The organism is Micromonospora sp. B11E3 (assembly GCF_039871625.1).
GTDB lineage: Bacteria > Actinomycetota > Actinomycetes > Mycobacteriales > Micromonosporaceae > Micromonospora.
Map to the genome: position 1 here is coordinate 1 of NZ_JBDPMC010000034.1, position 56,982 is coordinate 56,982.

Here is a 56,982-nt window from a genome sequence, read left to right on the forward strand (position 1 = left end):
CCCGGCCCCGTCCCGGTTGCTGCCCGTTCGGCTCGTCCCGGTTGCTGTCCGTTCGGCTCGTCCCGGTTGCTGTCCGTGAACCGCACTCGCGTCCCCCTCGTCGCGACGCTGGCCGCCCTGACCGGCGTGCTCGCCCTGCTCGTCCTGCCGACAACCCCAGCGGAGCGCGGCCAAGGGGTGATCGCCCGGATACCGGCAGACGCCGCGACACCGAGACCCGAGGCGACCCGGCCGACGCCGACACCCGAGGCAGCCCGACCGACGCTGACACCCGAGGCGGCCCGGTCGACGACGGCACCGGAAACACGGCCCGGCACCTCTGACCCCCGACGCCGGCCGCCGGTGGTCGACCACGGCCCGCGTACCGGCAACCGCGTGGCGCTCACCTTCGACGCCGACATGACCGACGCGATGCGCTACCAACTGCGCAGCGGCGCGGTCCGGTCGTACGCGAACCTGGCGATCGTCGACCTGCTGGAGCGGGAGCGGGTGCCCGCCGCGTTCTTCCTGACCGGGAAGTGGGTCGAGGAGTACCCCGAGGTGACCCGCCGCCTGGCCGGCAACCCGCGCTTCGAGCTGGCCAACCACACGTACGGCCACTTGGCCTTCACCCCGGACTGCTACGGCCTCCCGACGATCTCCCGCCACCGGATGGCGGCGGACGTGGCGCGCACGTTCGACGTCATCGCCCCGTACGGCGGCCGGCAGACCCGCTACTTCCGCTTCCCGGGGCTGTGCCACGACCGGGCGGCGCTCACCGCGTTGGCGCCGCTGGGCGTGACGGTGGTGGACGGCGACGTGGTCAGCGGGGACCCGTTCGCGAAGTCGTGGCGACCGATCGTGGACGCCGTGCTGTCCCGGGTACGCCCCGGCTCGGTCGTCGTGCTGCACGTCACCGAGGCGAACGCCCCGATGACGGACGAGGCGCTGCCGCACATCCTGGCCGGGCTGGCCGAGCGCGGCCTCACGCCGGCCCCGCTGTCCGAAGTGCTCGGCCCGGACCGGTCCGCCGCCGCCCAGCCCGGCTGAGCCAGCCGCGGAACCGGCGCGCCTCCAACGCGGCCACGGGTCCGACCGGGCCGGCTGAGTCCACGGGTCCGACCGGGCCGGCTGAGTCCACGGGTCCGACCGGACCGGCTGAGTCCACGGGTCCGACCGGACCGGCTGAGTCCACGGGTCCGACCGAGTGCACGGGTCCGACCGGACCGGACCAGGCGTACACAATCCGGCAAAAGCCTAGTATCGGAGGAAAGCCAGCGAAGGATCAGGAGTCTGCCATGACCGCGTCGATGGAGAGACCCCGCGTCCAGGAGTGCGTCGTGGCCGCCTGCGCCTACAACCGCACCGGCGACTGCCACGCCTTCGCCATCACCATCGGCAGCAGCGACCACGCCCACTGTCACACCTTCATCCGGATGCCGCAGCCGGGTGGCGTGGACACGCTGGTCGCCCAGGTCGGCGCCTGCCAGCGGGCGGACTGCCGGCACAACTCGCGGCTGGAGTGCCACGCGCCGGGCATCCGGGTCGGGCCGGACAACGACCTGGCGGACTGCATGACGTACGACCGCCGCTGACCGGATACGACGTACGACCGCCGCTGACTCGGCAACTCAGCCCAGGGCGTTGGCCTCGCGGATCACCTCGACGAGGTCGCCGATGATGTCGGTGAGGGCGAAGTCCTTGGGGGTGAAGACCCGGGCGACGCCGGCCGCCCGCAGCGCGTCGGCGTCGGCCGGCGGGATGATGCCGCCGACCACCACGGGCAGGTCCCCCCGACCGGCGGCACGCAGGCCGTCGAGCACCGCCGGCACGGCGGCCAGGTGCGAGCCGGAGAGCACCGACAGTCCGACCAGGTCGACGTCCTCCTCGACCGCGGCGGCCACGATCTGCCCGGCGGTCAGCCGGATGCCCTGGTAGACGACCTCGAAGCCGGCGTCGCGGGCGCGTACCGCGATCTGCTCGGCGCCGTTGGAGTGCCCGTCCAGGCCGGGCTTGCCGACCAGCAGCCGCAGCCTGCCGCTGCCCAGTTCCCGGGCGGTGGCGGTGACCCGCTCCCGCACGGCGGCCAGTCCCGCGCCGCCGGCCGCCCCGGCCGCGCCGGCCAGCCCGGTCGGCGCCCGGTACTCCCCGAAGACCTGGCGCAGCGCGCCGGCCCACTCGCCGGTGGTCACACCGGCCCGCACGCACTCCAGGGTCGCCGGCATCAGGTTGGCCGCCGTCGCGGCGTCCGCCCGCAGCCGGTCGAGCGCCGCCGCGACCGCCGCGCCGTCCCGCCCGGCCCGCCATTCGCGTACGGAGGCCACGGCCGCCGCCTCCACCGCAGGGTCGACCTGCTCGATCGCCTCGGCGCCGGCGGCGGTCAGCGGGGACGGCTCGGTCTCGGTGAACCGGTTGACGCCGACCACGACGTCCGTGCCGGCCTCCATCCGGCGGCGGCGGTCGGCCAGCGAGGCGACCAGCGCGCTCTTCAGGTACCCGGACTCGACGGCGGCCACCACGCCGCCCATCTCCAGCACCTTGTCCAGCTCGACCCGGGCCCCGGCGACGATGCCGTCGACCAGCGCCGTCATCACGTGCGAGCCGTCGAACAGGTCCGGGTACTCCAGCAGGTCCGACTCGTACGCCAGCACCTGCTGCATCCGCAGCGACCACTGCTGGTCCCACGGACGGGGCAGCCCGAGCGCCTCGTTCCAGGCGGGCAGCTGCACGGCCCGGGCCCGGGCGTCGCGGGACAGGGTCACGCCGAGCATCTCCAGCACGATCCGCTGGATGTTGTTCTCCGGCTGGGCCTCGGTCAGCCCGAGCGAGTTGACCTGCACGCCGTACCGGAAGCGGCGCTGCTTCGGGTCGGACACGCCGTACCGCTCGCGGGTGATCTCGTCCCAGAGCGCGCCGAACGCGCGCATCTTGGCGATCTCCTCGACGAAGCGCACCCCGGCGTTGACGAAGAACGAGATCCGGGCGACCACGTCGCCCATCCGTTCGGCCGGCACCTGACCGGAGTCGCGAACGGCGTCCAGTACGGCGACGGCGGTGGCGAGGGCGAAGCCGACCTCCTGCACGGGCGTCGCGCCCGCCTCCTGGAGGTGGTACGAGCAGATGTTCACCGGGTTCCAGCGCGGCATCGTCTTCAGCGTGTGCGCGACGATGTCGGCGGTGAGCCGCAGCGACGCGGCCGGCGGGAAGATGTACGTCCCCCGGGACAGGTACTCCTTGATGATGTCGTTCTGGGTGGTGCCGGAGAGCATCGAGGCGGTCCAGCCCTGCTCCATCGCCACCGTGCCGTAGAGGGCGAGCAGCCACATCGCCGGCGCGTTGATGGTCATCGAGGTGTTCATCTCGGCGAGCGGGATGCCGTCGAAGAGGGCACGCATGTCGCCGAGGTGGGCGACGGGCACCCCGACCCGGCCGACCTCACCGGCGGCCAGCTCGTGGTCCGGGTCGTACCCGGTCTGGGTGGGCAGGTCGAAGGCCACCGACAGCCCCGTCTGCCCCTTGGCGAGGTTACGGCGGAAGAGCGCGTTGCTCGCGGCGGCCGAGGAGTGCCCGGCGTAGGTGCGCATCACCCACGGGCGGTCGCGCTCGGGCAACCGGCTGGGAGGAGCCTTCTCGTCCATGGCCGGAGTCTAAGTTACCGCCCGGTAAAACGAACTGTGGAAAACTGCACAGGCCCATGTCGCGGACGAGGGGGCGCAGACGGCCCGACATGGGGCGGACCGCCACACCCCGGGCGCCGCCGCGTGGACCCGCGGTCGCACACTGGACAGCATGGATGACCAGCTCGCGATCTCCGTCCGGGGACTGCGCAAGGCGTACGGCGACAACGTCGCGGTGGCGGGCCTGGACCTCGCCGTTCCGCGCGGCGAGGTGTTCGCCCTGCTCGGCCCGAACGGCGCGGGCAAGACCACGACCGTGGAGATCCTGGAGGGCTACCGGCAGCGCGACGCCGGCGAGGTGTCCGTGCTGGGCAGCGACCCCGGGCTTGCCTTCGGGTCGCGGCTGCGGGGCTCGCAAGCTCGCTCCTCGCGCCCCCCACGGCACCCCGACCCGCGCTGGCGCGCCCGCGTCGGCATCGTGCTCCAGGGCACGGGCGAGTTCGACGAGCTGACCGTCGCCGAGGTGGTCGGGCACTTCGCCGGCTTCTACCCCGACGCCGACGACCCGGCGAAGGTGATCGAGCGGGTCGGCCTGGGCGCGAAGGCGCGGGCGCGCACCCACACCCTCTCCGGCGGGCAGAAGCGCCGCCTGGACGTGGCGCTCGGCATCATCGGGCGCCCCGAGCTGCTCTTCCTCGACGAGCCCACCACCGGCTTCGACCCGGAGGCCCGGCGGGAGTTCTGGGAGCTGATCCGCGACCTCGCCGCCGCCGGCACCACCATCGTGCTCACCACCCACTACCTGGACGAGGCCGAGGCGCTGGCAGACCGGGTCGGGGTGATCGCCGGCGGCCGGCTCGTCGAGGTGGCGCCGCCGGACCGCCTCGGCAACCGCCAGGAGGCGCTGGCGACGGTCTCCTGGCGTACGCCGGAGGGGGGCGTCGAGACGGCGGAGAGCGCGACGCCGACGGCGCTGGTGGCGGAGCTGGCCGCGCGCTACGGCGGCGAGGTGCCCGGCTTGACGGTGACCCGGCCGACCCTGGAAGACGTCTACCTCAAGATGATCGGACACCGATGACGACCACCACGAAGCCGGCGGCCCCCGCCGCCGCCGGCCCGGCCCGCCGGCCGGGGCCGGCCGCGCTCGCCCTGCGCCAGGGCCGCCTGGAGATCACCCAGTTCCTGCGCAGCCGGGAGTCCGTCGTCTTCACGCTGGGCTTCCCGATCATCATGATCCTGATCTTCGCCTCGATCTTCGACAACGAGATCGCCCCTGGGGTCAGCTACACGCAGTACTTCATCACCGGCATGATCGCGACCGGCCTGATGACGGTGAGCTTCCAGAACCTCGGCATCTGGATCCCGATCGAACGGGACCGGGGGGTGCTCAAGCGTTACCGGGGCACGCCCATGCCGAAGTGGGTGTGGTTCGCCGGCAAGGTGGTCATGGTGGTGGCGATCGGGGTGCTGGAGATCGCCCTGCTGCTGGCCGTCTCGGTCGCCCTGTTCGACCTGAGGCTGCCGGACGAGAGCGGATGGCTCACCTTCGGCTGGGTCGCCGTCCTCGGGGTCACCGCCTGCACCCTGTGCGGCATCGCCATCTCCTCACTGGCCCGTACGGCTCGCAGCGGTTCGGCCGTGGTCACCCCCGTCGCCCTGGTGCTCCAGTTCATCTCCGGCGTCTTCTTCGTCTTCACCGAGCTGCCGCCCTGGATGCAGCAGGTGGCCGCACTGTTCCCGCTCAAGTGGATGTGCCAGGGCCTACGGTCGGTCTTCCTCCCGGACAGCTTCGGCGCCCGGGAGGCGGCCGGCGGGTTCGAGCTGGGCCGGGTGGCGCTCGTCCTCGCCCTCTGGTGCGTGACCGGACTCGTCCTCTGCCTGACCACCTTCCGCTGGACCACCAAGCGCGACGGCTGAGGCGTAGGGAAGGCTGGGTCGGTGGTGCTTCGACTCACCCGGCGGCGGCTGCTGTTGGCGGGGGCCGGTGCGGCGGCGTTGGCTGGCGGGGCCGGCTGGACGGCCCGCGAGCTGACCCGCCGTCGCCCGGGGCCGGCGCCCGTACTGCCGGACGCCCCGGCCGGCGACGAGCGGCTGGTCCAGCGGGCGTCCGCCGCGCGGGGCCGTACGGTCGACTTCTGGACGGCCGTGCCGGCCGGCCACGGCGACGGTCGGGGCCTGCCGGTCTGCCTGGTGCTGCACGGCGCGTCCTCGACCCCGCGCGACTTCGCCCGGTTCGGGCTGGCCCGGTTCCTCACCGACGCCGTACGCCGGGGCGCGCCGCCGTTCGCGCTCGCCGGCGCGACCGGCGGGCGGCTGTCGTGGCGCCGCTCGGGGTCGGACGACCCGCAACGGATGGTGCGCGAGGAACTGCCGGCGTGGTGCGCCGAGCGCGGCTTCGACACCAGCCGGGTCGCCGCCTGGGGCTGGTCGATGGGCGGGTTCGGATCGCTGCTGCTCGCCGAGACGTTCCCCGGCTGGCTGCGCGCGGTGGCGGCCTTCTCCCCCGCCGTACGGCCCGGGGACGACGTCTTCGCGGGCGCCCGGCGGCTGCGCGGGACCCCGGTGGGGCTCTGGTGCGGCCGGCAGGACGGCCTGCTGCCCGAGGTACGGGCACTGGCCCGCGCGCTGCCCGAGCCGCCGGCCCGCGCCGAGTACGCCGACGGCCGGCACGACTTCGTCTACTAGGGGAGGGTCGTCCCCGCCGCCTTCCCGTTCCTGGCCGGGGCGCTCACCCCACCCCGCCCGGACCGCTGACCCCTGTCCCCGCCGGAGGCCGACGGGGGCAGGGAGCTACCCGTCCCGGCGGGGCAGGGAGCTACCCGTCCCGGCGGGGCAGGGAGCTACCCGTCCCGGCGGGGCAGGGAGCACCCCCCGCCGGGGACAGGGAGGCCCCGCGCAGCACCGGCGGGACGGGGACCGCGTCGGATCAGTAGGTGTAGAACCCCTTGCCGGTCTTGCGGCCCAGGTCGCCGGCGGTGACCATGCGCTGGAGCAGCTCCGGCGGGAAGAACTTCTCGTCGGCCGTGTCGGTGTAGATGTTCCTCGCAGCGTGCAGCAGCACGTCCACGCCCGTCAGGTCGCAGGTGGCCAGGGGGCCCATGGCGTGGCCGAAGCCGAGCCGGCAGGCGGTGTCCAGGTCCTCGGCCGACACCACGCCCGACTCGACCAGCTTGACCGCCTCGACGACCAGCGCGGCGATCAGCCGGGTGGTGACGAAGCCGGCGATGTCCCGGTTCACCACCACGACGGTCTTGCCGACGCCCTCGGCGAACGCCTTCGCGGTGGTCAGGGTCTCGTCGCTCGTCTTGTAGCCGCGCACCAGCTCGCAGAGCTTCATCATCGGCACCGGGGAGAAGAAGTGGGTGCCGACGACCGACTCGGGGCGCTCGGTCACCGCCGCGATCTGGGTGACCGGGATGGCCGAGGTGTTCGTGGCCAGCACCGCGTCGGCCTTGCAGATCTTGTCCAGCGCGCGGAACACCTCGTGCTTGACGTCCAGCCGCTCGAAGACCGCCTCCACCACGATGTCGGCGTCCGCCGCGGCCTCCAGGTCGGTGGTCGGGGTGATCCGACCCAACGTCGCCTCGACCTCGGAACGGTCGATGGTGCCCTTGTCAGCAAACTTCTCCAACGACTTCCGGATGCCGGCCAGCCCCCGCCCGGTGGCCGCGTCGTCCAGGTCCCGCAGCGTCACCTGCCAGCCCGCCTGCGCCGCCACCTGGGCGATGCCCGAGCCCATCAGCCCGGCCCCGACAACCGCGAGTCGACCCGCCATCTGCCTCTCCCTTGCCCTGAATTCGAGTGTCTGTCAGCACCCTAGTCGGCGAGGCTGAACGATGGCTAAGCCGGCTGCCCCGGCCCGTCGGATTACCCCGGCGCCGTCTCGGTCGAGCCCTTCGGCCGGCGCGCGGTCAGATCTCCAGGGCCGGCTCGTCCGGTACGGTGCCGCGCTCGACCTCGACCCCCAGCGCCCGCAGGTCGGCGACGAAGTCCGGATAACCGCGGTCGACGTGGTGCACGTGGGAGACCTCGGTGACCCCGTCGGCGCACAGGCCCGCGATGATCAGCCCGGCGCCGGCCCGGATGTCGGTGGCCCGGACGGGGGCGCCGGAGAGCCGGTCCCGCCCCCGGACCACCGCGTGGTGGCCGTCGGTCTTGATGTCCGCGCCCAGCCGCATCATCTCGTTGGCGAACATGAACCGGCCGTCGAAGATGTTCTCGGTGATCAGGGAGGCGCCGTCGCTCACCGCGGCGAGCCCGATCGCCATCGGCAGCAGGTCGGTGGCGAAGCCCGGGTACGGCAGCGTCACCACGTCCACGGCCCTCGGGCGGTCGTCCATCCGTACCCGGAAGGCACCGTCGCGGGTCTCGATCAGGCCGCCGGCGGCGACCAACTTGTCCAGCGCGACCTCCAGGAATGCCGGGGCGATCCCGGTCACGGTCACGTCGCCCCGGGTCATCGCGGCGCCGAACGCCCAGGTCCCGGCGACGATCCGGTCCCCCACCGTCGCGTGCCGCACCGGCCGCAGCTCGGGCGCCCCCTCGATGCGCAGGGTGGACGTGCCCGCTCCCTCGATACGGGCACCCATCCTGATCAGCATCGAGCAGATGTCGACGATCTCCGGCTCCCGCGCCGCGTTGTCGATCACCGTGCTGCCCCGGGCGAGCACCGCGGCCATCACCAGGTTCTCGGTGGCGCCGACGCTGGGAAAGTCCAGGACGATGTCCGCGCCGTGCAGCCCGTCCGGGGCGGACGCGATGACGAAGCCGTGCTCGCCGCAGATGTCCGCGCCCATCCGGGTCAGCCCGGCGATGTGCATGTCCAGTCCACGGGAGCCGATGGCGTCCCCGCCGGGGTGGGCCACCCGCACGTTCCCGCACCGGGCAAGCAGGGGGCCGAGTACGCAGATCGACGCGCGCAGCCGGCGTACCAGGTCGTAGTCGGCCTCCGCGCCCGGCCGCTCCGGCACGTCGATGGTGACCGACCGCGAGCGGGCCACCCCGCCCCGCGCCACCATCGGGTCGACCGGGTCGTCGGCGTCGAATCGTACGTCGCAGCCCAGCCGGCGCAGCACCTCGCCCATGATGGCGATGTCGGTGATCCGGGGAACGTTGGTGATCACGCTCCGCCCGGGCGCGAGCAGCGCGGCGGCCATGAGCTTGAGCGCCGAGTTCTTCGCCCCGACGACGTGCACCGTCCCGCCGAGCCGGGCGTCACCGGCCACCCGGATGACGTCGACGTCGTTGAGCGCCAGGTCGCCGGCGTCCCCGGGGCCGACCCCCGCCGGCCGGGCCCGCTCCGGCGGGCACTGCTCCGGCCGTACGGGGATGGTCAGGTCCGGTATCCGTAGGCTGTGCGTCATGGCCGTCCACCTCACGCGCATCTACACCAGGGCCGGCGACGCCGGCACGACCAGGCTGAACAACAACGAGGAGGTCCCGAAGACCGATCCGCGGATCGCCGCGTACGCCGACGTGGACGAGTGCAACGCCGCCATCGGCGTCGCGATCGCCCTCGGGCAGCTCGGCGACGAACTGCGGGCGGTGCTGGGGTCGATCCAGAACGACCTGTTCGACGTCGGCGCTGACCTGGCCACCCCGGTCGAGCCGGACCCGAAGTACCCGCCGCTGCGGGTCACCGAGGAGTACGTGGAACGCCTTGAGGGCTGGTGCGACGAGTACAACGAGCGCCTGACCAAGCTCGACTCCTTCATCCTTCCCGGCGGAACCCCGGGCGCGGCGCTGCTGCACGTGGCGCGGACCGTCGCGCGGCGGGCCGAGCGCGCGGCTTGGGCCCTGCTCGCCCACGATCCCGACCGGACCAGCTCACTTCCGGCAAAGTATCTCAACCGGCTCTCCGATCTGCTCTTCATCCTGTCAAGAACGGCCAATCCGGCGGGCGATGTGCTATGGGCGCCGGGCGGTCAACGCTGAGCGGGGACGCGTCACTCGCGGCGGACGCCTCGGGCCCGACGGACACCCCCGTCGGCGGGCTGCACCACGTCGAGGTCTGGGTGCCGGACCTGGCCAGGGCGATCCACAGCTGGGGCTGGCTGCTGGGCGAGCTGGGCTGGAGCCCGTACCAGGACTGGCCGGACGGCCGCTCGTGGCGGCTCGGCCCGACGTACCTGGTGCTGGAGGAGTCCCCGGCACTGTCCGGACGAAACCACGACCGGCTCGCCCCGGGCCTGAACCACCTGGCGTTCCACGCCGGGCCGCCGGCCGCGGTGGACCGGCTGGTCGCGGCCGCGCCGGGCCACGGCTGGTCGCTGCTCTTCCCGGACCGCCACCCGCACGCGGGCGGCCCACAGACGTACGCCGCCTATCTCGCCGACGACCAGGGCTACGAGGTGGAACTGGTCGCCTCACCTGACTGACCCGAGTACGCGAACGCCGCTGGCCGGCACCCCGTCCTCTGGGGTGCCGGCCAGCGGTGTCCTGCCTGCGTGTTCGGTCGTGCGTGTTCGGTCGTGCTGGGTGGGTCAGCTGTTCCAGTACTGGGCGACGAGGTCGGCGGCCTGCTGCTCCCACTGCGCGTACGCGTCCGGGTACGCCGACACCTGCACCGTCTGCGCGGCCTCGGTCAGCGGCATGTCCTGCCACCCGTCGACCTGCTTCAAACCCTTCAGGAACGCCGTCGTCGAGTACTGCGGGTCGGTGATCTGCTCCGGGGTGCCCCAACCCGACGACGGACGCTGCTGGAACAGGCCCAGCGAGTCGTGGTCGTTACGGTCACCCAGGTGCCCCAGGTTCTCCAGCTTCGACTCCTGCAGGCTCGTGGCGATCGAGATCACCGCGGCCCGCTCAGGCAGGCCGGCCTTCTTCGTCGCCGCGATGATCGCCTTCGCGTTCGCCACCTGCTCGTCGTCAAGGTCGATGCGCGACTGCGCGCCCTGCACCCCATGCGGGACCAGCTTGCCGCTGTCGGGCTTGTCGGCCTGCACGGCCACCGCGACCGGCTTCACCTGCGCCGGGACGGCATGCGCGGCGGTGGCGTGCAGCGGACCGGCGGCAAGCCCACCGGCGAACGCGAGACCAGCAACACCGAGAACGCTCTTACGCAGCATCGTGTTCATCATCGAAAGCTCCATTCGGGGGTTGGCGCACACCGCCGAGGGGGATCGGACAGGCGTGCGCAAGCACCGTCAGGCGCTCGAAAGAGGGGAAGTCTCTGGCCGGTGCGACCGCGGGGCAGGGGGTGCCTCGTCACGGGCGCCGGGACCATGCACAACGACCGGCGGCCCGTCACCATTCCGGGCCCGGCCCACCCGCCTCACGGACACGGAAGCGGGACGCCGTCCTCGGCCGTGCGCCAGGTGTAACGACCCCGCCCCGGCCACGATTCCGCCCCCACGATGCCCCCGGTCACACCCCACGACCGCGTGAACCGGACGGACCGGATGGATCGTCGCAGTCGGGTCGGATGATTCCCGCCATGTCGCCGACAGGGCGGCATCCGGAGCGCTCGGACACCCCCATGTCGCCGACGTCGAGTCGATCAAGACGCGGCGGCCACCCTCGAACCGGGGGGACCTGTCTCCGGAGATCCATGTCGCAGTCGGGTCGGGTGATCCACTGCATGTCGGCGACATAGGGGTGTCCAAGCGCTCCGGATACCGCCATGTCGCCGACATCGAGTCGATCAAGACGCGGCGGCCGCCCTCGGACCCGGGGTGGGGCCCGCCGTGACCGGCGCCCCACCGCAACAGAGCAACCGACCGCAACGGAGGAAAGCGACCCGCAACGGAAGAAAGCAACCGGAGCCAACAAGGGGGGTCAGGCCGCGGGCCAGTCCTGGGAGGCCAGACGCGGCGAGGCCGCCCCGGGCGGGGCGGCCTCGAGCCAGGAGAGGAAGCCGGTGACCGTGGACCGCGCCATGGCGATCTCCACCGGTACGCGCTGGCTGCTACAGCGGAGGATCACCCAGTCGGCGGGCATGGAGAGCCGCTCCTGCCCCTCGGGCAGCCGCCGTCGCTCCACGACCAGCGTCTTACGGGAGAGCACCCGCTTGGGGCGCAGGGCGAAGCTGAACATCCGGTACCAGCGGAGTTCTTCGCCGGAGAACCGACCGAAGCCGGGTGACCAGCCCCGGCCGTCGAGGATCGTGGAGACCCGGACGCTGAGCCGGATGATCCCGCCGCTGCGGGTCACCACGGCCCGCCGGACGAAGAGGATCAGGAGAGCGACGAGCACGACGGCGACGCCGATGCCGATGCCCTCCACGATCTCCATCGGCGGGTGGGCTCAGCGGCTCTGCGCGGCGGAGACGGGGGTGGCGGTCTCGGCCAGGACGGTGACACCCTCACTGCTCACCGAGAGGAAACCACCGGCCACCTCGTACGACACCTGCTCGCCGCCGGGCAGCTTGATCCGGACCTGGCCGGGCTCGGCGAGCTGGCCCAGCAGGGGCGCGTGCCCCGGGAGCACACCCAGCTCACCCTCGGTCGTCCGGGCGACGACCATCTCGGCCTCGCCGGACCAGACCTTCTCCTCGACGGCTACGAGCTCGACGTGAAGCTGCTGTGCCACGCTGTCTCCTTGCTGCGGCGGCGGATTGTCGAAAGTCTAGTCGCGCCGCCTTCGGCCCCCCAACGCGGGTGGCGTAAGCTGCGCCACCCCGCGTCTGGTCGGCCGGCGATCCTACTTGCTCTTGTTACGGAAGTCGGGATGCTCCAGGAGGAACGCGTCCAGCTTCTCTTCCCGCAGCGCGGTGAAGAAGTCCTCCGCGGCCGGCAGCAACCGCTCCCCCCGGTACGCCCGGCCGGTGCCGATGTTCGCCCCCGGCAGCTTGATCAGCTCGACGTTGCTGGACCGGATGTTCTTCAGCGCCAGCGCGAAGTCGACCACGCCGTGGCCCCGGCCGTTGAAGATCAGCGACTGCCCGGCGGCCCGGAGTACCCTGTCCAGCTTGATCGGGTTGGCCACCACGTCGGCGCTGAACGCCTGGTCGACCATCGCCTTGATGAACTGCTGCTGGTGGCGCTGGCGGCCGTAGTCGGCGTCCGGGACGCCGTTCTTCGGGTAACGCTGCCGGACGTAGTCCAGCGCCTGCCACCCGCTCAGGTGCTGGTTGCCCTTCTTGTAGACCGCCTGCGGGCCGATGTACCCCTCGCCGTACGGGTTGCCCTTGCGGTGCACCCCGCTCGGCTCCCGGTGCTCGGAGCGCACCTCGCGCTCGATGTACATGTCGACGCCGCCCATCGCGTCGACGATCTTCTGGAAGCCGGTGAAGTTGATGATCGCGCCCGCGTCGAACCGCTCGATCCCGGTCACCTGCTGCACGGTCTTGGCCAGCAGCTCGAAGCCCCGGGCGGCGTCCGGGTTCTCGCCCGGCACCCGGCTGCCGTACGACATGGCGGCGTTGAGCTTGTCGGTGCCGCCGTTGAACTCCGCCTTGCTGAACTTCGGGATCTCCACCCGCAGGTCCCGTGGCAGCGAGAACAGGTACGCCCGGTCCAGCTCGGCCGGCACGTGCAGCACCATGACCGAGTCCGCCAGCGGCGGGGTCTCCGGGTTGCGCGGGTCGATGCCCACCAGGAGGATGTTGAGCGGGCCCTTGATGTCGCTCTTGCGCTCCTGGGCGCCGGCCGCCTGGTCGCCGAAGAGGTCGCCCTTGCCGATCGCGCCCTCGTAGCGCGACAGCAGCGCCTCGTAGCCCACCAGCACCGCGCCGCTCAGCAGCATGAGCACGGCGCCGAACACCGTGCACACCTGGGCCCAGCGCGGCACGCGCGCCCACCGGGACGGCCTTCTCCTGCCGTCCTTGCCGGCCTTACCCACGATCATCTCCGTTCGTCACGCCCACGAAGAGGAGACGGGCGTACGCAGCCGAATAGTTGCAGTGACCACCGCTCGTCCGGAGGAGACGGCGTGGATCGACGGTACCTCGCAGCCGACAGGACCGTCGGCCCGTGAACCGGACAGCGGAGATCATAAGACCTCCACGTGAACGAAAACCGCCCCGGTGTGTACCGGGGCGGTTTCGTTGGTGTGACGAGGGTCTTAGCCCTTCATCAGCTCCGCGGCCTTGCGCTCCAGGTCCTCCAGACCGCCGCACATGAAGAAGGCCTGCTCGGGGAAGTGGTCGTACTCGCCCTCGCTGATCTTCTTGAACGCCTCGATGGTCTCCTTGATCGGAACCGTCGAGCCCGGCACGCCGGTGAACTGCTCGGCGGCGTAGGTGTTCTGCGACAGGAAGCGCTCGATGCGCCGGGCCCGGCCGACGACGAGCTTGTCCTCCTCGGAGAGCTCCTCGATGCCGAGGATGGCGATGATGTCCTGCAGGTCCTTGTACTTCTGCAGGATCCGCTTGACCTCGGTGGCGACCGCGAAGTGCTCGGCGCCGACGAACTCCGGGGCGAGGATCCGGGACGAGGACGCCAGCGGGTCCACGGCCGGGTAGATGCCCTTGTCGGAGATCGACCGCTCCAGGTTGGTGGTCGCGTCGAGGTGGGCGAACGTGGTGGCCGGGGCGGGGTCGGTGTAGTCGTCCGCCGGCACGTAGATCGCCTGCATCGAGGTGATGGCCTGGCCCCGGACGGAGGTGATCCGCTCCTGGAGCTCGCCCATCTCGTCGGCCAGGGTCGGCTGGTAACCCACGGCGCTCGGCATGCGGCCGAGCAGCGTGGACACCTCGGAACCGGCCTGGGTGAAGCGGAAGATGTTGTCGATGAAGAGCAGCACCTCCTGCTTCTGCACGTCGCGGAAGTACTCCGCCATGGTCAGCGCGGAGAGGGCGACCCGCAGCCGGGTGCCCGGCGGCTCGTCCATCTGGCCGTAGACCAGCGCCGTCTTGTCGATGACACCGGACTCGGTCATCTCGGCGATGAGGTCGTTGCCCTCGCGGGTGCGCTCACCCACGCCGGCGAACACCGACGTACCACCGAAGTTCCGGGCCACGCGGGTGATCATCTCCTGGATGAGCACCGTCTTGCCCACGCCCGCGCCGCCGAACAGGCCGATCTTGCCGCCCTTGACGTACGGGGCGAGCAGGTCGATGACCTTGATGCCGGTCTCCAGCATCTCGGTCTTCGGCTCCAGGTCCGCGAAGGCCGGGGCCTTGCGGTGGATCCCCCAGTGGTCGTCCGGGTTGAGCGTCTCGCCCTCGGTGAGGTTGAGGCACTCGCCGATGGCGTTGAAGACGTGACCCTTGACCGCGTCGCCCACCGGCACCCGGATCGGCGAGCCGGTGTCGCGCACCTCGGTGCCACGAACCAGGCCGTCGGTCGGCTGCATCGAGATGGCGCGGATCAGGTTGTCGCCCAGGTGCTGGGCGACCTCCAGGGTCAGCGTCTTCTGGCCGCCGGACAGGGTCACGTCCACGTGCAGCGCGTTGAACAGGTCCGGCATGCCGTCGCGCGGGAACTCGGCGTCGACGACCGGGCCGATGACCCGGACCACGCGACCCGTGGCCGTCTTGGTCTCTACTGGGGCAGTCATCACACTTCACTTCCCGACGCGGCCAGCGCGTTCGCGCCGCCGACGATCTCGCTGATCTCCTGGGTGATCCCGGCCTGGCGGGCCGAGTTCATCTCACGCGTGTACTTCTCGATCATCTCTTCGGCGTTGTCGGTGGCGCTCTTCATCGCCCGCCGCCGGGCCGCCGACTCGCTGGCCGCCGACTCCAGCAACGCCGCGTAGATCCGCGTGTTGATGTACTTCGGCAGCAGCGCGTCGAGCAGCGCCTCCGCCTCCGGCTCGAACTCGTACGCCGGGAGCAGGCCCTCGGACCGCGGACGGTCCTCGACCTGCATCGGGCCGATGATCCGCGTCACCGGGTTCTGGGTCATCAGGGACTTGAACTCGGTGAAGACGATGTGCAGCTCGTCGATCCCGAGCACCCCGTCCGCCCCCGCGCTGCCGTCCGTGTCGTCCGCGCCGGCGGTGAACGCCTTGATCAGCGTCTCCCCGACGGTGCGGGCGTCGGCGAAGCCCGGCTGCTCCGAGAAGCCCGTCCAGCTCGCCTCGATCGGCCGGTCCCGGAACCGGTAGTACTGCACGCCCTTGCGCCCGATGACGTAGAGCACCGGCTCCTTGCCGTCGGCGCGCAGCCGGGCGATCAGCGACTCCGCCGTCCGGATCGCGTTCGAGCTGTAGCCGCCGGCGAGGCCACGATCGGCGGTCACCAGCAGGACGCCCGCCCGCCGCACCCGCTCGCGCGGGGTGAGCAGCGGGTGGTCGATCCGCGCGTTGGACGCCAGCGCCGTGAGCACGCCGGTGATGGCCTGGGCGTACGGCAGGGACGCCTCCACCCGGGCCTGGGCCTTGGCGATCCGGCTCGTCGCCACGAGCTCCATCGCCTTGGTGATCTTCTTCATCCCCTTAGCGGAACGGATCCGCTGACGAAGAACGCGTACCTGGGCCGCCATCCGTCAGCCCTACTGCTTCTCGGCGGTGTCGCGGTAGCGGGTCACCGACTCGCGGTTCTCCTCGCCCTCCATGGGGGCGGCCGGCGCCTCGTTGATCCGAGGCTCGTCCTCCTTGCCCAGGAAGAGCTTCTTGAACTCGGTGATCGCGGCGTCCAGCGAGCCGATGATCTCGTCGTCCCACTTGAAGTCGGCGATCGCCGCCAGCACGCCCTCGTGCTTGTGGCGCAGGTACTGGAGGAACTCCGACTCGAAGCGCTTGATCTCGCCGACCGGGACGTCGTCGAGCTTGCCCTCGGTGCCGGCCCAGACGGAGACGACCTGCTCCTGCACCGGGTACGGCGCGTAGTTCGACTGCTTGAGCAGCTCGACCAGCCGGGAGCCGCGCTCCAGCTGGGCGCGGGAGGCCTTGTCCAGGTCCGAGGCGAAGGCGGCGAACGCCTCCAGCTCGCGGTACTGGGCCAGGTTGAGCCGCAGCGAGCCGGAGACCTTCTTCATCGGCTTCACCTGGGCGGCGCCGCCGACCCGGGAGACCGAGGTGCCGACGTTGATGGCCGGCCGGACGCCCTGGTTGAACAGGTCGGTCTCGAGGAAGATCTGGCCGTCGGTGATGGAGATGACGTTGGTCGGGATGAAGGCCGAGATGTCGTTGGCCTTCGTCTCGATGATCGGCAGGCCGGTCATCGAGCCGCCGCCCAGCTCGTCGGAAAGCTTGGCGCAGCGCTCCAGCAGGCGGGAGTGCAGGTAGAAGACGTCACCCGGGTACGCCTCGCGGCCCGGCGGGCGGCGCAGCAGCAGCGACACGGCCCGGTACGCCTCGGCCTGCTTGCTCAGGTCGTCGAAGACGATCAGGACGTGCTTGCCGCCGTACATCCAGTGCTGGCCGATGGACGAGCCGGTGTACGGGGCGAGGTACTTGAAGCCGGCCGGGTCGGACGCCGGGGAGGCGACGATGGTGGTGTACTCCATCGCGCCGGCCTCCTCCAGCGTGCCCTTGATCGAGGCGATCGTGGAGGCCTTCTGGCCGATGGCGACGTAGATGCAGCGGACCTGCTTCTTCGGGTCGCCGGAGCGCCAGTTTTCCCGCTGGTTGAGGATGGTGTCCAGCGCGACGGTGGTCTTGCCGGTCTTGCGGTCGCCGATGATCAGCTGCCGCTGGCCCCGCCCGATCGGGGTCATCGCGTCGACGGCCTTGAGGCCGGTCTGCATCGGCTCGGAGACGGACTGCCGGGACATCACGTTGGGAGCCTGGAGCTCCAGCTCGCGGTAGCCCTCGTTGGCGATGTCGCCGAGGCCGTCGATCGGCTGGCCGAGCGCGTTGACCACGCGGCCGAGGAAGGCGTCGCCGACCGGCACCGAGAGCACGCGGTTGGTGCGCTTGACGCGCTGCCCCTCCTCGATGCCGCCGAAGTCACCGAGGACGACGACACCGATCTCCCGGACGTCGAGGTTCAGCGCCACGCCGAGCGTGCCGTCCTCGAACTCCAGGAGCTCGTTGGTCATGGTCGAGGGGAGACCCTCGACGTGGGCGATGCCGTCGCCGGCGTCGGCGACGGTGCCGACCTCCTCACGGGAGACGTCGGGCGAGTAGGAGGAGACGTAGCGCTCCAGGGCGCCGCGGATCTCCTCCGTCGAGATGGTCAGCTCGGCCATCCTCTGCTTCCTTAAGTATCAGGGGCCCGGGATACCTAGTACCGACCGGTCCGAATGGCGTCTGTCATTCAGTGCTTCGCGGGTCGCCGACGTGTGCCGGTCAGCGCTTGGCGAGCGCGTTGCGGGTCTCGTTGAGCCGGCGCAGGACGGTGCCGTCGTACAGGTCGGAGCCGACCCGGACGCTGACGCCACCGAGGATCGAGGGGTCGACCGTCTGCTTGACGGAGACCTCCCGACCGTACATCGCGGAGAGTCGGGCACCGAGGCGGCGCTCGTCCTCGTCACTCAACGGGGCGGCGACGGTGACGTACGCCACCTGCCGGTTCCGCCGGTCGGCGGCGAGCTCGACCAGCCGGGTGAGCGAACCGGTGAACGACCGCCCACCGAACCCGCCCAGCGCCACCTCGACGAGGCGGACGGTGACCGGCCGGGCCTTGCCGGCCAGCAGCTCACGGGCCAGCCCGGCCCGCTGCTCGGCCGGGACGGTCGGGTTGCCGAGCGCCGCGGAGAGCGCGGGCTCGCCGGCGACCACCTGGCCGAAGCGGAACAGCTCGTCCTCGACCTCGCCCAGGTCGCCAGCCGCGTCGGCACTGGCGAGCAGCGCCTCCACGCCGAGCCGCTCGGCGCCGTCGAGCAGCTCCGACGGCGCCGACCAGCGGCCGGACACCAGCGCGGTGAGCAGGTCGAGCGCGTCCGCGCCGATCCTGCCCTGGAGCATCCCGGAGAGCAGCCCGGCGCGGTCCGAGCCCGGCCGGGCCGGGTCGGACAGCGCCCGGCGCAGCCGCGGCTCGCGCCGCAGCAGGCCGGCGACGGCGAGCAGATCGTCGGCGGTGGCGGCCACCGCCGACGGCTCGGCGCCCCGCGCGTACGCCGCCAGGCGCTCGGTCGCGGCCTGGTACGACTCCCGGCTGGCGGCCTGCATCAGCGGGCCCCCGTGCTCTCGAGGTCGTTCAGGAACCGGTCGACGGTGCCCTTGCGGCGGGCCTCGTCGGCCAGCGACTCACCGACGATCTTGCTGGCCAGGTCGACCGCGATGGTGCCGACCTCCGTGCGCAGCTCGCGCACGATGGTGGCGCGCTCGGCGGCGAGCTGCTCCTTGCCGGCGGCGATGATCCGGTCGGACTCCTCCCGCGCCTTGGCGAGGATGTCCTGGCGGATGCCCTCGGCGTCGGCCCGGGCGTCGTCCCGGATCCGGGCGGCGTCCGTCCGCGCCTCGGCGAGCTGGGCCCGGTACTGCTCGAGGAGCTGGTTGGCCTCGGCCTGGGCGGCCTCGGCACGCTTGATGCCACCCTCGATCGCGTCGACCCGGGCCTGGAACGTCTGCTCCATGCGGGGGAAGACGAACTTCATCAGCACGATGCAGAGCACGACGAAGGCGATGCCACCGACCACCAGCTCCTGCCAGAGCGGGATGATCGGGTTGTGGGTGGATTCACCACCCTCAGCGGCGAGCAGGAACATGGGAAACCTCCCGGTCTAAGGGCGGGACTTAGAGGTTGCCCTGCCAGATGAAGCCGAACGCGATGCCGAGCAGCGCGAGCGCCTCGATGACGGCGAAGCCGATCCAGACGTACGGCAGGGTGATCCGCGACGACTCCGGCTGGCGGGCGGTCGACTGGATGTAGGCGGCGAAGACCAGGCCGACACCGATGCCCGGGCCGATGGCCGCGAGGCCGTAGCCGATGGCGGCGGTGCTGCCCTCTACCGCGGCGTAGACGTCCATTAGTGGTTCCTCCTGGTTATCACGCGTGACGGTCACGCGGGACGACAACGGGTGGTGCGAGAAGGTGGATCAGTGTTCCTCGGCGAGGGCGCCCTGCACGTAGCTGGCGGTCAGCACGGTGAAGACGTACGCCTGCAGGCAGATCACCAGGAACTCGAGGAAGGTGAGCGCGACGGTCATCACCCAGGACAGCACCGAGACCGGGGCCAGCCAGGTGTTGGCGCTGATCATCGCGAAGCCGCCGAGCGTGAAGACCAGCAGGAGCATGTGGCCGGCGAACATGTTCGCGAAGAGACGGACGGCCAGCGAGAACGGCCGGACCAGGAAGGTCGAGAAGAACTCGATCGGGATCAGAATCGGCAGGATGTACCACGGGGCCGGCGGGATCAGCGAGTGCTTGAAGTACTTCACGAAGCCGTGGTGCCGGATGCCGATCCAGTTGAACATCACGTAGCTGATCGCGGCGAGGAAGGCCGGGAAGGCGATGTGCGAGTTCGGCGAGATCTGGAAGAACGGCACGATCGCGAAGAAGTTCGTCAGCAGGATGAAGCAGAACAGCGTGGTGAAGTACGGCGCGAACCGCACCCCCGCGTGCCCGATCATGTCGACGGCGATGTTGTTCCGGACGAAGCCGTAGATCGACTCGGCGATCCACTGCTTCTTCGTCGGCACCAGCTGCGGCTTCCGGTAGCTGGCCAGGAAGAAGATGATCAGGACGCCGACGGCGATCCAGACCATGGCCGTGATCTTGGTGAACCAGTACGAGTCGTGCTCACCCCACGGGAGGATGCTGGGCAGGTAGAAGTCACCCACGCTGGGTGGGAATGCTGCCTCGCCCTGTGCCAGGACGTTCGCCTGTCCGAACACCGCGTCCCTTCCTAAGTAGGCGTGCCCAGTCGACGGACGACCAGGACGATCCCCCCGGCCATGCCGAGCACGACGCCGATCCCGGTGGCGATGCCGCCGGTGTCGAGCCACTTGTCGACCAGCCAGCCGATGAAGCCCCACACGAGCATGCCCGCGATCAGGTAGCTGAGCGCGGTCCAACCCTGGCCGGCTCCGGTCGGAGGTTCGTCCGGGCCGCCACTGGGTCGGGGGGTTTGGTCACCAGCCATGACGGGGCGAACGATATCAGCCATGAAAACGAGGCTGTGCCTCACCCCCCGCACAACCGTCGTTGTGTGGGCACCGGGCGGGAAAATCGTCTGTGCGCACGCTACTCCCCTTGTGCCACACAGTGAATGACCGGTCCCGGACACGTTCGCGCGTCGTCCGAACCCTGGGACGGCGCCGCCGGTCAGCCCTGCTGGCGGCGGGCGTGCACGGTGGTCAGCCACCAGATGTGCACGCCGGTCCACACCGCCACACCGGCGGCGATGCCCAGGCAGAGCGGGACGAGACCGGCCCATCCGGTGGACGCGACCAGCACCATCACCGCGCCGAGCGCGGTGATCTTGGCGACGTACAGGGCGACGCCGAACGGGAGCACCAGCTGCGGGTTGCGGGCGTCGGCCCAGGCCAGCACGACCGTGGTCAGCGTGTAGCTGAGCGCGGTGACGGCCACCCCGGCGGCTACGCCGAGCGCCGCGTCGGCGCCGCCGGCGACGCCGCCGACGGCCGCGCCGAGCGCCGCCAGCGCCACCGAGGAGAGCACCAGCACCGGCAGGTGGCGCAGCCGCCAGCCCCGGTCCGCGGCGGCCCGCGCCGCGTCCGCCGTCGGCTCAGCCACGGGGGTACGCCGGGAAGGCGGCGACCAGGTCCGCCACGTCGGCGGCGATCCGGGTCAACTCGTCGGCGCCGCCGGGGGCGGCCGGGTCGGTGCGCACGGCGCGGGCGATCAGCCCGGCGGTCTGCCGCATCTCCGCCTCCCGCATGCCCTGGGTGGTGACGCTCGGGGTGCCCACCCGGATGCCCGAGGCCACCATCGGCTTCTGCGGGTCGTACGGGATCGCGTTCTTGTTCAGGGTGATCGCCGCGGCGTCGCAGCGCGCCTCGGCCTGCGCCCCCGTCACCCCCGCCTCCCGCAGGTCGACCAGCGCGAGGTGGGTGTCCGTGCCCCCGGACACCGGGCGCATCCCCTCGGCGGCCAGCCCGTCGGCGAGCGCCCGGGCGTTGGCCACCACCTGCGCGGCGTACGTCCGGAACTCCGGCTGGGCGGCCTCGCGCAGGGCGACCGCCTTGGCCGCGACGGCGTGCATCAGCGGGCCGCCCTGGGTGAACGGGAAGACCGCCTTGTCGATGCGCTGGGCCAACGACTCCCGGCAGAGGATCATGCCGCCGCGCGGGCCCCGCAGCACCTTGTGGGTGGTGCAGCAGACGACGTCGGCGTACGGCACCGGGGAGGGGACGGCCCCACCGGCGACCAGCCCGATGAAGTGCGCGGCGTCCACCATCAGGTAGGCGTCCACCTCGTCGGCGATCTCGCGGAACCGGGCGAAGTCGATCAGCCGCGGGTAGGCGGTCGCCCCGCAGATGATCATTTTGGGGCGGTGCGCGAGAGCCAGGTCGCGCACCTCGTCGTAGTCGATCAGCTCGGTGTCCGGGCGGACCCGGTAGCCGACGGTGGCGAACCACCGGCCCGAGAAGTTGACCCGGCTGCCGTGGGTCAGGTGCCCGCCGTGCGGCAGGTCCATCGCCAGCACCGTGTCCCCCGGCTGCACCAGCGCGGCGTACGCGGCCAGGTTGGCGCTCGCCCCGGAGTGCGGCTGGAGGTTGGCGTGCTCGGCGCCGAACAGCTCCTTCGCCCGGGCGATGCCGATCTCCTCGGCCCGGTCCACCTCGCCGCAGCCGCCGTAGTAGCGCCGGCCCGGGTAGCCCTCGGCGTACTTGTTGGTCAGCGTCGAGCCGAGCGCGGCGAGGACCGCCGGGGAGGTCAGGTTCTCGCTGGCGATCAGTTGCAGGCCGCCGCGCAGCCGGTCCAGCTCGCCGAGCACCACCCCGGCTATCTCCGGGTCGGTCGCTCTGAGCTGGTCGAAGTCCGGCCCCCAGAAGGTGCCTGTCGCGTTCTCCACGACGAACGAGTCTATGGGCCGCACACTGGAAGCCGTGCGATGCCTCGTCACGGGTGCCACCGGGTACGTCGGTGGACGCCTCGCGCCACGGCTGCTCGCCGAGGGACACACCGTACGCTGCCTGGTCCGCCGCGCCGCCCGGCTGCGCGACGTGCCGTGGGCGGCGGATGCGGAGATCGCCGAGGCGGACCTGCGGGCGCCGGAGACCCTGCCGGCCGCGTTCGACGGCGTGGACGTCGCCTACTACCTCGTGCACTCGCTCGGGCAGGCCGGCTTCGCGCAGGCCGACCGGGAGGCCGCGACGAACTTCGCCGCGGCGGCCCGCGCCGCGGGCGTACGCCGGATCGTCTACCTCGGCGGGCCGGAGCCGGCGGCGGCCGACCGGGCCGAGTCGCCGCACCTGCGCTCGCGGGCCGAGGTGGGGCGGATCCTGCTCGCCAGCGGGGTGCCGACGGCGGTGCTGCGGGCGGCGGTGATCATCGGGTCGGGGTCGGCGTCGTTCGAGATGCTGCGGTACCTGACCGAGCGGCTGCCCGTGATGCTCACCCCGCGCTGGGTGCGCAGCCGGGTCCAGCCGGTCGCCGTCCGGGACGCGCTGCGCTACCTGGTCGGCTGCGCCGCCCTGCCGCCGGAGGTCAACCGGGCCTTCGACATCGGCGGCCCCGACGTGCTCACCTTCGAGGCCATGATGCAGCGGTACGCCCACGTCGCCGGGCTGCGCCGGCGGGTCGTCGTGCGGGTACGGCCGCTGACCCCGGCGCTGTCCTCGTACTGGGTCGGGCTGGTCACGCCAGTGCCGAACGCGATCGCCCGCCCGCTGGTGGAGAGCCTGACCCACGAGTCGGTGGCCCACGAGCACGACATCGCCCGGTACGTCCCGGACCCGCCGGGCGGGCTGACCGGCTTCGACGAGGCGGTGCGGCTGGCGCTGGTCAAGGTCCGCGACGCGGCGGTGGAGACCCGTTGGTCCACCGCGAGCGTGCCGAACGCCCCGGCCGAGCCGCTGCCCAGCGACCCGGGGTGGTCCGGCGGCACCGCCTACACCGACGTACGCACCCGCGCCGTGGACGCGCCGCCGGACGTGCTCTGGCGGGTGATCGAGGGCGTCGGCGGCGAGCACGGCTGGTACTCGTTCCCGCTCGCCTGGGCGGTGCGCGGCTGGCTGGACCGGCTGGTCGGCGGCGTCGGGCTGCGCCGGGGCCGGCGCGACCCGCACCACCTGCGGGTCGGCGAGGCGCTGGACTTCTGGCGGGTCGAGGAGATCGAGCCGGGGCGGCTGCTGCGGCTGCGCGCGGAGATGCGGCTGCCCGGCCGGGCCTGGCTGGAGATGCGCGCCGAGCCGGCCGACGGGGGCCGCAGCCGGTACGTCCAGCGCGCCGTGTTCCTCCCCCGCGGGCTGGCCGGTCACGCCTACTGGGGCTCGGTGGCCCCGTTCCACGCGGTCGTCTTCGGCGGCATGGCCCGCAACATCGCCCGCGGCGCCGAGCAGGTCGCCGTCGGCTCCTGAGAGCCCGCGCGGGCTCCACGCCGCGGATCGCCCTGCCCGGCGCCGCCCGGGTGGGATCAGTTGCCGGCGCGCTCGGCCGTCACCCGGTAGGCGACCGACTCGCTGGGCGGGACGAAGTCCCGTACCGGCTGACCGCGGAGGGTGTCGGAGAGGACCCGGCCGACGACGTCGACCAGAGCGGGCACGACGGCCCCGCCGACGGCGTCCTGCGGGTCGTCGGGGTTCGCCGCCATCGAGGCGACGGCGAGCTGCGGGGTGAAGGCGACCACGGTCTCCGTCCCGTTATGCTCCGAGCTGCCGGTCTTGCCCGCCACCGGCCGGCCCAGCTTCTCCCGCAGGTCGGGGGCCGTGCCGCCGTCGCACCCCCGGTACATCGACTGGTCCCCCACCGGGCAGCGGGCCGCGTCCACCGCGCCTCGGGCCACCTCGGGGTCGAGCACCGGCTTGCACTCCGGGCGCCCGGCGGCGACCGGCCGGCCGGCGGCGTCGGTGATCGAGACGATCGGCGTGGGCGCGCAGTACGTCCCCTCCGCCGCCAGCGTCGCGTACGCGTTGGCCAGGTCGAGCGGGGTCGTGGCGGAGACGCCGAGGGTGAACGGCCCCCAGTTCTTCGCGCCGTACCGGGCCAGCCGGGCGTCGGAGGCGGCACGGAACCTGATGCCGAGCCGCTGGGCCATCTCGACCGCCCGGTCCGCGCCGACCCGCTCGATCAGCCAGGCGAAGTACGTGTTGACCGACCGGCCGAAGGCGTCCCACATGGTCCGGTAGCCGGCCATCGAGGGATCGGCGTTGGCGGGACACCACCGGCCGTCGCACGCGGCGGGGCCGCCGCCGGTCGGGTACCCGGTGACGATGCGGTGCGGGGCGTCGAACTCGGTGGCCAGCGGCATCCCCGCCTCCAGCGCGGCCAGCAGGGTGAACATCTTGAAGGTCGAGCCGGCCTGGTAGCCCTCGATGGTTCCGCCCCCGGCGACGAGCTGGTTGACGGTGTTCGGGCGGTTCTTCGCGCCCGGCGGGTTGGCCGCCACGCTGTAGTTCCGGTTCACCGCCAGGGCGAGGACCCGGCCCGTGCCCGGCTGCACCACGGCGGTCGGCGCCGCGCGGCGGTCGTCGACGTCGTAGGTCCGCAGCACCTGCTCCATGGCGCTGCGCTGCACCCCGGGGTCGAACGAGGAGACGATCCGGAAGCCGCCCCGGCGCAGGGTGCGCTGCCGCTCGTCCGCGTTCGCGCCGAACGCCGGCTGCTCGCTCCACCAGCGGGTGAACCAGTCGCAGAAGAAGCCCCAGTCCTGGTGCTTCTCGGGCACCGCCGTGCAGTCGTTCGGCGTCGCGCTCGGCTTCAGCGCCAACTGCTCGGCCTTGGCCGCCGCCGCCGCGTCGGGCGCGACCTGGCCGCTCTTGACGAGCTGGTCCAGCACGTACGCCCGGCGGGCCAGCGCCGCGTCGGCGTCCCCGTTGATCGGGTCGTCGGTGTGCGGCGAGCGGACCAGCCCGGCCAGCAGGCTCGCCTCGGCAAGGGTGAGCTCGCTCGGCGGCTTGGAGAAGTACCGCTTGCTGGCGGCGGCCACCCCGTACGCCCCGGCGCCGAAGTACGCGATGTTGAGGTAGCGGCCGAGGATCTCGTCCTTGTCCAGCTTCTGCTCCAGCGCCAGGGCGTACCGCATCTCCTTGAGCTTGCGGGCGGTGCTGATCTCGGTGGCGCTGGCCCGCTGCTCCTCGGTGAGCCGCGGGTCCGTGCCGAGCACGTTGCGGACGTACTGCATGGTGAGCGTGGAGGCGCCCTGTCGGGTTCCGCCGTCACGGGTGTTGACGGTGAGCGCCCGCAGCACGCCCCGCACGTCGACGCCGTGGTGCTGGTAGAACCGCACGTCCTCGGCGGCGACCATCGCCTGGCGCATCACCGGCGCCACCTCGGCCAGCGGCACGTCCACCCGGTCTTCGGCGTAGAACGAGGTGATGGGGGTGGTGCCGTCCTTGGCGTAGAGGGTGGACCGCTGGGCCGTGGGCGGTGTCAGCAGCGAGTCGGGCAGCCCGCCGGGGGTGAGCCGGCTGGCGCCGAACCCGAAGACCAGCGCGGCGGGCAGTGCCGCGACCGCGAGCGCGAGGCCGGCGAGTGTGCCGGCGATCAGCACGGTGAACAGCTTGTCGAGACGGACCCGGATCATCAGCTCTCCCCGTAGGAGCCCAGTCAGGTGCGGACCCGTCCAGAATGGCCACGCAACGGGCCAAACCTGACTGATTTTCCCGAAAGGGGTACGGATTTCGCGGGGGAGAACAAGCGGGACGGCACCGGACACGGCACCCCGGCCCGCCGCCCGGAGACGCCCACCCCGGGCGCCCGGGCGGCGGTGTCAGGGCAGCAGGACGGCGGCCAGCGGGTGGACCGTCTCCTCGATCTCGTCGGCGACCCGGCCGAAGCACTGGTCGCCGCGCCCCCACGGGTCGTCGAGATCGTCGGTGTGCAGCGCGGAGGCACCCTGTCGGGCGCCGTCCACGGCGGCGACCAGGGCCACCCCCCGGGCGTACACCGCGTCCGGGGCGGCGGCGGCCGGCGGCAGCGCGGCGGCGTCGACGGCGCCCAGCAGCCGGCCGAACTCGCCCAGCACGAAGGTGCGGGGCGCCGCGTCGGGCCGCAGCGCCACGACGTACTCCTGCTGGTCCGCCGTGGCGGTGAGCACGAGGTCGGCGGCGTCGACGAGGTCGGAGCGCAGCTTACGGGCGGCGAACCCGGCGACGTCGCCGCCGCGCGCGACCACCTGCCGGGCGGCCGGGGGGTTCATCTCCTCGCCCGCGTGCCAGCCGCCCGTGCCGGCGCTGTGGCTGTGCAGCAGCTCGTCCGCGGCGGCCGGGGCGAGGCCGCGCCGCGCCAGCCGCTCGCGGACGGCCAGCGCCAGCAGCCGCTCCGCCATCGGTGAGCGGCAGATGTTGCCCATGCAGACGTGCAGGACGGTGAACGGCGGCACCTCAGCCCACCCGGCTCTCGACGATGTCCGGCACCACGTCCCGCAGCTTCTCCAGCGCGATCGCCCCGCTGCGCAACACCCGGGGCACCTCCCCGGTGACGTCGACGATCGTGCTCGGCACCGGGTCCGGGCACGGCCCGGCCTCCAGGTACGCCCGGACGGCGTAGCCGAGCTGCTCCCGGGCCTGCTCGGCGGTGAGCGCGGCCTGCTGGCCGATCCGGTTGGCCGAGGCGACCGCCATCGGGCCGGTCTCCCGCAGCACCTCCAGCGCCACCGGGTGCAGCGGCATCCGCACGGCGACCGTCCCGCTGTCGTCGCCGAGATCCCACGACAGGCTCGGCGAGTGCTCGATCACGATGGTCAGCGCGCCCGGCCAGAACGCCTCGACCAGGTCGCGGGCCGCCCGGGGCAGCGTGAAGGTCAGCCCGTCGAGGGTGTGCCGGGAGCCGATCAGCACCGGCGGCGCCTGCCGGGTGCCGCCCTTGGCGTCCGCGAGGGCCTTCACCGCGTACGGGGTGAAGGCGTCGGCGCCGATCCCGTAGACCGTGTCCGTCGGCAGGACGACCAGCTCGCCGTTCTTGACCGCCTCGATCGCGGCGGCGACACCGCGGTCCCGGTCGGCCGGCGACCGGCAGTCGTAGAGCATCACGAGGAGCCAGTCTGCCACGCCGCGGCGCGGGCCCGGTCGCCGGCGGCCCGGGAGTCGTCGGCGCGGCGGCGGGCGGTGGCGAAGCGGGGCCGTCCCGCCAGGTCACGGTGCTCCTCGACCGCCTCGTACCGGCCGTCGGCCGCGAGCAGGGCGGGCACCGCGTCGCCGTGCGTGTCGTCGTGCTCGACGCCGAGCACCCCGCCGGGGCGCAGCAGCTCCGCGGCGCGCGCCAGCACCGGCCGGATCACGGTCAGCCCGTCCGCCCCACCGAAGACCGCCTCGTCGGGGTCGTGGGCGGCCACCTCGGGGGGTACGGCCACCGCGCGGGGCACGTACGGCGGGTTGCACAGCAGCACGTCCACCCGCCCCGTCAGCTCCGCCAGCAGGTCCGGGTCGGTGACGTCGGCGGCCACCACCGCCACGGGCCGGTCCCCGGCGGCCACCCGGTCGGCGGCGTTGCGGCGCAGCCACCCCAGCGCGGCCGGCGACCGCTCCACCGCCACCACCCGGGCGTCGGGCGCCTCCTGGGCGACCGAGAGCGCGATGGCCCCCGACCCGCTGCACAGGTCCACCACCAGCGGACGGCCGGCCCGCCGGGCCCGGTCGATCCCCCAGCCGGCGAGCAGTTCGGTCTCGGGCCGGGGTACGAAGACGCCCGGGCCGACCGCCAGCTCCAGGTGCCGGAAGGCGGCGCCGCCGGTGAGGTGCTGCAACGGCTCCCGGGCCGCCCGGCGGGCGACCAGGCCGTCGTACCGGTCGAGCTGGTCGGGGGTGACGCCGTCGGCCAGCGCGAGCCGGCCGCGGGGCACCCCCAGCACGTACGCGGCCAACAGCTCGGCCTCGGCGCGCGGCGCCTCGATCCCCGCCGCCGCGAGGACGCGGGCCGCCCGCGCCACGACAGCGGAGGGACGGAGGCGTTCTGACCCTTCGGACGGGTGTTGCGGGAAAGGGGCCACGCCATAATCATGAAGCGTCGCCGGGTCGCGCCACGAGCTGGTCGACCCGACCGCACACCGACAGGGAGGTCGCGGGTGGGCTGGCTCGACCGGGTCAACAGCCAGGTTGACGCCCTGCGACGGGCCCGCGCCCTGCAGGAGGTGAGCCGCTCCGCCGAGGCGTGCGCCCTGCTCGACGAGGTGCTGCGCGAGACCACCGACCCGTACACCCGCGCCGACGCGCTGGTGCAGCGCCTCTCCGCGTTGATCAATCTCGGTCGCACCGCAGAGTACACCCGGGCCATCGAGGAGGCGTCGGCGGCCGTCCGGGACCTGGCCGAGCCGTCCCTGCACGGACACCTCAACGCACTGGCCGCGCTGGCAGCGCACCACCAGGGGGCCCTCGACCGGTGCGTCACCCACCTGGTCAAGGCGGCCCGGGCGCTGAACGCCGTGGGGGAGGCGGACCGGGACACCGCGTGGGCCTGGCACGACCTGGCGATGGCGTACTCGTACCTCAGCTTCCACGGGTACGCCCTCAGCGCGATCGAGCGCGCCCGGCAGCTCGGGCTGGCCGCCGACATCCCCGAGGAGACGTTCGCCGCCCCGGGCATCCGGCTGCGCAACGCCGTCGCCCTCGACCACGCCGGTGACAGCGACGGCTGCCTGCGGGTGCTGCGGGACGTCGCCGCCGACCTGAGCCGGTTCCTGCGCGGCGGTCGCGCCGACGAGCTCCGCCCGAGCAGCCTCGCGGCCTACGGCTACGCCGCCGCGCGCCGGGCGGCGCTGGGCGACCGGGTGGAGACCGGCACGGCCGCGGACCCGTCCCGGCTGCTCGCCTACGGCGCGGACAGCGCCCGGGCCCGCGACATGCGCCAACTCGGCCAGGTCTGCCTGGCCATCGCGTCCGGCAACCCCATCCAGGCGGTCACCCTGCTGGACGCCGCCCGGGTGTCCAAGGAGACCCTCGGCGCGGCCGAGCCGGCCCGGCTGCGCAGCATCGCGTACGCGCGGGCCGGCGACCACGCGGCGGCGCACCGGGCCGACCGGCACGCGTTCCGGCTGGCGGCGCAGCGCAACGACCGGCTGCGGGACGTCTACATCGAGGGCATCGCCGCCCGGATCGACCACGAGGAGATGCGCCGCGAGGCGGCCCGCTACGAGGGCGAGGCGCTCACCGACCCGCTGACCGGGCTGCCGAACCGCCGCCGGCTGGAGCGCTACATCGCGGCGGTGGTCGCCCGCGGGGAGCGGGTCGTGATCGGCGTCTGCGACCTGGACGGCTTCAAGGCGGTCAACGACCGGCACGGCCACCACTCCGGCGACCTCGTCCTGCAGCGGATCGCCGGGGTGATCAACCGGGTCATGCGCCGGGGCGACTTCGTGGCCCGCTACGGCGGCGACGAGTTCGTGGTGGTGCTGTCGGGCGCGGGCATGACCGACGCGGCGGAGGTGGCCCGCCGGATCGAGGCGGCGGTGCGCACCGAGGACTGGGAGACCCTGGTGCCCGGCACGCCGGTCGGCGTGAGCATCGGCTTCGCGGAGGTCGACGCCACGGGTCCCGGGCTGCGCGAGGCGCTCGGCACGGCGTTCGAGGTCGCCGACCGGGAGATGCTGCGGGCCAAGACCCGCCCCCGCGCCAGCTGACCCCGCCCCCGGCCCGCCCCCGGGCCACTATTTCCAGGAAAAAGCGGCGCGTGCCTTTTCAGGGAACGCGCGCGTGGAGGCCGCGGCGGTCAGCGGCGGGTGAGCTCCGTGTCGCCGGCGAGGCGGGCGGCGCGGTCGGCCTCGGCGAGGGCGTCCAGGACGCCGTCCAGCTCGCCGGCCAGGGCCAGGTCCAGGTTGTACGCGGTGTAGCCGATCCGGTGGTCCGTGATCCGGTTCTGCGGGAAGTTGTACGTCCGGATGCGCTCGGAGCGGTCCACCGTGCGCACCTGCGCCTTGCGGGCGTCCGAGGCGGCGGCGTCGGCCTGCTCCTGGGCCACGGCGAGCAGCCGGGCACGCAGGATGCGCATCGCCTGCTCCCGGTTCTGCAGCTGGGACTTCTCGTTCTGGCAGGAGACCACGATGCCGGTCGGCAGGTGGGTGATCCGCACCGCCGAGTCGGTGGTGTTCACCGACTGCCCACCCGGGCCCGACGAGCGGAACACGTCGATGCGCAGCTCGTTCGGGTCGATGGTGACGTCGACATCCTCCGCCTCGGGCAGCACCAGCACCCCGGCGGCGCTGGTGTGGATGCGGCCCTGCGACTCGGTGACCGGGACGCGCTGCACCCGGTGCACGCCGCCCTCCCACTTGAGCCGGGACCAGACCCCGTTGCCGCCCTCCGGCACGCCCTTGGTCTTGATCGCCAGCGAGACGTCCTTGACGCCGCCCAGGTCCGAGTCCTGCGCGTCGATGACCTCGGTGAGCCAGCCGTGGCGCTCGGCATACCGGGTGTACATCCGCAGCAGGTCACCGGCGAACAGCGCGGACTCCTCGCCGCCCTCGCCCGCCTTGATCTCGACGATCACGTCCTTGGCGTCGTGCGGGTCGCGCGGGATCAGCAGCTCGGCGAGGCGTTCCTCCAGCGCCGGCAGGGTGGCGGCGATCGACTCGGCCTCGGCGGCGAAGGACGGGTCCTCGGCCGCCAACTCCTTCGCCGCGGCCAGGTCCGCGCGGGCCTGCTCCAGCTCGGCCGCCGCCTTCTGCACCGGGACCAGCTCCGCGTACCGGCGGCCGACCCGGCGGGCCGTGCCCTGGTCGGCGTGGATGGCCGGGTCCGCGAGCCGCTTCTCCAGCTCGGCGTGCTCGTCGAGGAGGGCGGCCAGGCGCTCACTGCTCATGCTCGGGTGCTCCTTCGACGACGGGGACGGCCGGCAACCGACCGGAGAAAAGGGGGGGCAATACGGACGGCGCCCGCGCCCGGCACGAAGCCGGACGCGGGCGCCGAACACGCAGTTACTTGGCCTTCTTGGCCTGAACCTTGGCGTACTTCTGCTGGAACTTCGCGACCCGGCCCGCGGTGTCGAGGACGCGCTGCTTACCGGTGTAGAACGGGTGGCAGGCGCTGCAGGTCTCGACGTGGATCGAGCCGCCCTTGGCGGTGCTGCGGGTCGTGAAGGAGTTGCCGCAGGAGCAGGTGACCTCGGTGGTCACGTACTCCGGGTGGATGTTGGCTTTCATGTCGCCTCGGTCCTCTCGTCGGTGGTCGCCGGGTCGCCGTACGGCCGGCCGCGCGGGGCGCGCGCGCCGGGCTCGGGCGTGAACCGGAACCAGTGGCCGATTGACCAGTGTGCCATGGGCGGGAGCCGACCCGTCAGGCGGGCCGCACAGCGGGTCCGGCCTCGTCAACGCACCCGCGCCCCCCTGCATTCCCGCCCGGCCGGGGACACATTCCCCCGTCGCCCGTGACCCGGCCGCGCCCCGGCGTACCGTGGTCTGGTGTCCGGTTCGCCCGAGAAACCGACCGGGACGCGGAGACCGCCCCGGCTGATCGCCACCCGGGGACTGCCCGCCTCGGGCAAGACCACCTTCGCCCGTACCCTCCAGCCCTCGGTCGTCCGCGTGAACCGCGACGACCTGCGCCGGATGCTGCACGGCGAGCGGCTGTTCACCCAGTGGGCGGAGGCCCAGGTCACCCGGGCGCAGCGGGCGCAGGTGGAGGCGCTGCTGCGGGGCCGGATCAGCGTCTGCGTGGACGACACCAACCTGCGCGCCCGGACGCTGCGGGACTGGGCCAGGCTCGCCGCCGACTGCGGGGCCGACTTCGAGGTGCACGACTTCACCGACGTACCCCTGGACGAGTGCCTGCGCCGGGACGCCGCGCGGCCGGAGGCCGACCGGGTGGGCGAGGAGGCGATCCGGCGGCTGCACGACCGCTACCTGGCCGACCGACCGCTGCCGCTGCCGGTGCCGGAGGTCATCCCCGGCGGCCCGGCCCGGGTGCACGACGTGCGGGGCGGCCCGCCGGAGATCGTCCTGGTCGACATCGACGGGACCGTCGCGCTGAACGTCTCCCGCAGCCCCTACGACATGACGCGGGTGGGCGAGGACGTGCCGAACGAGGCGGTGATCGCGGCGGTCCGGGCGATGCACGCCGCCGGGCACGGGGTGGTCTTCTGCTCCGGCCGGGACGCCTCGGCCCGGGCCGACACCGAGGCGTGGCTGGCCCGGCACGTCCGGGTGCCCTACCTGGCCCTGCACATGCGGGCGGTCGGCGACTCCCGCAAGGACTCGATCGTCAAGCAGGAGATCTACGAACGCGAGATCCGGCCCCACTACCGGGTGGTCGGGGTGTTCGACGACCGGATGCAGGTCGTCCGGATGTGGCGCGCCCTCGGCCTGACGGTCTTCCAGGTGGCCGAGGGCGACTTCTGACCCGGGGCCCCTGTCCGGTTCTGACGCGGGCCCCTGTCCGGCGCCGCCGCGCGGGACAGGGGCCCTCCTCGCAGGTCAGGCGGCCGGGGCGAGCGCGGCCTCGGTGAGGGTGACGGTGGCCTCGGCGCGTACGCCGTTGACCGTCACGGCCAGCACGACCGTCGCGCCGGGGCGCAGCGCCGACAGCTCGCCGGTCGCCGGGGCGAGGCGGGCGACGTGCCAGGGCCGCACGCCGTCCGCCCCGCCGATGTGGACGCTCGGCGAGGCGGACCAGTCCGCGCTGACCGGGGCGGCCACGGGCACCGTACGGCCGCCGGGCTGGGCCAGCGTCGCCGTGACCCGGGCCGGGGCGCCGACCGCCACGCTGGCCGGGGCGGCCAGGTCGAGTCGGTCGACGTGGGCGTGGAACTCGGCGGCCACCCAGCGCGGGCCCTCGGCGAGCGGGTCGCGGCGGACCCGCTCGGCCTCGGCCGGGGTGACCGGGTCGACGCCGAACTCGGTCCAGCCGGTGAAGCCGCCGAGGTGCGCCGGGGTGGACGGGTTCTTGCCCGAGTTGCCGTTGATCACGTACGGCACGCCGTCCACCCGGTCGGCGTGGAACGTCCCGACGTGGCCGTTGACGACGAGCGCGCCCTTGCCGGTGGTGTGCTGGAAGTCGGCGAGCCACTGCTCCACCAGCGCCGCCTCCTTCCGGTCGCCGAGCTGGCTGGCCTTCGCCGGGCTCGGGTCGCGGGGCGGGTGGTGGAACAGCACGGCGACGGAACCGACGCCCGCGTCGGTGGCGGCGGAGTCGAGCGCGTCGCGCAGCAGCCGGACCTGGTCGAACCCGCCGCCCCGCAGCGAGCCGGTGGCCGTGTTCAGCGTGACGAACCGGGTGCCGGCGTGGTCGAAGACCCGGGACGTGTCCCCGAAGACGGCCTGGAAGTTGCCGATCGGGGCACCCATGATCTCGTGGTTGCCGGGGACGTAGTAGTACGGCAGCTCGCCGCCCAGCTCCTCGTCGAGGATCCGCTTGGCCAGGGCGAAGTCCGCCGGGTACGCGGTGTCCACGAGATCCCCGTTGATCACCAGGAAGTCCGGCCGCGCCGCCTTGATCTCGCGCAGCGTACGGCGGGCCTGGGCGACCAGGTCGCTGTCCGGGTCGGCGGCGACGAACTGGGCGTCGGACATGACCGCGAAGCGCCAGGGCGCGCCGTCGACCGTGCCGTCGCGCAGCACCACCCGGTCGGTGCGCGGCGCCTCGGCCGGCGCGTCGAGGGTCGGGGGCACCTTCGCCACCAGGTCGTCGATGACGATCTGGCTGGTGTACTGGGCGGCGGGGTTGGTCTCGGCCACGTAGAACCGGCGCACCCGCACCGGGTACTGCACACCGGCGGGTACGGCGAACTCGACGTAGCGCCAGCCGGTCCAGGTGATGTACGGCCCGCGCAGCACGTGCTGGGTGTCCTGGGCGTCGTGCAGGTGCAGGCTGGGCCACTCCCCCCTGCCGTTGCCGTTGATCCACATGCCGAACGCCTGCGGCTGGCCGGGCACCTCGATCCAGGCGGGCGGGTCGGCGTACGCGGCCCGGGTGCCGGTGGACTGGCTGAAGTCGTACGACATCCGCAGGCCGGTGCCGGTGCGGCCCGGCGCGGGGGCGACGGAGCCGCTGGCCCGGGCCTGGCTGAACCGCCACGCGGCGGCGTCGTCGAAGGTGGCGACCGGGACGTCGGCCAGTCCGACGGTGACCGGCAGCGCCGCGCTGTGGTCTCCGACCCGGACGGTCACGAGCCCGGAGCCGGTGCCGGCGACCGCCCGCACCGACAGGTTGCCGTCCTCGCTCGGCGTGACGTCGAACAGGTCGTGGTCGTACTCCAGCCGCAGGTCGGCCGGCTCGATCGGGGCGGTGTTGCCCTCGGCGTCGTAGCCGACCACGCCGAACAGCGCGCTGTCGCCGGCCCGGTTCAGGCCCACGCGGTCCATCGTGGCGTCGATCCGGGCCAGCGGGCCGAGCACGGTGAGGTCGAGCGTGCCGCTGGCCTCGTCGCGCCAGGCGGTGACGGTGCTGTGGCCGGGCGCGCCGGCCCGGAACACACCGTCCTCGCTCACCTTGCCGTGGACGGCCGGGTTGGCCCGCCACGCCGGCCCGCCGGCCGCCGGGCCGTACGTCTCGTCATAACCCGTGGCGGTGAGCCGGCGCGTCAGCCCGGGGAAGACCCGGTCGGGGCGGCCGCCCCGCACGGGCGCGACGCCGGGGGCGGCGGTGGGGTCGCTGGCGGTGCGCAGCCAGTAGCCGGTGAGCCGGCCGCTGCCCTCGGGGGCGTAGATGGCCAGGCCGTTGGGGACGGCACGCTCGGCGCCGTCGGACGGGCTGTTCTCCACCCGGACGCTCGCCTCGCCGGGCCGGCGGGCGAGCAGCGTGGAGGAACCGCCACCGTCGAGGTTGAGCGCGTTCCAGGCCCCCAGCTCGGCCATCATCCGGCCCATCTCGGTCTGGGTGACGCCCCGGCTGTCCACCTGCCGGCCGTCCACGGTGAGCATGATCATCTTACGACCGTCGGCGGAGAAGCCGACCGAGGTGCGCGGCGCGAGGCTGGCGTCGGCGATGTTCTGCACCACGCCGTCGCGGACCAGCACGCTGCCGCCGCCGACCGCGGCGTGCAGGCTGCTGCCGTCGGACGGCTTCGGCCGCCAGGTCACGTCGACCGGGTCGCCCGGCCGCAGACCGGCGAGCGCGTCTGCCCCGGCGTCCCGGCCGAGCAGGATCGTCGTGCCGGCGGCGATCGGCCCGCTGCCGGCCGCCGGGGTCACGGTGGCGACGCGACCGCCGACCACGGCGACCTCGGTGACGCGGGCCGCGCCGGCCACCGCCCGCTCCCGGGTGTACGTCCCCCAGAGCGCGGTGAACACGCCGATGCCGCCCGCCTGGACCATGTTGTTGAACTGGGTGAGGGTGACGGGGCCGGCGGGCAGGGTGGCGGTGCCGTCGAAGTTCACCTCGATCACGCGGCCGACGCCCTCGGTGGTCACCGCCACCGCGTTGCGGTGCCCGCTGACCGCCGACTGGACCAGCGCGCCGGCCCGGATGCCGACGCCCTGCGCCGCGCCTGAGTTGTTGATGTCGAAGAAGTCGCCGTTGACCGCGGCGACGGCCCGGGAACGGTCCACCGCGCCGCGCAGCGGCTCGGCCTTCGCCACCGCGCCGGAGTTGACGTAGTCGACGGTGGCCCCGCCGGTGAGGTCGGTGGTCAGCGCGTCGGCGCGCAGCCAGCCGTCGGCGTCGTACCGGTCGAACGAGGTGAGCTGCACCCCGGGGGCGACCGGGCGGGTCGTCTTCGCGGTCTCCAGGCCGCCGGCCGGCTCGACGCCGGCGGTGCCCGGCATGGCGGTGGCGGGCCGGTCCGCGGCGAGGGTGACCGGCTCGGCGGCCTGCGAGGAGGCACGGGGAGCGTCCTCGGCGACCGTGCCGGCCGGGTCTTCGCCCGGCGCGGCGGTGACCGGCACCGGGCCGGCCAGCGTGAGCAGCGGCGTCAACAACAGGACGCCGGCGAGGTGGGCGGATCTGCGGGTACGCATGGGCGACAGTCAACCGGACAATGAATAGAAGTTTCAATAGGCGACGCCTTAACCGAAGGAAAACTCCACCGGCGGGACGGCCCGGCGCCCGGTGATCCGGCGCGGCCCGACCCACCGTCGACGTACCGGATCGGCGCCCCGCCCTCCGGCGGGCCGCGCGGACGACGAAGGGCACGGCCGCGGACGGCCGTGCCCTTCGTCGATCCCCGACCGGGAGGGGTCACTCCCCCGGCGTGGACTTCGCGATCTGCATCAGGAACTCGATGTTGGTGCGGGTCTGCTTGAGCCGGTCCAGCAGCAGGTCCAGCGCCGCCTGCGAGTCCAGCGAGTGCAGGACCTTGCGGAGCTTGTGGACGATGGCCAGCTCCTCCGGCGCGAGCAGGACCTCCTCCTTACGGGTGCCGGAGGCGTTGATGTCGACCGCGGGGAACGTCCGCTTGTCGGCGATCTTCCGGTCCAGCTTCAGCTCCGCGTTGCCGGTGCCCTTGAACTCCTCGAAGATGACCGTGTCCGCCATGGAACCGGTCTCCACCAGCGCGGTGGCGAGGATGGTCAGCGAGCCGCCGTTCTCGATGTTGCGGGCCGCGCCCAGGAACCGCTTCGGCGGGTAGAGCGCGGTGGAGTCGATACCACCCGACATGATCCGGCCGGAGGCCGGTGCCGCCAGGTTGTACGACCGACCGAGCCGGGTCACGGAGTCGAGCAGCACGACCACGTCGTGGCCCAGCTCGACCAGCCGCTTCGCCCGCTCGATCGCCAGCTCCGCCACCGTCGTGTGATCCTGCGGCGGACGGTCGAACGTGGCCGCGATGACCTCGCCCTTCACCGACCGCTGCATGTCGGTGACCTCTTCCGGCCGCTCGTCCACCAGCACCACCATCAGGTGGCACTCCGGGTTGTTGCGGGTGATCGCGTTCGCCAGCGCCTGCAGCACCATCGTCTTGCCCGCCTTCGGCGGGGACACGATCAGCGCCCGCTGGCCCTTACCGATCGGCATGACCAGGTCGATCACCCGGGTGGTCAGGATGTGCGGCTCGGTCTCCAGCCGCAGCCGCTCCTGCGGGTACAGCGGGGTGAGCTTGTAGAACTCCGGCCGGCGCCGCGCCTCCTCCGGCTCCATCCCGTTGATGGTGTCCAGCCGGACCAGCGGGTTGTACTTGTCCCGCCGCTGCTCGCCCTCGCGGGCCGCGCGCACCGCTCCGGTGATCGCGTCACCGCGGCGCAGGCCGTACTTCTTGATCTGGGACATCGACACGTAGACGTCGTTCGGGCCGGCCAGGTAGCCGGTGGTCCGGACGAACGCGTAGTTGTCGAGCACGTCGATGATGCCGGCCACGGGGACGAGGACGTCGTCCTCGCCGACCTGCGGCTCGCGGGCGCCCTCGCCGCCCTCGGCGCGCTCGCCCCGGCCGCGACGGCGGTCCCGGAACCGGCTGCGCCGGCCGCGCCGGCCGCCGCCCTCGCCGTCATCGTCGCCGTCGGTGTCGCGCTCGACGCGCTGGCCACGGTCGTTGCGGTCACCGCGCTCGGCCCGCTCGCCCCGGTCGGCCCGCTCGCCCCGGTCGGCCCGCTCGGCCCGGTCGCCGCGCTCGGCCCGCTCGCCCCGGTCGGCCCGCTCGGCCCGGTCGCCGCGCTCGGCCCGCTCGCCCCGGTCGGCGCGCTCGGCCCGCTCGCCCCGGTCGGCGCGCTCGGCCCGCTCGCCGCGCTCGGCCCGCTCGCCCCGGTCGGCACGCTCAGCCCGCTCGCCCCGGTCGGCACGCTCAGCCCGCTCGCCGCGGTCGACACGCTCGCCGCGCTCAGCCCGGTCGGCACGCTCAGCCCGCTCGGCCTGGTCCCGGGTGCCCCGGCCCTCGCCGCGCTCCCGGCGGCCCTCGCCGCGCTCGGCGGGCTCGGTGGCGGGTGCGGCCTCCTCGACACGGGTCTCGGCCGGCCGGTTCTCGGCCTCGGCGGCCCGGGTCTCAGCCGCGGCGGCGGTCGCCCGGCTACGCCGGGCCCGGGTCCGCCCCTCGGTCGGGGCCGCCGGCTCGGCGGTGCGCTCGGCACCCGACGGGGCGACCTCCGCGCGCACCTCCTCCCGGACGGGAGCGACCGCAGTCGCGACGTCGGCGCGCGGTCGAGGGGTCCCGGCGGCGGCGCCGCCCTGCCGCTCGGAGATCGCGCTGATCAGCTCGCCCTTACGCATGCGAGCCGTACCAGAGATGCCGAGCGACGCGGCCAGGCTCTGGAGCTCCGGCAGCAGCATCGCCGACAGACCGGTGCCGCTACGCCGACGGCGGGCGGGGGCGGCGGTGGCTTGGCCAGCGACGTTGGAAACATCCGACGTCACGTCGGTGGTGTCGCTCAATGGATTCCTTCCCTCGATAGGCCGGGACTGCCCGGAGTCGACAAGCAGGTGGCCGGGCGGCCTCGGTGCACCCGCCTCGCATGACGCGTCGCGGGAGTCTGTGACACAGCAGCCGGTCGGTTTCCCGACTCACCAACCTCGGTGAGCAGGTCTCGCCGTCTGCGGCGACCTGTGGAAACTGCGGTGCGGCGTGAGCCTTTGGCAGGGGTGACGGGCTGACCGCCGATAGCTTCGGGGGTGCGCCGACCCGCAGGAAGATCGCATGCTTCGCGGCTGTGCTAGGTCTAGAGCGTAATCAACTCTTCCGACCTGCGGCAACAGGGTCCCGCTCGGCGTGTCCAAGTCTACCCCTGGCGACCCGCGCCCCGTGCACGTCTATACCCAACCGCCAGGTCTGCCAACCTGTTCCCGGCGAGAAGCCCTCCGGCGGCTCGGCCAGCGCCAGGACCGTCGGGCCCGCCCCACTGACCACCGCCGCCACACCGGCCGCACGCAGCGCGTCGACCAGCGCCGCCGTGTCGGGCATGCCGGCGGCGCGGTAGCCCTGGTGCAGCCGGTCGACCGTGGCCGGCAGCAGCAGCGCCGGCTCGGCGGTGAGGGCGTGCACCAGCAGCGCGGCCCGGCCGGCGTTCAGCGCGGCGTCGGCGTGCGGCACGGTCGCGGGCAGCGCGGCCCGGGCGGCGGCCGTCAGGCCGCGCTGCTCGGGCACGAACACCGTCGGCCGTACGGCCTCGGCGACGGGCAGCGAGACCGCCCGGGCACCGGACGGCTCCGTCCAGGCGACGGTGAAGCCGCCGAGCAGGCAGGGCGCGACGTTGTCGGGGTGACCCTCGATGTCGGCCGCCAGCCGCAGTGCCGCCGCCTCGTCGAGCCGGCTCGACCCGTCGGTGACCAGGGCCCGCGCCAACTGGACGCCGGCAACGATCGCGGCCGACGACGAGCCCAGCCCCCGGGCCTGCGGGATCCGGTTGACGCACTCCACGGCGAAGCCCGGCGGCTGGGCGCCGAGCGCCTCGAAGGTGGCCCGCATGGCGCGGGCGACCAGGTGCCGCTCGTCGCCGGGCAGCTCCCCGGCGCCCTGCCCGGTCACCGTCACCCGGACGCCGTCGGACGCCACCTCGGCCGCCACGTCGTCGTACAGTCCGAGCGCCAGCCCCAGCGCGTCGAAACCCGGCCCGAGGTTCGCGCTCGTGGCGGGAACCCGGACCCGCACCGGCCCGGATACGAATGTCGTCGGCACGGGCCCATGCTAGGCCGCCGGACCGACAGACGTTCGCCCGGTCGGTGGGATCCGATCATCTGAACTAACCTGGCCGCCGACGATCATGCGGGAGGACCACGGTGGAGATCCTGAACAATTCATTCGTGCAGGCGTCCCTGCGCCTGCCCATCCTGCTGGTGCTGGTGGTCGGGCTGGTGGTGACCCTGATGGCGCGCAAGCGGCTGCCCGGCAGGTGCGTGGCGATGCTGGTCTTCGGGGTGCTGGCGTCGTTCCTCGGCGTCCTGGTCGACCTGGCCGGGGTGTTCGCCATGCCCCACCTCTACCGGTCGGGAGCGGTGTCGTTCTCCACGCTCACCGGGCTGGGCACGGCGATCGGCCTGCTGAGCACCGTGTTCGGTGCGGTCGGGCTGGCCCTGCTGCTCGCTGCGGCGGTCGCCGGCAGACAGCCGTCCACCCCCCGCTGACCGCCCGCCCCCCTGCCACCTGCCCTGCCGCCGGCCGGCCCCCGCCGCCGCTCGTCGGCCGCCCGTCGGCCGCCCGCCGCCGCCCGTCCGCGGTGATCAAGAGAAATGCGTCGGCGTTGATCTCCGCGGCGACGCAAACCTCTTGATCACCGGGGACGCGAGGGCGGGAGGGCGCGGGAGGGCGCGGGAGGGTAGGCGCGGGAGGGTGGTCAGCGGGCGGCTGCCTCCGGGGCCGGGGTGGGCTCGTCGGCCGGGTCGGTCAGCGACAGCCGACGGGTGGCGATCCGCCAGCCGACCGCGTAGACCACGGTGACCAGGCCGCAGCCGGCCAGCACCACCCGCTCGTCGACGATGTCGACGACCCCGGCCACCACCAGCTGGCTGACCGAGATGGCGAGCGTCGCCAGCATCATGTCGGTGGCGAAGACCCGTCCGCGCAGCCGGTCCGGCACCTCGCCCTGGAGGGCGAAGTTGGACATCACCCAGTTGCTGCCGCCGGCGAAGTGCGCCACGAAGACCAGCGCCAGCACCAGCGGGAACCAGCGGGCCACCGAGACGCCCACGTACGCCAGCCCGTACAGCGACATGGACAGGGCCAGGCCGGTCAGCAGCCAGGCCCGGTTGGTCAGCACCCGACGCATCAGGATCGGGCCGACCAGCGCCCCCGCCCCGCGTACGGCGAAGAGCAGGCCCGTGCCGATCGGACCCACCCCGTACAGGCCGGCGAGCAGGGGGAAGACGGTGAGCACCCCGTTGCCGAGGCCCACCGCCGACTTCACCGTGACCAGCCCCAGCACGCGCGGGCGGTGCCCGATGTAGCGGAGCGCCTCCCCGATCGCCGCCCAGGTCCGCTGGGCCGGCACGGCGGCGTCCCGGGGTGCCTGCAACGGCCGGCGGATCAGCGCCGCCAGGCCGGCGGCCAGCGCCAGGCCCGCGGCGGCCACCCAGAAGGCGGCGTACGGGCCGGCGGCGGCGCTCAGCACACCGCCGAGCGAGGCGCCGACGATGGTCATGGTGCCCCAGGCCGAGCCGGCGACGGCGTTGCCGGCGGCCAACTCGTCCGGGTCGAGCACGTTGGGCAGGGCGGCCTGCGCGGCCGGGGAGTAGAACGCCTTCGCCACCGCCACCACGGCGATCGCCACCATGGCCAGCCACGCTGTTCCGGCGCCCCGCACGCCGAGCAGCAGCAGCACGCCGAGCAGGGCCGCGACGTTGGCCGCGATCATGACCTTCCGGCGGTCGAACCGATCGGCGACCGCCCCCGTGAACGGCAGTAGCAGCGCCACCACGCCGGTGTCCACGGCGAGCACCAGCGCCCCCCAGATGCCGCTGCCGGTCAGCTTCGGCAGCAGCACCAGCAGCGGCACCATGACGAACCAGTCGGCGCCGAAGACCACCAGTTCGGCCAGGAAGAGGTTGCGGAAGTTCCGGTTGCGGACCAGGACCGAGAGGGTGGGCGACACGTCCGGCAACCCTACCCGGCGTGACGGGGGAGCGGCGCCCGCCGTGGCCGCGGGCCGTCGTTGCGGCGGAAGCCGGAGACGCCCCCGCCGGGTCGGGCCCGGCGGGGGCGTCAGCGGTACGCGTCGGCTACTCGGTCGGCGGCAGCGGCGACTGCCGGCTCCTGGGCAGCCGGAGCACCTCGAACTGGTCGGTGCCGTCGACCAGCGCCCGGGAGGGGGCGGTCCGGGCCGAGGCCGCCGCACCGGCCGGCACGGGCTCGGCCGGGTCGTCCGTCGCCCCGCCGCCGTCCGCCGCCGCCTCCGGGGTCGACCCCCCGGTACGCCGCCGCGCGCGCCGGGCCCGCAGCGACTCCTTCGTGAACTCGACCATGGCGTAGAGCGTCGGGACGAGCACCAGCGTGAGCAGGGTGGAGGAGATCAGGCCGCCGATCACCACGATCGCCAGCGGCTTGGAGATGAAGCCACCCTCGCCGGTGAGGCCGAACGCCATCGGCAGCAGCGCGAAGATCGTGGCGACGGCCGTCATCAGGATCGGCCGCAGCCGCCGCCGGCCACCCTCGACCACCGCCTCCCGGACCCCCATGCCCTGCGCCCGGTACTGGTTGATCAGATCCAGCAGCACGATCGCGTTGGTCACCACGATGCCGACCAGCATGAGCACGCCGATCAGCGCCGGCACGCCCAGCGGGGTGCCGGTGGCCAGCAGCAGGCCGATCGCGCCGGTCGCCGCGAACGGGATGCTGACCAGCAGGATCAGCGCCTGGGTCAGGCTGCGGAACGTCGCCACCATGATCAGGAAGACGATCGCGATCGCGGCCAGCACGGCGAGGCCGAGGTCGGCGAACGCCTCCTCCTGGTCGGCGCTGACGCCGCCGATCCGCAGCGTCGCCCCCGGCACGTCGATGGCGTCCAGCTTCTGCTGCAGCTCCTGGGTGGTCGCGCCGAGGTTGGCGCCGGTCGCCGTGCCGGTGACCGAGACGCTGCGCTCACCGTCGATCCGGGTCACCTCCTGCGGCCCCTCGGCCTGGGTGACGTCGGCGATGTCGTCCAGCTTCACCGGGCCGACCGGCAGGGCGCGCAACTCGTCCACCGTCGTCGGCGGCTGGCCCGCGCCGCGCAGCACCACGTCCTGCTGGACGCCGTCCACGCTCACCTGCCCCAGCGGGGTGCCCCGGTACAACTGGGCGACCAACTGCCCGACGGCCGCCTCGCTGAGCCCGACCCGGGCCGCGGCCAGCCGGTCCACCGTGACGTCGACCCGCGGCACCCGCTCGGCCAGGCTCGTCGAGACGTCCTCGACGTCGGCGAGGTCCGCCATCGCGGCCCGCGCCTGCTCGGCCGCCCGGGCCAGCACCTCCTGGTCGGCGGCCTCGACGACCACCTCCAGCCGGTTGGCCGAGGCACCGCCCTCGCCGCCGCCGAAGCTGATCTCGCCGGCGTCGGCGCCGAGCGCGTCGAACTCCCGGCGCAGCGTCCGCCTCGCCTCGGCGGCGTCCGTGTCGCCGTCGAGGGTCACGGAGAAGGTGGCGGAGTCGTTGCCCCCGCCGCCCGCCCAGGGCTGGTCGTTGCCGCCGGCGGTCACCTGGTACGTCTCGACGCCCTCGGTCCGCTCCAGCACCGCCTCGACCCGGCGGGCCGCCTGGTCGGTGGCCGCCAGGCCGGAGCCGGCCGGCAGCTCCTGGGTGATCGTCAGAGTGTCCTGGCCGGAGTCGTCCAGGAAGTTGGTCTTCAGCGCGCTGGACAGGCCGAACGTGCCCAGCAGCACGAGCAGGCCCAGTGCCAGGGTGATCCATCGGGTCCCGCGGGACCGGATGGCGAAGCCGATCGCCGGCAGGTACGCCCGCTGCAACGGGCTGCGCAGCTCCTTCTCCTCGGCCGCCCGCCGCACCGCGGCGTCGTCGGCGCCGGCCGGCTTCGGTCGCAGGAACCAGTACGCCAGCACCGGGATCACCGTCAACGAGACCAGCAGCGAGGCGAGCAGGGCCACCGTCACCGTGATCGCGAACGGCGCGAAGAGCTGCCCGACGAAGCCGCCGACGAGCGCGATCGGGGCGAAGACGGCGACGGTGGTGAGCGTCGAGGCGGTGACGGCGCCGGCCACCTCGCGTACGGCGGTGATGATCGCGTTCCGCTTCGGCTCGCCGTACTCCAGATGGCGCTTGATGTTCTCCAGCACCACGATCGAGTCGTCGACGACCCGGCCGACCGCGATGGTCAGCGCGCCCAGGGTGAGCAGGTTGAGCGAGTAGTCGCCGATCCAGAGCGCGATCAGGGCCACCAGCACCGACAGCGGGATGGAGACGGCGGTGACCACGGTGGAGCGGATCGACAGCAGGAAGACCAGGATCACCACGACCGCCATGACCAGGCCGAGCAGGCCCTCGGTGGTCAGGCTCTCGATGGACTTCTCCACGAACGGCGCCTGGTCGAACACGACGGTCAGGTCCGCGCCGACGCCGGCCCCCAGGTCGGCGAGCCGGTCGCGGATCTCGTGGGAGATCTCGACGGCGTTGCCGTCCGGGGCGGCCGTGACGGCGATGCCGAGGCTGTCCTTGCCGTTGGTCCGGGTGAACGACGTCGCCGGGGCGAGCTGCTGCTCGACGGTCGCCACGTCGCCGAGCCGCACCGGCGCGGCCTTCGGCGCGGTCGGGGCCAGGACGATGCCCCGGAGGTCGTCGATCGAGGCGATCGGCGTGCCGACCTGGACGGTGAGCGAGCGCGAGCCGTCGGTCACGGCGCCGGCCGGAACGGCAACGCCGTTCGTCTTCAGCGCGGTGCCGATCGCGGTCGGCGCGAGCCGCGCGGCGGCCAGCTTCGCCGGGTCGGGGGTGATCGTGACGACCTCGTCCCGGGTGCCGGTCACCGCGACCGTGCGAACTCCGTCGATCGCCTCCAGCTCCGGCACGACGGTCTTGCGCAGCTTCTCGGCCAGGGCCCGCTCGGCGCCGCCGCCGGCCGCCGCGATCACCACGGCGGGCAGGTCGTCGGTGGTGCCGGTGAGGATCTGCGGGTCGACGCCCTCGGGGAGCTGGCTGTCGATCCGGCTGAGCGCGGTCTCCATCTTGTTGACCACGGTGTCGAGGTCGGTGCCGAACTCGTACTGCACCTGGACGACCGTGGAGCCCTCGCGGGATGTCGAGGTCATCGCCTCCAGGCCGGGCAGGCCCTGGAGGCTGTTCTCGATCGGCTCGGTGACCTGCGACTCGACGATCTCGGGCCCGGCACCGGGGTAGACCGCCACGATGAACGCGCCCGGGAACTCCAGCGACGGCAGGAGTTGCTGCTTGAGCGACGGTACGGCGAACGCCCCGAACAGCGTCACGACCACCGCGACGAGGGCGACGAGCCCTCGATTGGCGAGGCTTGATCTGGCGAGCAGCGACATCGGCGTGGCTCACTCCTGGAGGAAGGCGGACAGCTCGGTATGGAAAGTGTGCCGGACCCGATAATCTCCGCCGTCGACGGGTCGCGCCGCCCCGTCTCCGTCTACTGCGGAATCGAGGCGGCGCGTGAGCCGAGGGCGCCTCGGCCAGGTCGAGCGCCCGGTCGCGAGCCGAGGGTGCCGCAGGCGCCAAATCGTGAGCCGGGGCGCCTCAGGCCAGGTCGAGCGAGCGGGCGGCGGCCAGGGGGTCGTTGGCGATGGTGACCGGGGCCGGGGCGGTGGAGATGGCCCACTCCGGGTCCTTCAGCCCGTGCCCGGTGACGGTGCAGACGACCGTGGCGCCGGACGGGACCCGGCCGGCCGCGGCCTGCTGGAGCAGGCCGGCGACGCTGGCCGCGCTGCCCAGCTCGACGAAGACCCCGACCTCCCGGGCGAGCAGCCGGTACGCGGCCAGGATCTCCCGGTCGGTGACGGCGGCGATCAGCCCGCCGGAGGCGTCCCGGGCGTCGAGCGCCTTCGTCCAGCTCGCCGGGTTGCCGATGCGGATCGCGGTGGCGATCGTGGACGGCTCGGGCACCACCCGGCCGGTGACGATGGGCGCCGCCCCGGCCGCCTGGAAGCCGTACATCTTCGGGGCGCGGGTGGCGTTGCCGGCGCGCAGGTCCTCGCCGTAGCCCAGCCAGTACGCCGAGATGTTGCCCGCGTTGCCGACCGGCAGGCAGTGGATGTCCGGCGCGTCGCCGAGCGCCTCGACGATCTCGAACGCGGCCGTCTTCTGCCCGTGCAGCCGGTCGATGTTGACCGAGTTGACCAGCGCGACCGGGTAGTCCTGGGCGAGCTTGGCCGCCAGCGCGAGGCAGTCGTCGAAGTTGCCGTTGACCTGGAGCAGCTTCGCGCCGTGCACCAGCGCCTGGGCCAGCTTGCCGAGGGCGATCTTGCCCTGCGGCACCAGGACGGCGCAGGTGATCCCGGCCCGGGCCGCGTACGCCGCGGCGGATGCGCTCGTGTTGCCGGTCGACGCGCAGATGATCGCCTTGTTGCCGGCCTCGACCGCCTTGGAGACGGCGACCGTCATGCCCCGGTCCTTGAACGAGCCGGTCGGGTTGGCGCCCTCGACCTTCAGGTAGACGTCGCAGCCGAGGCGGGCGGAGAGCACCGGCGCGGGCAGCAGCGGGGTGTTCCCCTCGTGCAGCGTGACGACGGGGGTGGCGTCGGTGACCGGCAGCCGGTCCCGGTACGTCTCGATCAGACCCCGCCACATGTCGCTCTCCTCGCCTCGCCCGCCCCGGTCGTCTCGGGGGCTTCACCCAGCGTGGACCAGCCTTTCGGGCCGGTCGCCGGCACACCCTCCTTTAACCATCAGGCGGGACGGAAGGCTACGCCCCGCCCTCGACCCGCAGCACGCTCGTCACCGAGCGCACGATGTCGAGCCCGCGCAGCTCTCCGACGGTGGCGGCGAGGGCGGCGTCGGGCGCCACGTGGGTGACGATGACCAGCTCGGCGTCCTCGCCCGAGCCGGCCGGGCCGGAGCCCGTCGAGCCGACGCCCGCCGAGCCCTGCCGGACGGTGGCGATCGACACGTCGTGCCGGGCGAACACCCCGGCCACCGCCGCCAGCACACCGGGACGGTCGGCCACGTCGAGGCTGATGTGGTAGCGGGTCAGCGCCTCCCCCATGGGCCGCACCGCCAGGTCCGCGTACGCCGACTCGCTGGGCGCGCGTACGCCCGCGAGCCGGTTGCGGGCCACCGCCACCACGTCGCCGAGCACGGCGCTGGCGGTCGGCGCGCCGCCCGCGCCCCGGCCGTAGAACATGAGCTGCCCGGCCGCCTCGGCCTCGACGAAGACCGCGTTGAACGCGTCGCCGACGCTGGCCAGCGGGTGGGTCCGCGGGATCATCGCCGGGTGCACCCGGACGTTGACGGTCTCCCGTCCGGCGGCGTCCCGGCTCCGGGCGGCGATGCAGAGCAGCTTGATGGTGCAGTCCATCGCCCGGGCGCTGGCCACGTCGGCGGCGGTGACCTCGGTGATCCCCTCGCGGTGCACGTCCGCCGCGGTGACCCGGGTGTGGAACGCCAGGGAGGCGAGGATGGCCGCCTTGGCCGCCGCGTCGAAGCCCTCCACGTCGGCCGTCGGGTCCGCCTCGGCGTACCCGAGCGCGGTGGCCTCCTCCAGCGCCTCGGCGAAGCCTGCGCCGGTGGCGTCCATGGCGGAGAGGATGAAGTTGGTGGTGCCGTTGACGATGCCGGTGACCCGGTTGACCCGGTCGCCGTGCAGCGAGTCGCGCAGCGGGCGCAGCAGCGGGATGGCCCCCGCGACCGACGCCTCGTAGTAGAGGTCCGCCCCGCCCTCGGCGGCGGCGTCGTGCAGCGCGGCGCCGTCCTCGGCGAGCAGCGCCTTGTTGGCCGTGACCACGCTCTTTCCGGCGCGCAGCGCCTCGACCAGCCAGCTGCGGGCCGGCTCGATCCCGCCGACGACCTCGATCACCACGTCGACGTCGTCCCGCTTGACCAGGCCGAGCGCGTCGGTGGTGAACAGGCCCTCGTCGACCGGCAGGTCGCCACGGTCTCGGCCGAGCCGGCGGACGGCGATCCCGGCGATCTCCAACGGGGCGCCGATCCGGGCGGCGAGGTCGGCCGACTGCTCGTGCAGCAGCCGTACCACCTCGCTGCCGACCGTGCCGCAGCCGAGCAGCGCCAAGCGAACAGGTGAGGTCATCCGACATCCAATGCGAGCAGGTCTTCTTCCGTCTCCCGCCGGACGATCAGCCGCGCTCGGCCGTCGCGTACCGCGACCACCGGGGGCCGGGGCACGTGGTTGTAGTTGCTGGCCATGCTCCGGCAGTAGGCGCCGGTGCCGGGCACCGCGAGAAGATCTCCGGGCTGCACGTCCGCGGGCAGGAATTCATCCTTCACCACGATGTCCCCGGACTCACAATGCTTTCCCACCACGCGGGCGAGCATCGGCTCCGCCGCCGAGGCCCGGGAGGCCAGCGTCGCCGAGTACGACGCGTCGTAGAGGGCGGTGCGGATGTTGTCGCTCATCCCGCCGTCCACGCTGACGTAAGAACGACGCCCATCCGCTCCGTCGATGCCAGTGCCCAGCGGCACGGACTTGACCGTACCGACCTCGTACAGGGTGAACACGGCGGGGCCGACGATCGCCCGGCCCGGCTCGATGGACAGGTGCGGCACGGCCAGCCGCTCGGCCTGGCACTCCCCCTCGACGATCTTGCGCATCCGCTTGGCCAGCTCGTGCGGGGCGGCCGGATCGTCCTGCGTGGTGTACGCGATGCCGAAGCCGCCGCCCAGGTCCAGCTCGGGCAGCTCCACGCCCCGCGCGTCGCGGATCTGCGCCTGCAGGCCGAGCACCCGGCGGGCGGAGACCTCGAAGCCGCTGGCGTCGAAGATCTGCGAGCCGATGTGCGAGTGCAGGCCGCGCAGGTCCAGCACGCCCTCGTCGAGGACGCGCAGCGCGGCGGCGATCGCCGCCCCACCGGCCAGGGAGAAGCCGAACTTCTGGTCCTCGTGGGCGGTGGCGATGAACTCGTGGGTGTGCGCCTCCACGCCGACGGTGACCCGGATCAGCACGCCGGGGCGTACCCCCCGCTCACGGGCCAGCGCGGTGAGCCGGGCGATCTCGTCGAACGAGTCGAGGATGATCCGCCCGACCCCGGCGTCCAGCGCCCGGCCCAGCTCGGCCACGGACTTGTTGTTGCCGTGGAAGCCGATCCGCTCCGGCGGTATCCCGGCCGCCAGCGCGACGGCCAGCTCGCCGCCGGTGCAGACGTCGAGGTGCATGCCCTCCTCGGCGATCATCCGCACGACCGCCCGGCACAGGAACGCCTTGCCGGCGTAGTAGACGTCGGCGTCGGCGAAGGCCGCGCGGAACTCGCGGCAGCGCGCCCGCAGGTCGTCCTCGTCGAGGACGTACACCGGGGTGCCGAACCCGTCCGCGAGCTCGCGGACGTCGAGCCCCGCGACGGCGAGCGCGCCGTCGGCGGCCCGGGCCACGTTGCGGGGCCACAGCTGCGGCACCAGGGCGTTGACGTCGACCGGCGTACGCAGCCACGCCGGCCCCCGGTTGCCGAGGTCGCCGTGCAGCGCCCCGGCCTCGTGCGCGCGCATCATCGACCTCCGCTTCGCGACTGCGGGGCTCGCAAGCTCACTCCTCGCGCTCGCATTTCGCGGTTACATCCTCTCGGGTGCGGAGACGCCCAGCAGGTGCAGGCCGTTGGCGATCACCGTACGGGTGGCGTCGTTGAGCCAGAGCCGGGCCCGGTGCAGGTCGGTGACCTCCTCGTCGCCGCGCGGCAGGATCCGGCAGTTGTCGTAGAACCGGTGGTACGCCCCGGACAGCTCCTCCAGGTAGCGGGCCACCCGGTGCGGCTCGCGCAGCTCGGCGGCGGTCGCCACCACGGTCGGGAACTCGGCGAGCGCCTTGAGCAGCTCGTTCTCCTTCTCGTGGTCGAGCAGGTCGGGGCGGAAGTCGTCGCCCGCGCCCCGGGTCAGCCCCACCTCGGCGGCGTGGCGGCCCACGCTGGCCGTGCGGGCCGCCACGTACTGCACGTAGTAGACCGGGTTGTCGCGGGTGGCCCGGGTCCACAGCTCGACGTCGATGTCGATCGGGGAGTCGCTGGAGTAGCGGGCCAGCGCGTACCGGGCGGCGTCGACGCCGATCGCGTCGACCAGGTCCTCAAGGGTAACCACGGTGCCGGCGCGCTTGCTCATCCGCAGCGGGGCGCCGTCGCGGACCAGGTTGACCAGCTGGCCGATCAGGATCTCCAGGTTGCGGTCCGGGTCGTCGCCGAAGCAGGCGGCCATCGCCTTCATCCGGCCGACGTAGCCGTGGTGGTCCGCGCCCAGCATGATCACCACGCGCTCGAAGCCGCGCTCACGCTTGTCGAGGTAGTACGCGCAGTCCGCGGCGAAGTACGTCCACTCGCCGTTGGACTTGCGCAGCACCCGGTCCTTGTCGTCGCCGAAGTCGGTGGTGCGCAGCCAGGTCGCGCCCTCGGACTCGTAGGTGTGGCCCTGCTCACGCAGCCGCTGGAGGGCCTGGTCCAGCTCGCCCCGCGCGTGCAGGTCCTTCTCGTTGAAGTAGGTGTCGAACTCCACCCCGAAGTCGCGCAGCGAGGACCTGATCTCGGCGAACATCAGCTCCACGCCCTCGACCCGGAACACCTCCTGGGCGGCGTCGTCGCCGAGGCTCAGCACATCCGGCCGGCCGGCCTGGACCGCCGCGGCGATCTCCGTGATGTACGCGCCCGCGTACCCGTCCTCGGGGGTCGGCTCGCCCCGCGCGGCGGCGAGCAGCGAGCGGGCGAACCGGTCGATCTGGGAGCCGGCGTCGTTGAAGTAGTACTCCGTGCCGACGTCCGCGCCGGTGGCGCGCAGCAGCCGGGCGAGCGCGTCGCCGACGGCGGCCCAGCGAACTCCACCGATGTGCACGGGGCCGGTCGGGTTGGCGGAGACGAACTCCAGGTTGATCTTGAGGCCGGCGAGCGCGGCGCTGCGGCCGTACGCCGGGCCGGCCTCGACGATCGACCGGGCGAGCTGGCCGGCGGCGGCCGCATCCAGGCGGATGTTGAGGAAGCCGGGGCCCGCGATCTCCACCGACTTGATCCCCGCGGCCCGACCGAGCTGCTCGGCCAGCGCGGCGGCCAGCTCCCGCGGGGGCACGCCCACCTTCTTGCTCAGCTGGAGGGCGAGCGTCGAGGCGTAGTCCCCGTGCTCGGGGTTACGCGGTCGCTCCACCGCGGTGCGCTCCGGGAGGGCGGAGCGGCCCAGGCCCCGGTCGGCGAAGACGGCGTGGGCTGCGGAGAGGACGACCTCGGCGAGTTCTGCGGGAGTCACTGATCCATGCTAACGGGGGTAGACTCGGGCGTCCGGCGGCGACCCTCCAGCGGCCGGAGCCCCCCGGCCGGCCCGGAGGTTCCTGCGATCCCGGCCCGCCACCGTCCGTTGACCGAGCTACCTGACGAGGCACGATGAGCATCAGCACCCCGGGCGGCCCGGAGCGCCGTCCGACCGTGGTCACCACCGGCAAAAAGCCGGCGGCGGGCCGGCCGGCGTCCGACGCCAAGGCCGGGGCGGGCAAGCCGAAGGGCGGCGCGGGCCGCTCCGGCGGCGGCAAGGGCCCCCGCAAGCCGATCGCCCCGGTCAAGGTCAGCCAGGGCCGTTCCTGGGGCCCGATCGCCCTGTTCACGGCGGTCGGCGTGCTCGCCGCGGCGATCATCGGGTACGGCGCGTGGGCCGCGTTCCAGGGCTCGAAGCCGTGGGAGGACCGGGCCGCGGACATCGCGGGCATCGTGAACTACCGCGAGAAGAACAAGGAGCTCACCCAGGGCGGCAACCACCAGCAGGGCTCGATCAAGTACGACATCCTCCCGCCGGTGGCCGGCCCGCACAACGCGGCCTGGCAGAACTGCATGGGCGACGTCTACGACGCCCCGATCGCCAACGAGCACGCGGTGCACAGCCTGGAGCACGGCGCGGTGTGGATCACCTACCGCCCCGACCTGCCGGCCGACCAGGTGGCGACGCTCAAGAGCAAGGTCCAGGGTCAGGAGAAGCTGATGCTCAGCCCGTTCGAGGGGCTGGACAAGCCGGTCTCCCTGCAGGCCTGGGGCTACCAGCTCAAGGTCGACAACGCCGACGACAAGCGGATCGACGAGTTCATCAAGGCGCTGCGGGTCAACGCCTCGATCGAGGGCCCGACCGCCAACTGCGCGCAGGGCATCACCGCCACCGGCACCACGCCGCGTGACGACGGCGCCCAGATGCCCACCCAGTAATCCGCACACCGACAACGAGGACACCCCCGATGACCGCACCCGCGACGACCGACCATGACGTGGACGAGACCCCGGTCACCGAGGACGGCGGCCGGGGGTCCGTGCGCCGCTTCGGCACGCTGGCCGTGGCCGCCGCCGTCGTGGTCGGGCTCCTCCTCGGGTACGCGGGCGGCCTGCTGACGCCCCGGCTCACCCGCCCCGGGGACGCCTCGGCCGAGGCGGGCTTCGCCCGGGACATGACCACCCATCACGCCCAGGCGGTGGAGATGGGCCTGATCGCGTTCCAGCGCGGCTCCGACCCGGAGGTGGTCAGCATCGGCGGCGACATCGCCACGGGTCAGCAGGGCGAGATCGGCACGATGCAGACCTGGCTGCGCTCCTGGGGCCTCGACCCGACCGGGTCGCAGCCCCGGATGTCGTGGATGCCCGGTGGTCCGCAGATGATGCGCGACGGGCTGATGCCGGGCATGGCCACCCCGGAGCAGATGGCCAAGCTGCGGGCGGCGAAGGGCCGCGAGCTGGACGTCCTGTTCCTGGACATGATGATCGACCACCACCTCGGCGGCATCCACATGATCGACGGCGTCCTCAAGGTCAGCGACGAGCCGGACGTGGTGCGCATGGCGCGCACCATGAAGAACACCCAGCAGAAGGACCTGACGAACCTCACGAACGCGCGCGACCGGCTCAAGGGCTGACCCCACCCGGACCGCACCAGGAGGCCCGCGGCCCCGCCACCACGGCGGCGGACGCGGGCCTCCCGCCGTTCACACCCGACCCCCCAGCTGTCCGATTCACCCGCCTTGCCGGTTCGCAGACAATTACATCCTTTGGAGGGTTTTCTACCCACATATCGTGACCAGTTGCGATTCGGGCTCGTTGCGCAGGACGTGGGGGTTGCACTCAGAGACGCACGACGCTCCGTCACCAGCTGGTGCCGGCGCCACACGATCGGCGGTGACGGGACGGTGGCTGCCGTCCGTCGCGGACAGCGGCAGGGCGAGCCGGGAACGCTCAGCCGCGAGCAGGAACTGGAACTGATCGACGTCCTGCGGGGCGTCCACCCCGACGAGTTCGGCCTGGACGAGGAGCTGTGGACGCGGCAGAGCCTCACCACGCTCGTTCAACGCCGGTTCGACCCGGCGATGGACGCCGGCGCGATCGGGGCGTACCTGCGGGCCTGGGGGTTGGGTCCGCGCGAGCCGCGCGAGCGCGCGTGCGGGCTGTGCGTCGGCGCGGTCGAGCGCTGGGTACGCAGCGAGTACCCGGCGATCACGAGGGCCGCCCAGGAGCACCTCGCCGACGTCTACTGGCTCGGCCGGGTACGCCTGCGCGGGACGATGCCGGCGGCCGACGTGGTCTCGGCCGTGTCGTCGCGCGGCCGGGTCCGGTTCATGGTGACCACGCCGTCGGTGGACCCGCCGCTGCCCCGGGACTTCGTGCTGCGGCTCAGCGGCGCCGAGGAGCGCCCGGTGCACCTCATCGTGGACGGCTCCTGGCCGCGCAACGAGTGGCCCCGCCGCCTGCCCCGCCGCATCCTCCTACACCCCCTCCCGAGCTGCGGCCGGGCGGTCGCCGCCTGACCCCGGCCCCGGGGGTGGCGCGCCGGGATACCGATTGGGCGATTGGCGGAGGCGTTTGCTAGTCTTCTCCAGTCGCTGAGCCCCCGTAGCTCAGGGGATAGAGCACCGCCCTCCGGAGGCGGGGGCGCAGGTTCGAATCCTGCCGGGGGCACAGACATGAAAAGCCCGGGCCGCTGGTCCGGGCTTTTCCCGTTCACCGCGCCGCTCTCCCGCCACGTGGGCGGCGGCCGCGCTCGCGTACGGCGGGCGGGGCACGGTCACCCGGGTCCGGCCCTCTGGAGCTGCCCCGTCTGTGCGCCCAGGCACCCGACCTGTCCCGTCTGTGCCCCCGGGCACCCGACCTGTCCCGTCTGTGCCCCCGGGCACCCGGCGGTCCCGTCTGTGCCCCCCGGGCACCCGGCGGCCTGTCGGCCCAGCTTCGCGTGCCGCAGGCACATCGGCCCCACGCCGCGTGCCCTGGGCGCATCGGCCCCGCCCTGCGCCCTGCCGCAGGTGCATCGGCCGCCCGAGGGAGTGTGCCCCATTCGTGGGGGCAGCTCCACAGGCCCCGAAAGACCATGGCTGTGGTAGGCACCCCCGCCGACCCGAACACGGGCCCGTTCGGCGCACCGGCCAGCCGTCGGTGGACCGTCAGCCGGCCGCGCGGTGGGCCTTCGCGCGGCGTTTGCCCTCGTGCATCGCCTGCACCCGGGCCACCGGAATGCCCCGCCCCTGCTCGACCAGGTCGGCCGGAAGGCGCTGGGGCGGCGGCGTCAGCTCGGCCCAGGGGTCGCGGTCGGCGACCAGCGCCGGCACGGTCCGTCCGCACGGTGAAGTCGGCCGGGGTGACCGCGTCGAGGTCGTCCCAGTCGACCGGGAACGACACCGGCAGCCCCGGACGCAGCCGCGGACTGTACGCGGCCACCACGGTCGCCCCGCCGGCCCGCGTCGAGTCGAGGAACACCCGCCCGCCACGGTCCTCGCGGATGAAGGCGGTGGTGGGCAGGGTGCGCCGGTCGTCGCCCGCTTGGTGGCCCCCGCGTCCGGAGTCAGCGGTTGGTCGAGGTTGGTCAGCGACACCCCGTCCCGGGTCTCCTCCGCACCGCTCATCACCCCACCTTTCCTGCCCCGCGGGCGGAGGGCAACCGGACGCGCCCGCCGGCCTCGGCGTCACGCCGCGTACGGGTCCCTGCCCGCCCGGATCGCGTCGAGCAGCGCCGCCGTCCGGGCCTGGACCGCCGCGTACGGGCCCTCGCCGTGGCTGATCCGCGCCGCCCCGAGCCGGGTCAGCTCCGCGAGGCTCGGACCACCCGGCCGGTAGAGCAGGTTCACCGGGGCGCCCGCCCCGGCCACGAACTCCGCGACCTGCCCGGGCTCCGCCAGGAGGATCGGGTAGACGCAGTCCGCCCCGGCTGCCCGGTAGCGCCGGGCCCGGCGGATCGCCTCGGCGGTGCGCCCGGCCGGGTCGCCGGCCCCGCGGACAGCAGCCGCTCGACCAGCTCGGTCGGCCGCAGCCCGTACCCGCGCTCCAGGTCGGCCGTGACGGGGACCGGCACGGCGCGGGCGATCCGGGCGACCGCGGCGAGCATCTCGCCGACCGGGGTGGCCTCGACCGGACGGCGTGGTGGCTGCCCCGCCGACACCCGGCGGGCCTCCGTCAGCAGCGGGCTCAGACGCCCGCCGGGTACGTCTCCAACTCGCCGGGGGCGGCCTCGGCGGGCAGCGGGTGCAGGGCCCTCGTCTCGTCGCACCAGACGAACGCGTCGTAGCGCTCGCCCAGCCGCGTCGGCACGTAGTTGCCCCACGACTCGAAGCTCGGGTCGTACACCACGCCGATCGCCCGGTGGTCGAGCTGGTCGGTGACCCAGCCGGGCTGGTCCGGGCCGCCGAAGACCAGCACCGCCCGGTCCGGCATCAGCTCGTGCAGCCGCCGCTCCACCGAGCCCGGCCGGGCCGGCGGCACCACCATCACCTCGGGCGGGGAGCCCCAGCGGGGCGCCGCCACCGTCGTCCCCCGGTAGCTGCCGAAGCCGACGAGCACCACGTCGTCCGTCCCGTGCCGCTCCCGCGCCAACTGGCCGAGGTTGGTCATCCCGGCGTCCGCCATGTCGGTGGCCCGGGCGTCGCCGACGTGCGTGTTGTGCGCCCAGACGACCGCCCGGGCGTCCGGCCCGTGGAGGTCCAGCAGCCGGTCCAGGGTGTCGGCCATGTGGACGTCCCGCACGTTCCACGACTCCGGCCCACCGCCGACCATCGCCCGGTAGTAGCGCTCCGCGCCGGCCACCACCTCCGCGTTCTGCCAGGTCGAGAAGCGGTCCGGGCCGTCCGCGGCGGCCTGTTCCCGGGTACGCGTCAACAGCCGCACCACCTCCTCCTCGCAGCGCGCGGAGACGAAGCGGCTGGCGTCCCCGTACTCCTCCGGCTTCCTGCCGTACGGCTCGAAGCACCGGTACGCCTCCTGCGCCGCCTCCAGCGACGTCGGGTCCTCCTCGCCGAGATAGTCGAAGATCGCCTGCATCGACTCCCAGAGGCTGTAGACGTCCAGGCCGTGGAAGCCGGTCCGGCGGTCCTCCGGGCGTTCCGAGTTCCAGGCGCGCAGCCAGCGGGCGAATCGGGCCACCTCGGCGTTGGCCCACATCCAGGTGGGCCAACGCTCGAAGAGTTCGAGGGCCGATCGCGGGTCGGCGAGCCCGTCGGCGGCGGTCACCGACCGGTGCACCCGTTCGCAGTCCGGCCAGTCCCCCTCCACGGCGACGAAGGAGAAGCCCAGCTCGGCGACGAGCCGCCGGGTGAGCTGCTCGCGCAGGCGGTAGTAGTCGTACGTGCCGTGCGTCGATTCGCCGATCATGACGATCCGGGCGTCCCGGATCCGCTCCAGCAACGGATCGAAGTCGCTCGGCGCGCCGAGCCGCTGTACCAGCATGCCCGCGGCTACCCGACCCCCGCGCGGGCAAACCCGGGACGTCACCCGTCCGGGTGCCCGACGGCGGGCGGCATGGCCCGCGGCGCAGCGGGTAGCCGACGGGCATGACGGTCAGCGGAGTGGAGTTGCAGGAGTACCTGGCCGGGCTGGACTACCCGGTCTCGAAGGAGGACCTGGTCCGCTGGGGGCAGGAGAACGGGCTCAGCACCGCGGCCCTGCAACTGCTGCGCGCACTGCCGCCGGAGCAGTTCGGCTCCCCGGACGAGCTGGGCGAGGCACTGCGCGACCTGGGCTGACCCCGCCGCGACGTATTCAGCGCAGCAGGCGGAACAGGGTGAGCCACTGCTCGGGCCAGACCTCGCCGACGAGGGCGTCCGGCCCGACGCGTACGGCCCGCAGCGCCGCGTCCACCCGGGCCCGGGGCAGGTGCCGGCGCAGCGAGGCCGCGAGCGAGCCGCCGACCCCGCCGAACCCGGCCTCCACCAACCGCCGGTACGCCGGCAGCGCGCCC

At 73.3% G+C, this 56,982-nt stretch carries 51 protein-coding genes, 1 tRNA gene and 1 pseudogene (1 of these 53 only partly in view); 16 read left to right on the forward strand and 37 right to left on the reverse strand.

Annotated features, from left to right (window positions below):
• Positions 1-75 precede the first annotated feature (75 nt).
• Positions 76-1,029 carry a polysaccharide deacetylase family protein gene (locus tag ABGB16_RS18210; RefSeq protein ID WP_347669276.1) on the forward strand — a complete coding sequence of 318 codons (954 nt, stop codon included), beginning with the start codon at positions 76-78 and terminating at the stop codon, positions 1,027-1,029.
• Between the two features lie 248 nt (positions 1,030-1,277).
• The gene (locus ABGB16_RS18215; RefSeq protein ID WP_347669277.1) at positions 1,278-1,574 is read left to right on the forward strand and encodes a DUF1540 domain-containing protein; all 297 of its coding nucleotides are present in this window, start codon (positions 1,278-1,280) and stop codon (positions 1,572-1,574) included.
• A 36-nt stretch (positions 1,575-1,610) separates the two neighbouring features.
• Here ABGB16_RS18215 and ABGB16_RS18220 read toward each other — a convergent pair whose 3' ends face one another.
• Positions 1,611-3,617: a protein meaA gene (locus ABGB16_RS18220; protein WP_347669278.1), complete on the reverse strand. Its 2,007-nt coding sequence runs from the start codon at positions 3,615-3,617 to the stop codon at positions 1,611-1,613.
• 151 nt (positions 3,618-3,768) lie between these two features.
• On the opposite strand from ABGB16_RS18220, the gene ABGB16_RS18225 reads away from it, so the two are divergent.
• Genes ABGB16_RS18225 through ABGB16_RS18235 form a run of 3 tightly spaced genes read left to right on the forward strand, consistent with a single transcriptional unit; the run spans position 3,769 to position 6,281 of the window.
• Positions 3,769-4,674 carry an ABC transporter ATP-binding protein gene (locus ABGB16_RS18225; protein ID WP_347669279.1) on the forward strand — a complete coding sequence of 302 codons (906 nt, stop codon included), beginning with the start codon at positions 3,769-3,771 and terminating at the stop codon, positions 4,672-4,674.
• Positions 4,671-5,513 (forward strand): ABC transporter permease, encoded by an 843-nt coding sequence (locus ABGB16_RS18230; protein ID WP_347669280.1) that lies wholly within the window; start codon positions 4,671-4,673, stop codon positions 5,511-5,513. Before ABGB16_RS18225 ends, ABGB16_RS18230 begins: the two co-directional genes overlap by 4 nt.
• A gap of 21 nt (positions 5,514-5,534) precedes the next feature.
• On the forward strand, positions 5,535-6,281 hold the full coding sequence (locus tag ABGB16_RS18235) for an alpha/beta hydrolase-fold protein (protein ID WP_347669281.1): 747 nt from the start codon (positions 5,535-5,537) through the stop codon (positions 6,279-6,281).
• Positions 6,282-6,522: 241 nt separating this feature from the next.
• Here the strand turns inward: ABGB16_RS18235 and ABGB16_RS18240 are convergent, their stop codons facing one another.
• Together ABGB16_RS18240 and murA are read right to left on the reverse strand one after the other, a co-directional pair.
• Positions 6,523-7,371 (reverse strand): 3-hydroxyacyl-CoA dehydrogenase family protein, encoded by an 849-nt coding sequence (locus ABGB16_RS18240; RefSeq protein ID WP_347669282.1) that lies wholly within the window; start codon positions 7,369-7,371, stop codon positions 6,523-6,525.
• Between the two features lie 136 nt (positions 7,372-7,507).
• Positions 7,508-8,959 (reverse strand): UDP-N-acetylglucosamine 1-carboxyvinyltransferase, encoded by a 1,452-nt coding sequence (gene murA / locus ABGB16_RS18245; protein ID WP_347669283.1) that lies wholly within the window; start codon positions 8,957-8,959, stop codon positions 7,508-7,510.
• On the opposite strand from murA, the gene ABGB16_RS18250 reads away from it, so the two are divergent.
• Positions 8,958-9,530 (forward strand): cob(I)yrinic acid a,c-diamide adenosyltransferase, encoded by a 573-nt coding sequence (locus tag ABGB16_RS18250; RefSeq protein ID WP_347669284.1) that lies wholly within the window; start codon positions 8,958-8,960, stop codon positions 9,528-9,530. The two genes, murA and ABGB16_RS18250, sit on opposite strands and share 2 nt — an antisense overlap.
• Positions 9,506-9,973, forward strand: coding sequence for a VOC family protein (locus ABGB16_RS18255; protein ID WP_347669285.1), 468 nt, complete (start codon positions 9,506-9,508; stop codon positions 9,971-9,973). Before ABGB16_RS18250 ends, ABGB16_RS18255 begins: the two co-directional genes overlap by 25 nt.
• Before the next feature lie 105 nt (positions 9,974-10,078).
• Here ABGB16_RS18255 and ABGB16_RS18260 read toward each other — a convergent pair whose 3' ends face one another.
• The 14 genes from ABGB16_RS18260 to glyA form a co-directional block, all read right to left on the reverse strand.
• Positions 10,079-10,672, reverse strand: coding sequence for a hypothetical protein (locus tag ABGB16_RS18260; RefSeq protein ID WP_347669328.1), 594 nt, complete (start codon positions 10,670-10,672; stop codon positions 10,079-10,081).
• Between the two features lie 700 nt (positions 10,673-11,372).
• Entirely contained in the window at positions 11,373-11,828 is a 456-nt protein-coding gene (locus ABGB16_RS18265; RefSeq protein ID WP_347669286.1) for a DUF2550 domain-containing protein, read from the reverse strand.
• Positions 11,829-11,840: 12 nt separating this feature from the next.
• Positions 11,841-12,125 (reverse strand): F0F1 ATP synthase subunit epsilon, encoded by a 285-nt coding sequence (locus ABGB16_RS18270; RefSeq protein ID WP_347669287.1) that lies wholly within the window; start codon positions 12,123-12,125, stop codon positions 11,841-11,843.
• A gap of 111 nt (positions 12,126-12,236) precedes the next feature.
• Positions 12,237-13,382 carry an LCP family protein gene (locus ABGB16_RS18275; RefSeq protein WP_347669288.1) on the reverse strand — a complete coding sequence of 382 codons (1,146 nt, stop codon included), beginning with the start codon at positions 13,380-13,382 and terminating at the stop codon, positions 12,237-12,239.
• Between the two features lie 216 nt (positions 13,383-13,598).
• Positions 13,599-15,035, reverse strand: coding sequence for a F0F1 ATP synthase subunit beta (gene atpD, locus ABGB16_RS18280; RefSeq protein WP_347669289.1), 1,437 nt, complete (start codon positions 15,033-15,035; stop codon positions 13,599-13,601).
• On the reverse strand, positions 15,035-15,964 hold the full coding sequence (locus ABGB16_RS18285) for a F0F1 ATP synthase subunit gamma (RefSeq protein ID WP_145773402.1): 930 nt from the start codon (positions 15,962-15,964) through the stop codon (positions 15,035-15,037). The genes atpD and ABGB16_RS18285 overlap by 1 nt, the downstream gene beginning before the upstream one ends.
• Positions 15,965-15,973: 9 nt before the next feature.
• The gene (gene atpA, locus ABGB16_RS18290) at positions 15,974-17,614 is read right to left on the reverse strand and encodes a F0F1 ATP synthase subunit alpha (protein ID WP_347669290.1); all 1,641 of its coding nucleotides are present in this window, start codon (positions 17,612-17,614) and stop codon (positions 15,974-15,976) included.
• A 100-nt stretch (positions 17,615-17,714) separates the two neighbouring features.
• Positions 17,715-18,536, reverse strand: a complete 822-nt coding sequence (locus ABGB16_RS18295; protein WP_347669291.1) for a F0F1 ATP synthase subunit delta — start codon at positions 18,534-18,536, stop codon at positions 17,715-17,717.
• Positions 18,536-19,075 (reverse strand): F0F1 ATP synthase subunit B, encoded by a 540-nt coding sequence (locus tag ABGB16_RS18300; RefSeq protein WP_347669292.1) that lies wholly within the window; start codon positions 19,073-19,075, stop codon positions 18,536-18,538. Before ABGB16_RS18300 ends, ABGB16_RS18295 begins: the two co-directional genes overlap by 1 nt.
• Before the next feature lie 28 nt (positions 19,076-19,103).
• Positions 19,104-19,337, reverse strand: a complete 234-nt coding sequence (locus ABGB16_RS18305) for an ATP synthase F0 subunit C (RefSeq protein ID WP_347669293.1) — start codon at positions 19,335-19,337, stop codon at positions 19,104-19,106.
• Between the two features lie 69 nt (positions 19,338-19,406).
• Positions 19,407-20,204: a F0F1 ATP synthase subunit A gene (atpB, locus tag ABGB16_RS18310; protein ID WP_347669294.1), complete on the reverse strand. Its 798-nt coding sequence runs from the start codon at positions 20,202-20,204 to the stop codon at positions 19,407-19,409.
• 11 nt (positions 20,205-20,215) lie between these two features.
• The gene (locus tag ABGB16_RS18315) at positions 20,216-20,452 is read right to left on the reverse strand and encodes an AtpZ/AtpI family protein (RefSeq protein ID WP_347669295.1); all 237 of its coding nucleotides are present in this window, start codon (positions 20,450-20,452) and stop codon (positions 20,216-20,218) included.
• A 182-nt stretch (positions 20,453-20,634) separates the two neighbouring features.
• Complete coding sequence (locus tag ABGB16_RS18320; protein WP_347669296.1) at positions 20,635-21,066, reverse strand: hypothetical protein; 432 nt, start codon at positions 21,064-21,066, stop codon at positions 20,635-20,637.
• Positions 21,059-22,348 (reverse strand): serine hydroxymethyltransferase, encoded by a 1,290-nt coding sequence (gene glyA / locus ABGB16_RS18325; RefSeq protein WP_347669297.1) that lies wholly within the window; start codon positions 22,346-22,348, stop codon positions 21,059-21,061. Before glyA ends, ABGB16_RS18320 begins: the two co-directional genes overlap by 8 nt.
• A 34-nt stretch (positions 22,349-22,382) precedes the next feature.
• Between glyA and ABGB16_RS18330 the strand changes: the two genes are divergently transcribed.
• On the forward strand, positions 22,383-23,855 hold the full coding sequence (locus ABGB16_RS18330) for an SDR family oxidoreductase (RefSeq protein WP_347669298.1): 1,473 nt from the start codon (positions 22,383-22,385) through the stop codon (positions 23,853-23,855).
• A 56-nt stretch (positions 23,856-23,911) separates the two neighbouring features.
• Here the strand turns inward: ABGB16_RS18330 and ABGB16_RS18335 are convergent, their stop codons facing one another.
• The 4 genes from ABGB16_RS18335 to prmC form a co-directional block, all read right to left on the reverse strand.
• A complete protein-coding gene (locus tag ABGB16_RS18335) occupies positions 23,912-26,020 on the reverse strand; it encodes a transglycosylase domain-containing protein (protein ID WP_347669299.1) in 2,109 nt (702 codons plus the stop codon).
• Between the two features lie 186 nt (positions 26,021-26,206).
• Positions 26,207-26,818: a phosphotyrosine protein phosphatase gene (locus ABGB16_RS18340; RefSeq protein ID WP_347669300.1), complete on the reverse strand. Its 612-nt coding sequence runs from the start codon at positions 26,816-26,818 to the stop codon at positions 26,207-26,209.
• A 1-nt stretch (position 26,819) separates the two neighbouring features.
• Complete coding sequence (locus ABGB16_RS18345) at positions 26,820-27,464, reverse strand: L-threonylcarbamoyladenylate synthase (RefSeq protein WP_347669329.1); 645 nt, start codon at positions 27,462-27,464, stop codon at positions 26,820-26,822.
• On the reverse strand, positions 27,464-28,423 hold the full coding sequence (gene prmC, locus ABGB16_RS18350; protein WP_347669301.1) for a peptide chain release factor N(5)-glutamine methyltransferase: 960 nt from the start codon (positions 28,421-28,423) through the stop codon (positions 27,464-27,466). Before prmC ends, ABGB16_RS18345 begins: the two co-directional genes overlap by 1 nt.
• A gap of 75 nt (positions 28,424-28,498) precedes the next feature.
• Here prmC and ABGB16_RS18355 point away from each other — a divergent pair, with 75 nt between their 5' ends.
• Positions 28,499-30,049 carry a GGDEF domain-containing protein gene (locus ABGB16_RS18355; RefSeq protein WP_347669302.1) on the forward strand — a complete coding sequence of 517 codons (1,551 nt, stop codon included), beginning with the start codon at positions 28,499-28,501 and terminating at the stop codon, positions 30,047-30,049.
• Between the two features lie 89 nt (positions 30,050-30,138).
• On the opposite strand, the gene prfA is transcribed toward ABGB16_RS18355, so the two are convergent.
• Positions 30,139-31,227 (reverse strand): peptide chain release factor 1, encoded by a 1,089-nt coding sequence (gene prfA / locus ABGB16_RS18360; RefSeq protein WP_347669303.1) that lies wholly within the window; start codon positions 31,225-31,227, stop codon positions 30,139-30,141.
• Between the two features lie 115 nt (positions 31,228-31,342).
• Positions 31,343-31,567 (reverse strand): 50S ribosomal protein L31, encoded by a 225-nt coding sequence (gene rpmE / locus ABGB16_RS18365; protein ID WP_091450875.1) that lies wholly within the window; start codon positions 31,565-31,567, stop codon positions 31,343-31,345.
• A gap of 258 nt (positions 31,568-31,825) precedes the next feature.
• On the opposite strand from rpmE, the gene ABGB16_RS18370 reads away from it, so the two are divergent.
• Positions 31,826-32,761, forward strand: a complete 936-nt coding sequence (locus tag ABGB16_RS18370) for an AAA family ATPase (protein ID WP_347669304.1) — start codon at positions 31,826-31,828, stop codon at positions 32,759-32,761.
• A gap of 75 nt (positions 32,762-32,836) precedes the next feature.
• On the opposite strand, the gene ABGB16_RS18375 is transcribed toward ABGB16_RS18370, so the two are convergent.
• The 3 genes from ABGB16_RS18375 to thrB form a co-directional block, all read right to left on the reverse strand.
• Complete coding sequence (locus ABGB16_RS18375; protein ID WP_347669305.1) at positions 32,837-36,316, reverse strand: phosphodiester glycosidase family protein; 3,480 nt, start codon at positions 36,314-36,316, stop codon at positions 32,837-32,839.
• Positions 36,317-36,536: 220 nt separating this feature from the next.
• Positions 36,537-38,660 (reverse strand): transcription termination factor Rho, encoded by a 2,124-nt coding sequence (gene rho / locus ABGB16_RS18380; RefSeq protein WP_347669306.1) that lies wholly within the window; start codon positions 38,658-38,660, stop codon positions 36,537-36,539.
• Positions 38,661-38,955: 295 nt separating this feature from the next.
• Positions 38,956-39,900 (reverse strand): homoserine kinase, encoded by a 945-nt coding sequence (gene thrB, locus ABGB16_RS18385; protein WP_347669307.1) that lies wholly within the window; start codon positions 39,898-39,900, stop codon positions 38,956-38,958.
• Positions 39,901-40,001: 101 nt separating this feature from the next.
• Between thrB and ABGB16_RS18390 the strand changes: the two genes are divergently transcribed.
• Positions 40,002-40,346, forward strand: coding sequence for a hypothetical protein (locus ABGB16_RS18390; protein WP_347669308.1), 345 nt, complete (start codon positions 40,002-40,004; stop codon positions 40,344-40,346).
• 209 nt (positions 40,347-40,555) lie between these two features.
• On the opposite strand, the gene ABGB16_RS18395 is transcribed toward ABGB16_RS18390, so the two are convergent.
• The 6 genes from ABGB16_RS18395 to argS form a co-directional block, all read right to left on the reverse strand.
• Positions 40,556-41,809, reverse strand: coding sequence for an MFS transporter (locus ABGB16_RS18395; RefSeq protein ID WP_347669309.1), 1,254 nt, complete (start codon positions 41,807-41,809; stop codon positions 40,556-40,558).
• Positions 41,810-41,936: 127 nt separating this feature from the next.
• A complete protein-coding gene (locus ABGB16_RS18400) occupies positions 41,937-45,194 on the reverse strand; it encodes an efflux RND transporter permease subunit (protein ID WP_347669310.1) in 3,258 nt (1,085 codons plus the stop codon).
• 208 nt (positions 45,195-45,402) lie between these two features.
• Positions 45,403-46,452 carry a threonine synthase gene (thrC, locus tag ABGB16_RS18405; RefSeq protein WP_347669311.1) on the reverse strand — a complete coding sequence of 350 codons (1,050 nt, stop codon included), beginning with the start codon at positions 46,450-46,452 and terminating at the stop codon, positions 45,403-45,405.
• Between the two features lie 115 nt (positions 46,453-46,567).
• Positions 46,568-47,908 (reverse strand): homoserine dehydrogenase, encoded by a 1,341-nt coding sequence (locus tag ABGB16_RS18410; protein WP_347669312.1) that lies wholly within the window; start codon positions 47,906-47,908, stop codon positions 46,568-46,570.
• Positions 47,905-49,317: a diaminopimelate decarboxylase gene (lysA, locus tag ABGB16_RS18415; RefSeq protein ID WP_347669330.1), complete on the reverse strand. Its 1,413-nt coding sequence runs from the start codon at positions 49,315-49,317 to the stop codon at positions 47,905-47,907. The genes ABGB16_RS18410 and lysA overlap by 4 nt, the downstream gene beginning before the upstream one ends.
• A 63-nt stretch (positions 49,318-49,380) precedes the next feature.
• Positions 49,381-51,045, reverse strand: a complete 1,665-nt coding sequence (gene argS, locus ABGB16_RS18420; protein WP_347669313.1) for an arginine--tRNA ligase — start codon at positions 51,043-51,045, stop codon at positions 49,381-49,383.
• A 134-nt stretch (positions 51,046-51,179) separates the two neighbouring features.
• Between argS and ABGB16_RS18425 the strand changes: the two genes are divergently transcribed.
• The 4 genes from ABGB16_RS18425 to ABGB16_RS18440 all read left to right on the forward strand — a co-directional run bounded on the left by ABGB16_RS18425 (position 51,180) and on the right by ABGB16_RS18440 (position 53,720).
• Positions 51,180-51,986: a DUF3105 domain-containing protein gene (locus ABGB16_RS18425; protein ID WP_347669314.1), complete on the forward strand. Its 807-nt coding sequence runs from the start codon at positions 51,180-51,182 to the stop codon at positions 51,984-51,986.
• Between the two features lie 29 nt (positions 51,987-52,015).
• Positions 52,016-52,684: a DUF305 domain-containing protein gene (locus tag ABGB16_RS18430; protein ID WP_347669315.1), complete on the forward strand. Its 669-nt coding sequence runs from the start codon at positions 52,016-52,018 to the stop codon at positions 52,682-52,684.
• A 192-nt stretch (positions 52,685-52,876) separates the two neighbouring features.
• Entirely contained in the window at positions 52,877-53,569 is a 693-nt protein-coding gene (locus ABGB16_RS18435; RefSeq protein ID WP_347669331.1) for a winged helix-turn-helix domain-containing protein, read from the forward strand.
• 79 nt (positions 53,570-53,648) lie between these two features.
• Positions 53,649-53,720: transfer RNA gene (locus ABGB16_RS18440), tRNA-Arg, on the forward strand.
• Positions 53,721-54,199: 479 nt separating this feature from the next.
• Here the strand turns inward: ABGB16_RS18440 and ABGB16_RS18445 are convergent.
• The 4 genes and pseudogenes from ABGB16_RS18445 to ABGB16_RS18460 all read right to left on the reverse strand — a co-directional run.
• Positions 54,200-54,548 (reverse strand): annotated as a pseudogene (locus ABGB16_RS18445) (ATP-dependent DNA ligase); the annotation flags it as partial.
• Positions 54,549-54,718: 170 nt separating this feature from the next.
• Complete coding sequence (locus ABGB16_RS18450) at positions 54,719-54,988, reverse strand: isocitrate lyase/phosphoenolpyruvate mutase family protein (protein ID WP_347669332.1); 270 nt, start codon at positions 54,986-54,988, stop codon at positions 54,719-54,721.
• On the reverse strand, positions 54,877-55,137 hold the full coding sequence (locus ABGB16_RS18455; protein ID WP_347669333.1) for a hypothetical protein: 261 nt from the start codon (positions 55,135-55,137) through the stop codon (positions 54,877-54,879). Before ABGB16_RS18455 ends, ABGB16_RS18450 begins: the two co-directional genes overlap by 112 nt.
• Before the next feature lie 80 nt (positions 55,138-55,217).
• A complete protein-coding gene (locus tag ABGB16_RS18460; RefSeq protein ID WP_347669316.1) occupies positions 55,218-56,471 on the reverse strand; it encodes an erythromycin esterase family protein in 1,254 nt (417 codons plus the stop codon).
• 104 nt (positions 56,472-56,575) lie between these two features.
• On the opposite strand from ABGB16_RS18460, the gene ABGB16_RS18465 reads away from it, so the two are divergent.
• Positions 56,576-56,767: a DUF2795 domain-containing protein gene (locus ABGB16_RS18465; RefSeq protein ID WP_347669317.1), complete on the forward strand. Its 192-nt coding sequence runs from the start codon at positions 56,576-56,578 to the stop codon at positions 56,765-56,767.
• A gap of 16 nt (positions 56,768-56,783) precedes the next feature.
• Here ABGB16_RS18465 and erm read toward each other — a convergent pair whose 3' ends face one another.
• A protein-coding gene (gene erm / locus ABGB16_RS18470; RefSeq protein ID WP_347669318.1) for an ErmE/ErmH/ErmO/ErmR family 23S rRNA (adenine(2058)-N(6))-methyltransferase crosses the window boundary here: on the reverse strand, positions 56,784-56,982 show its 3' portion. 593 nt of this gene lie beyond the right edge of the window; the window shows 199 of its 792 coding nt (coding positions 594-792); its start codon lies off the right edge, out of view; its stop codon occupies positions 56,784-56,786.

Coding starts and splice junctions, on each gene's coding strand:
- ABGB16_RS18215 (WP_347669277.1), top strand. CDS start 1,278: ATGACCGCGTCGATGGAGAGACCCCGCGTCCAGGAGTGCGTCGTGGCC.
- ABGB16_RS18220 (WP_347669278.1), bottom strand. CDS start 3,617: ATGGACGAGAAGGCTCCTCCCAGCCGGTTGCCCGAGCGCGACCGCCCG.
- ABGB16_RS18225 (WP_347669279.1), top strand. CDS start 3,769: ATGGATGACCAGCTCGCGATCTCCGTCCGGGGACTGCGCAAGGCGTAC.
- ABGB16_RS18230 (WP_347669280.1), top strand. CDS start 4,671: ATGACGACCACCACGAAGCCGGCGGCCCCCGCCGCCGCCGGCCCGGCC.
- ABGB16_RS18240 (WP_347669282.1), bottom strand. CDS start 7,371: ATGGCGGGTCGACTCGCGGTTGTCGGGGCCGGGCTGATGGGCTCGGGC.
- ABGB16_RS18250 (WP_347669284.1), top strand. CDS start 8,958: ATGGCCGTCCACCTCACGCGCATCTACACCAGGGCCGGCGACGCCGGC.
- murA (WP_347669283.1), bottom strand. CDS start 8,959: ATGACGCACAGCCTACGGATACCGGACCTGACCATCCCCGTACGGCCG.
- ABGB16_RS18255 (WP_347669285.1), top strand. CDS start 9,506: ATGGGCGCCGGGCGGTCAACGCTGAGCGGGGACGCGTCACTCGCGGCG.
- ABGB16_RS18260 (WP_347669328.1), bottom strand. CDS start 10,672: ATGAACACGATGCTGCGTAAGAGCGTTCTCGGTGTTGCTGGTCTCGCG.
- ABGB16_RS18265 (WP_347669286.1), bottom strand. CDS start 11,828: ATGGAGATCGTGGAGGGCATCGGCATCGGCGTCGCCGTCGTGCTCGTC.
- ABGB16_RS18275 (WP_347669288.1), bottom strand. CDS start 13,382: ATGATCGTGGGTAAGGCCGGCAAGGACGGCAGGAGAAGGCCGTCCCGG.
- atpD (WP_347669289.1), bottom strand. CDS start 15,035: ATGACTGCCCCAGTAGAGACCAAGACGGCCACGGGTCGCGTGGTCCGG.
- ABGB16_RS18285 (WP_145773402.1), bottom strand. CDS start 15,964: ATGGCGGCCCAGGTACGCGTTCTTCGTCAGCGGATCCGTTCCGCTAAG.
- atpA (WP_347669290.1), bottom strand. CDS start 17,614: ATGGCCGAGCTGACCATCTCGACGGAGGAGATCCGCGGCGCCCTGGAG.
- ABGB16_RS18295 (WP_347669291.1), bottom strand. CDS start 18,536: ATGCAGGCCGCCAGCCGGGAGTCGTACCAGGCCGCGACCGAGCGCCTG.
- ABGB16_RS18300 (WP_347669292.1), bottom strand. CDS start 19,075: ATGTTCCTGCTCGCCGCTGAGGGTGGTGAATCCACCCACAACCCGATC.
- ABGB16_RS18305 (WP_347669293.1), bottom strand. CDS start 19,337: ATGGACGTCTACGCCGCGGTAGAGGGCAGCACCGCCGCCATCGGCTAC.
- ABGB16_RS18315 (WP_347669295.1), bottom strand. CDS start 20,452: ATGGCTGGTGACCAAACCCCCCGACCCAGTGGCGGCCCGGACGAACCT.
- ABGB16_RS18335 (WP_347669299.1), bottom strand. CDS start 26,020: ATGATCCGGGTCCGTCTCGACAAGCTGTTCACCGTGCTGATCGCCGGC.
- ABGB16_RS18345 (WP_347669329.1), bottom strand. CDS start 27,464: ATGCTCTACGACTGCCGGTCGCCGGCCGACCGGGACCGCGGTGTCGCC.
- prfA (WP_347669303.1), bottom strand. CDS start 31,227: ATGAGCAGTGAGCGCCTGGCCGCCCTCCTCGACGAGCACGCCGAGCTG.
- rpmE (WP_091450875.1), bottom strand. CDS start 31,567: ATGAAAGCCAACATCCACCCGGAGTACGTGACCACCGAGGTCACCTGC.
- ABGB16_RS18375 (WP_347669305.1), bottom strand. CDS start 36,316: ATGCGTACCCGCAGATCCGCCCACCTCGCCGGCGTCCTGTTGTTGACG.
- ABGB16_RS18400 (WP_347669310.1), bottom strand. CDS start 45,194: ATGTCGCTGCTCGCCAGATCAAGCCTCGCCAATCGAGGGCTCGTCGCC.
- thrC (WP_347669311.1), bottom strand. CDS start 46,452: ATGTGGCGGGGTCTGATCGAGACGTACCGGGACCGGCTGCCGGTCACC.
- ABGB16_RS18410 (WP_347669312.1), bottom strand. CDS start 47,908: ATGACCTCACCTGTTCGCTTGGCGCTGCTCGGCTGCGGCACGGTCGGC.
- lysA (WP_347669330.1), bottom strand. CDS start 49,317: ATGCGCGCGCACGAGGCCGGGGCGCTGCACGGCGACCTCGGCAACCGG.
- ABGB16_RS18425 (WP_347669314.1), top strand. CDS start 51,180: ATGAGCATCAGCACCCCGGGCGGCCCGGAGCGCCGTCCGACCGTGGTC.
- ABGB16_RS18430 (WP_347669315.1), top strand. CDS start 52,016: ATGACCGCACCCGCGACGACCGACCATGACGTGGACGAGACCCCGGTC.
- ABGB16_RS18455 (WP_347669333.1), bottom strand. CDS start 55,137: ATGCTCGCCGCGGTCGCCCGGATCGCCCGCGCCGTGCCGGTCCCCGTC.
- ABGB16_RS18460 (WP_347669316.1), bottom strand. CDS start 56,471: ATGCTGGTACAGCGGCTCGGCGCGCCGAGCGACTTCGATCCGTTGCTG.
- ABGB16_RS18465 (WP_347669317.1), top strand. CDS start 56,576: ATGACGGTCAGCGGAGTGGAGTTGCAGGAGTACCTGGCCGGGCTGGAC.